Here is a 56153-nt window from a genome sequence, read left to right as displayed (position 1 = left end):
TTCGTGCACGGCCGCGACGCTGGCGCGGGCCGTCTCAAGGCTCCGCACAGCCGCCCGGGCCGGTTCGATCAACGCTGTCCCCGCCTCGGTGAGAACAGCCCGGCGGCCGATCCGATGGAACAGAGTGCTGCCCAGGTCCCGCTCCAGAGCCTGAACAGCCTGGGAAAGCGAAGGCTGAGAAAGGTACAGGGCTGACGCCGCCCGGTTGAAACCTTCGTGATCCACAATCGCAAGGAAATACTCAAGCTGCCGGATATCCATGACCACCATCCTCCACAGCGCTGAAGAGCGTCTCGCCCCGGCTGCTCGCCCGATGGCGGGCCGGCGGTGGTGCGGGTGTCGACCGTCAGGGACGAGTCGCGGTAGCTGAGGCCCAGCTGCCGGGTCACCTCGCCGTGGCGGATCGCTCCGCGGCGGACCTCCGTCGAGATGCCGAGCGTGAGCTGGTAGGCCAGTGTTTCGGCTCAGCTGCCGCCCCCTTCGTACCCGGTGTTCCCGTGGGTCCCGCATGACCTGGCACGCATGTTGCTCGGCGCTATCGAACTGAATGGGCATCAAAGTGTGTTGCCCGCCTGGCAATTCACCTCTCGCAGACACCAACCGACGGGCCGCGCCGCACGGTCTAGATCAACTGCTCATCCACCGGACGGCCCAAGGCGACCGACCGCTCCTCGGTCGCAACTGAAAGAGTCACGTTCTCAAACTCGTTGGTCCAGCCCCCGCGAGCAGGGGCGGCCAACCGCGGCGCTAGCGTTGTCGCGTGGCCGACTTCTACGAACTCCAGCTGGCCCTGGATCTCCCGGATTCCGCAGAGTTGGGTCTGCTCCGGTGGCACCTGGGCGAGACACCAGAAGACAAGGAACCGGACAGCGATGAGGAATATCCACTACTGACCGGCACAGGCCCCGCGCAGCGCATCGGTGGGGCGCTGATCGGCATGCTCCAGCGCGGGCCTCGCGGCTGTTCCTTGCTGGCACGTCAGGAGGTGCACCCCGACGACTTCGCACGCCTGCGGCATCTCCTCAAGTGGATCGCTGCACGGACAACGACCGTGGGCGCCATCGGTTATGTGCGTTTCTATGAAGACCACATCCCCGACGTACTCGTCGTCGAATCCGGAACCGTTCGTCAGGTCCCCCTCGAACTGGCCCCGAGAACCGACGAACTGCTCCCGGACTGAGGTTCAAGCGGGACTCTGGATGACTGGGTGGAGGAGCTGAGATCCCCTGGACGCGTGTTCGCGTGGCAGCCGTCGACAGCCGCAGCCGGCCGTACGCCTTTGCGTTCGCCGGTGACACAGAAAGGAACGCCGTGCCCGAGCGCCGTCAGGACGCGGGGCGCCTCAGCCGGCGGCCCAGGAGAACGGTTCCTGCGCCCGCGATCAACGAGGCGGCGCCGATGCCGGTGAGTGCGGTCTCGGCCTGGGCGTCATGAGTGGTTCCGGTGGCGGCCAGCGCAGGCCGGGCGGAATCGGCAGCCGTGGCGGCTTGGAGGACGAGATCGGTGACCGCATCTGGGTGGGAGATCATGGCCACATGGGAGGAGTCGATCTCTACCATGTGTGAACCCGCGCGTTTCGCCTCGAAGCGTTCCTGGTCGGGATTGATGGTCTTGTCCTGCTTCGCGACGAGGAACCACGACGGGATGTGCTTCCAGGCGGCCACCTTGGCCTTCTCTGAGAACGCAGTCGTAGCCGCGGGTCGTTGGGTGACCGCCATGACCCTCGTGGTGCTTTCCGGCAGGTCGGCGGCGAAGACCTGGTGGAGCTTGTCGGGCTTGAGGTAGAGGTCGGTCCCGCTGACGCCGCTGGCCCGGTAGGGAACGGACTTCGTAGCGGTGCCGAGTTCGCTGGGGAACTTGGCACTCAGGGTCATTCCGGTCTCGCCCACATCGGGCATCAGTGCCGATACGTACACCAGGGACTTGACCTGAGGGTTGTCGGCGGCGGCCGTGCTTATCAACGCGCCGCCGTACGAGTGGCCCACCAGCACGATCGGGCCCTTGATGCTGTCCAGCACGGAGGCGATGTAGGCGGAGTCGCTGTACAGCCCGCGCAGCGGGTTGGCGGGAGCGATGACGGTGTAGCCACGGTGTTCAAGCCGTTCGACGACCCCGTTCCAGCTGGAGGCGTCCGCGAATGCCCCGTGCACCAGCACGATGGTGGGTTTGGTGGCGGTCGTGCCGCCGTCCGCGGCGGCAGGGGCCGCAACGGACGTGCACAGGGCCACGGCGCACCCGGCCGCGATGACGTGTGCGCGCCGTATTCGGCGCCGTGAGCCGGGGACCGGAAATACCGTCATGTCGTTCTCCCTTTCCGTGACACCTGACACCTACGGCATCTGAGTGTTCACCCATCTGCACCCGGCAGACGCGGCCACGCACTCCAACCGGGTCACAGAAGTGGGCCATGGGAGTGAATGTCGGCGTCAATGGGTTTCAGCACACACCCGCGCCGACTCGCGCCGCGCCCAGGACGTGCTCCCGACCGTCCCAGGACGGCGAAACCACGCGCCGAAACCTGGCTCGCCGCCCCCCGAACCCGCATCCCGGAGAGCGCGGTGACACAACTCACCTCAGCGCTTAGCCGAGCTGGAGCGTGCCTGGGGTCAGTTCGGCACTCCCAGGGAGGGCGACCCAGCGCCGCAGCCGTGATCGTCGGTCTCTGTGTCGTCGCTGCCGTGAACTCGTCGGCTCCTCAGCCCCCTGAATCGGTACGCTTCGTCCGGAGGCGGGAATGTTCAATGCAGTGGCTTTCGGTGCTGGTGGTGCCATCTGCCTGGCTCTTGGCATGTGGTTCGTCTTGCGGCAACGCCGCAGGCGCGCCAGCACTCTCGTGGGGTGGGGCGGATTGGCCCTCGGAGTAGCGCAGTTGATACGCGCTGTAGCCTCTTTGACCGGAGACCGCCAGCCGCTCGGTGTCATCCTCGCGATCTGTTTTGCAGCACTCAGCGTGGTCGGCTACATCCTGGTGGCGCGTGGCGGGGACACGGTCCGGAACGGTCGCGGCGGCAAGAAGCGCCGGAAGCTGCCTCCGATCCGCCCGTCGGATGGCTAGCAAGGAGACCCGCGCCTTTTGGTCCAAGGCTCCAGCAGGACCGCTGGTCGCTGGCTGATACGAGCAGGCACACCCTCCTGACCTCCCCGGGCGTAATCGTCCATGTCGCGCCCGTGGTGAACTTCAGCGCCACCTTTTCGCGTCCGATCAGGATACGAGTGAGAGGGATGGCTTCGATGTTTCATACTCCGCCCGTGGACATATCCGATGGTGGGCAGAGCCTCGATCCGCAGTGGATCGACATCGGCAACAACGTCAGTGGTGTTGCGTACGGTTGCCGAGACGCCTCGCCCGTCGCTGCTGGGGTCACCACCGCGGCGACCGTGACGGTCGCTGGGGTCACGACCGCTACGACCACCGCTGACCGTCCTTCCCGGGGTGCTCTTCCGCTGTTGGGGGAGGGCGCCCCTTCCGCGTCCTTCGCATGTCTTCTGCCGCATAGGCACCCGCGGTTGGCCGAGATCTATGTTCCGCTCGATTCCGACCGCAGGGATCTGGGTCCGCACATTGGTGTCGTGCAGGAGTTCAATGCCCGCCGGGTGCTGGACCTCGCCTGCAGCGACGGGTGCGCGACACCCGCTTTAGGAGTTCGATCCGATCCTGCTCCCGCTGCTATCGGTGACTGGCACGACGTCCGGACAGGGATGCTGATTTACGCCGCCGTCCGGTGCCGTTGATGTCAGGCGTGGATGTCAGAGGCCTCGTCGACAGGGCAGGAGACGTGTCAGACCTGCGGTGAATGATCCCGGGTATGGGATACGAACTGCACATGACGCGCGCCTCGGACTGGTTGGACAGCTAGGAACGCCCCATCTCGCTGCCCGACTGGCTTGAGTTTGCACACAACAGCGCGGCACTTCGGCAAGAAGGCCACCTCGACCTGCACAGCGTAGGCCGGCAACCGGTGTTCACATGGGGCAGCCTGGACAGCGTCGCGGTCGGGCTCCATTGGTGCGAGGGACGAGTGATTCTGTCCGGGGCCCACGCACCTGGTGTGGACCTGGTCGGCTTGGCTGACCTCGCAGCCGAACTGTCCGCGAAGCTGATCGGCGACGAGGGGGAGCAGTACCCGAGATCTGTCCGCCGCGGCAACGAAGAGCCCTGAGCTTGGGAATCACCGGGCCGTCACGGAGGGGGTTGACGCTGACCAGCGCAAACGGCCTCTGGTGATTAATCGCGAGGCGTCGCGCTTGACTGCTCTTGACCGCTGGGATCCGCTCTTTCTGGCACGGATGTGGCACGGGCTTCCATCCGCTCTGACGGGTCGCGTCACCGACCCCGCACCCGACAGCAATGTCAACCGAACGGCCCAACATGACGTGTCACCCACATGGATGAACAATTGGCTGAGTAGTGTTCCAACCGAGGCAATCTGTGAAAGGCGAACCAAATGCGCATTCGACGAATCCTCGCCGCAGTCTTCGCCACGGCAGCCCTCGCCGGACTCGGCCTCACAGGCGCCGCCACCGCCACCGCCACCGCCGGCAGCGTCACCCCGGCCAGCGTCACCCCGGCCAGCGTCACCCCGGGTGAGTGCACGGACGGCGGCGGAACGATCGATCGGTCGACGCCCATGCTCCCGACCTGCAGAGGCGGTATGAACGACGGGCAGACGGTCGACTAAACCCCACTAGGGCCCGTTGTGAAAGTGGATCGGCGCCCCGCAGCCGCGCGTTGCGGGGCGCTCCCTCGCGAGCGTTCCCCCTCGGCTGACGGCTCAACGTACCTGGAAGGCGTGACACGACTTCCGAAGGGTCGAGCACTTGAGGCTGGGCTACGCCTCACCCCTCAACAGGCTGAACTGGGGCATCCCTTGACTTGGACCACCGCCTTAGGAGTTCGCTCCGCCTCGGCGTTGGCTGGGCGCAACCGCGCTCCCGGGAGCCATCTGTATGCGCCCAAGGCTGCGGCTGTGCGTGGTTGTTGATGTCAGCGCTGGATGTCAGCGGAACAGTTCCGGCACAGGGCAGATCTCCAACGGCTCGTCCGGCCGATCCGCCCAACCCCACCAGACGTGCCCACTGGCACACCGCCACAATGATCGACAGGTCCGTCGGCCGTCGTCCTTGCACTTGGAGAGCACGAGACCACCAGACTTCAGGGGCTGCCTGCATTCGGGGCAGGGCAGAACGTCGCTGGTCATGCGTCGCACACTAGCCCGAGCGCTACTCAAGCGCCGCCCCTGCTCGGTGCAGCCGAACTCTCACCTGGTGGTTGCGTTCAACGTGGTCGATGACCTCACCGCGGATGCGTGTGCCGAGTACGGGCAGCCCCATCTCCTCGGGTATGGCAATGATCTCGGCAAGCGCCATGGCGTTCGGGACTACGTCGACGCGGATGAAGATGCCGAAGGGCTGACGTGCGATCACTTCTCCTGTGACGGAGGCTCCCAGGGGGAGAGCTGCAAGCGTCGCCGTCCAGACCTCTTCCGGCGACTGCCCCGGCACGTCAGGGTGGCGCTTTGGCCAGTTGTACTCGTCCATAGATAGATCTTGGCCCGCCGAGGTGTCCGCGACTACTGCGTTGTAAGGGCCGCCATGCTCGGAAGCGGAAGCGCCCAGGTCACTCCGGCTGCAGCGGCATCCCAGGTGAACGGCGCATCTCGACTGAGCTGAGCCGTCATTGACCGTGGTTGACCGCACGATGTGGCACGGCTGTGGCACGCGGCCGCTTCTCCCGAAGCAACTCGGCTGAGCACTCAACCAGGTGATGGTGCACTTCTGTGACCCCGGCGACGCCAGCGGCGCAACACCGGACATCGTGCCCAGCTCAGCAGGTGGCATCCTTGCCGTCTGCACCGAAGGCCTTCAGTCGGTCGTTCTGCGGAGTCCACACAGTTCCGGCGGGCACGTAATGCAGCTGCACGGCGCGACGGCGAGTGTGCGTCAGATTGGGCGGGGTGCCGTGGTGCAGCAGCCCGTCGAAGAACAGGGCGCCGCCGGGTGGCAGCGGGACAGCGGTGTCGCGGTGGGTCTGGACTTCAGTGTCGCAGATCTGGAAGTCACGGCGAGCGAAGTGGACCACTGGTCCTTCGGTGTGGGTGCCGGGCAGGATATGCATGCAACCGTTGTCGATCGTGGCCTCGTCGAGGGCGATCCACACACCCACGACGGGTGTTCCCAGCGGGATGTCGAAGAAGGCTTTGTCCTGGTGCCAAGGTTTCTCCCGTCCCCCGCCCGGTGGCTTGAGAAGGGCCATGTCCTGGATGAGGACCGGCTCGGTCTCCAAGAACCGAGCGACGGCGGCCAGGATTGCGGGATGGCGGGCGAGTTCAGCCAGGCGCGGCTCGTGGGCGCAGAAATGTTGGAGCTTGCGGACGCCGTCCAGCAGCTCGTCGCGGTTCCGCTTTTCTGGGCGCGCCCACTCCTCGAATTCCACGCTTGCGGGGGACGAGGGGCGGGCTACGACAGCGAGGCCGTCCAGGACTCCCAGCACTTCACGGTCGGTGAGGAGACTGCGCACGGCCAGGAAGCCGAGACCGCGGTAGGCGTCGGTCTCCGCGGCGCCGATGCCGTTGATCGAGTCCAGCAGCGGAGCGAGGCGGTCGGCGCGATACAGGTCGGCGGGAACGGTGTAGGTCATGGGCCGACGGTAGGCCCGGGCGAAGGCGGCCGGGGAGGGCGCGAGTCGTGGATTGCGGGCACTGGACCGGTCTGGAAGGCGTCCGTTCAGGCGGAGCGTTTCCAGATGCCTGGGGCGGTGCCGGTGTGGGCCTTGAACTGGCGGACGAACAGGCGGTGATCGGCATAACCCAAGACCTTCGCCACCTGGCTCACCGTCATCCCGCTTTCGGCCAGGAGTTCGCGGGCGCGGTCGATCCGGACTGTGACCTGGTAGGCACGGAAGGACTGCCCGGTCTCGCGGCGGAAGAGGCGGGAGAACTGATCTGCCGACAGTTCGGCTGACGCGGCAGCCGCATGTAGGTCCAGGCGGCGGGTGGGGTGGCGAGCCAACCACTCCACTACGTCGTGTACGCGCCGGTCCATCAGCGCAGGCAGGTCGCCGGCGGCTCGGGCGGCCTGGGCGTGGATCTCCAGCAGCAACGCCACCAGTGCAGCGGTGGTCCGCGCGGAGGCGTCCGGGCCGGGGCGGCGCCTGAGACGCGCGAGGCCGTCGAGGTGGCGTCGGAGCTCAGGCAGGTCGTCCAGGTGTACCAGGCGCGGGAGCAATAGATCGGGCGGGCAGTCATTGACCGCCGTGCCCTGGCTGGCATCGTCGTGGGCGTAGTGCTGGTAAGCGACGGTCAGGGGATTGCGGGGGTCGTGATATGCGTCAATCTTGTCCCCCGGTCGCAGCATCAGCGCGCAACCGGCAGTGAGAGCGATATCGCGGCCGTTGAGCCGGGCACGTCCGATTCCGTCCAGAACGCACCACAAATCGTGGTCGGAAAGGACAAGATGCCAGGACCAGTCAGGTTCGCAGTGGACGTGCCCACCGCCGGGCCGTGCCCGCGGAGCCCATGGACCACTGAGTGCGGCGCCGAGGCGCTCCCACCACTGAACAGTCCGGCGCGAGAGGTTGTTCTCAACGGCAGTCATGATCCATCAGGGTTGTTGGTCGTTCGGATGGATATCAACAGAGGGAGGCACCTGTCCGAACCGGCACAGCGTACTCGCGGCCACCGCAGGGCGAAAGAGTGACAAAGGCGTGCGATGCGCCACATCATTTTCGATGTGTCCCTGCCTGGCTGATCGCGGCCTAGCGGGTGCTTGACGATCGCTGCGTGGGCGCGGATCGAGGTGACTGCGCGCCGGGCACAACGAAGCCCGCGGCGGCCAGGAGGATGCCGGAGGCTTTCAGTGGCACGCTTAGGATCAGCTCGTGAGCCTCGGCTGGCTGTGTGTTTGAGGCAGTCCACACGCGCACGCCTCAATCACCCCAGCTCCCATCCCGTCCGCCGTCGACCTACACACTGTGGAGCGGGCGTGGTTCACGGCGTCCAGGTGGAGCGCGCCACTGTACGAACGACCTTGACGCCCTGGGCCGCGACTGCTCGGCTCTGCCTGGGCCGAAGGTGGTCGGGATGGAAGCCCACAACGCTCACCACGAACCGGCCGGCACCCGCGCAAGGCGCCCAATCCATCCCAGAGTCTGAGCGCCCCCGCCGGAGGCATGTCTTTGGCCCGCGGATGGCGTTCTCGCTTCAGCCCGCATGCACGCAGCGCGCCGCCGGGCCGCGGACAACCGGGGCGAAGACAGGAGGCAGGCCGCACCGCAGAGGCGGCGCGCGCCCGCGCCGTGCGCGGGCCTTGATGAGGTGGAAAAAGTTCTATCGCGCTGGTGCGAGGCGCTTGCCGACGTGGGGCGCGACTCCGGCCGCTGTAAGGCGGGTGGCCATGCCGTGCCGGGCATCGTGGAGGCGGTGCGTGGCTCCGATATGTCGTCACCACCCGGCACCGGAGGCCCGGTCGAGCCGCGCAATGTGTTCCAGAGCACCCAGCGCGAGGCCATGAGTCACCTGGACCGCCTACTCAGGAGACGCCCCGGTCTCCGGTGATCACCGCGACCACCCGCGTTGCTGTCAGAGGCAGATGTTAAAGGCCCCGGACCATGATCGGTCCGGGGCCTTTGCGTCGGTGCCCCGGCAGGATTCGAACCTGTGACACCCGCTTTAAGGAGTTCGATCCGAGCGTGGCCCGGCGGCGCCATCACGTGGTCGGGGCGAGCGTGCTGGGCCGTGCGTGGGCGCCCGCGTCCGGCGTTGTTGATGTCACCCGTGGATGTCAGCCGGAGCTATCGTTTCTTGCGGATCTTGCGCCTCTTTCCCAGTATGCAGACCATGGCCCCTGATGGAGAGCAGTTGCTCCGGAGGCCTGCCGTGTAGACAGGCTGGGGGCGTGTGGCCGGTGTACGGTCGCAATACGGCGTAAGTGTGTGGGCTTTACGGCCGGCGGATGGGCCGGTGGCCGGCAAGCGCCGGAGGAGTGCCTATGTCTCAGCAAAAAAACATCGCCGCGCAGACTGCTTTCGGAGAGGCGGTCATCACCGGCAACCTCGACGCCCTCGACGAGATCGTCGCACCCGACTCGATCGACCATGATCCTGCCCCAGGACAGGTGCCGGGGGCCGAAGGATATAAGGCGATGTTCGGCGAGTTGCGAGCAGCCTTTCCCGACTTGAACGTCGAGGTGGAGCATCTGGTGGCTACTGACGACGAGTTGGCCTTCGCCTACAGCATTACCGGGACGCATCTGGGATCGCTGATGGGGAAACCAGCGACCGGTAAGAAGGTGAGCTACCGAGGCATGCAGATCAGCCGCTTCGACAGTGACGGCAAGCTCGTCGAACGCTGGGGCAGCAGCGACGAACTCGGCATGCTGCGCCAACTCGGCCTCGCCGAAGTGTGATTCTGTGGGCGGACGTTACCGACGATCTCGATCCAGGCCCTAGATCATGCCGCCGAGCGTTCACTGACTGCTCTTCGCTTCGCGGGAGACGCCCTGCTGACCACTGCGGGTAATCGCCCCTGGCCGAGGCGGGCCCGCGACCGCGCCGTCATTTAACCGTGACCCCGTCGTTAGATGACGTCCGCCCGGCTGCGGGAAAATGGTCGACGTCCACGACGGCCTGCGCGAAGTCGCGGGGCGCTTCCTGGGGCAGATTGTGACCGATACCCTTCAGGGTTCGGTGCGCATAGCGACCGGTGAATTTATCGCGATAGGAAGAGCCGCCGCCCGCAGGCGTGAAGGGATCGGCCTCGCCGTCGAGGGTGATCGTGGGCACGGTGATGACGGGACTCGCGGCAAGTTGCTTTTCGAGTTCGTCGTAACGGGGGTCGCCCTTGGCCAGACTCAGCCGCCAGCGATAATTGTCGATCACGATACTGACGTAATCCGGATTGCGGAACGCTGCCGCGGTGCGATCGAACGTGGCGTCATCAAAATCCCATGTCGGGGAGTTGAACTTCCAGATCTGCTTCGCCAGATCATGTCGGTTCTGTTCGAGGCCGAGCCGGCCTCTCTCCGTGGCGAAATAGAATTGATACCACCACGCCCACTCGAGCTTCGGCGGCAACGGCTTCTTGTTGGCTTCCAGGTTCGTGATCAGATAGCCGCTAACGGAGACCAAGCCCTTGACCCGCTCCGGCCAGAGCGCCGCAATGATGTCCGCCGTCCGCGATCCCCAGTCGTAGCCTGCGAGGATCGCCTTGTCGACCCGCAGCGCATCCATCAAGGCGATGATGTCGAGAGCAAACACCGACTGCTGAGCGTTCCGGAACGTCCCGCTCGAAAGGAAGCGCGTCGTGCCATGGCCCCGCAGATACGGAACGATGACCCGGTATCCCTTCTCCGCCAACAACGGCGCGACAGCGACGTAACTGTGAATGTCGTAAGGCCAGCCGTGCAGGAGAACGACAACCGGGCCATGGGTCGGACCCAATTCGGCGTATCCCACATTCAGGACGCCGGCCTTGACCTGCTTCAATGAGCCGAACCCCGAGTTTCCCTTTACCTGCTCGACCGTCTGCGGAAAATAATTGCTTTCGCCGGACATGGAAGTCGAGCATGCCACGGAAAGGCCGGCCGTCGAGGCCGCAACCGCTCCCGTGCCGACGACCTTTCCGAAGGTTCGTCTGCTGATCATCTCCGTACTTCCCGTGAAACCGCGGCCGCCCGGTAGTCGAGTTGCATCGACGGTGAACGCACCAATTCCCCTACCCGGTCCGGCAGCCGTCACCTCGCCGGTCACGGGAACGTCAGGCCATCGGCCGAAGGCTGCGCGACTGCGCAAGAGGCCGGCGACGGATCCGGGTGCCGCGCCCTGATCGGGCGGCTGCTTGCTGAGAGCGCGGCACGGACCGCGGCCGGGCTGGAGTGGGGCGGGAGCCGGAACGGTGGCCCGGTGTAGCGGCCCAACCTCGACTCGTGAGGAGCCGTCAGCTTGCTGACGGCCGTTTTTTGTGAGTGGGCACGGCAATCCCACTCCGGGTGGTGTTGGACAGCCGTGCGAGGTACGTTCGGAAAGGTTGGAAACGTTTGCGTGGAGCATCGCGGAACGAGCGACCCGCAGCCTTTCAGTCGCCCTGCGGGAAAGGTGTCCCATGAAGATTGACGGGTCCGTTGCTTTTGTCACGGGCGCCAACCGCGGGCTGGGGGAGCAATTTGTACGAGCCCTCTTCGAGGCTGGAGCAGCCAAGGTCTATGCGGGAGCCCGCGACCCCGCAAAGGTCACGGTGTCGGGAGCCGTCCCGGTGGCCGTCGACATCACAGACCACGAGTCGGTGCGGGCTGCCAGTGCCCAGGCACAGGACGTGACACTCCTCATCAACAACGCCGGATCCACCACCCGGGCCAACATCCTCACGTCCGACCTCGACGCATTCCGGACAGAGTTCGAAACGCATGTGCTCGGCACGCTAGCCATGAGCAGAGCTTTCGCCCCCGTACTCGAGCGCAATGGCGGCGGAGCACTGGTCAACGTTCTCTCCGTGCTGTCATGGGTGTCGATCCCGGTCAGCGCCGGATACGCCGCAGCCAAGTCCGCCGAATGGTCAGTGACCAACGCCCTGCGCGTCGCCCTCGCGGAACAGGGCACGCAGGTCACCGCACTGCATGTCAGCTACCTGGCGACCGGCATGGCCGCGAATGTGCGCGGCCCGAAAGCCGATCCCGGAGAAGTCGCCCGGGCGGCGCTCATCGGCGTCGAGGCCGGACGCCACGAGGTGCTCGCCGACGAGGTCAGCAAGCAGGTTCAGGCCGCTCTGCCCGGGGGACCGGACGAACTGTATCCACAACTGCACGGTGGGCCATCGCTGGTCTGACGCACCAGAGGGCACAGCCCTCCCGTGCCGTCGGCTCGTCGACACCGTCAGATCATCGGAGGCACTGATGAGCGGAAGCGAGCCGAACCCACACCAGGACTTGGTCGACCAGACCGTCGTTGTGATAGGCGCAAGCTCGGGAATCGGACTCGAAACCGCGCGTCAAGTCCGCGCCGCCGGTGGCCAGGTGGTCATGGTCGCACGCGATCCGCAGCGACTGGAGCGAGCCGCTGCGGAAGTCCGGCCGCGGAGCACTGCGACCCTCGACGCCGCTGACACGGACCGACTCCAGCAGTTCTTCAGTGACTTGCCCTACGCGGTCGACCACGTCATATCGACAGCCGGTGGCCCGTTGTACGCGCCCCTGGCCGACATGGACGTGGCGGAGACCAGTCGGCACTTCGGCGAACGCCTCGCCATGACGCTCGGGATAGCCAAGTACAGCCAGGGCAGAGTCCGGGACGCAGGAACGCTGTTGTTCATCGGTGGCACGGGCGGTCGCCGCCCCGGCATCGGCAGGGCCGTCACCTCAGCGCTCACCGCGGCACTTCCCGCCCTCACCGCGAACCTGGCACTCGAACTGGCGCCGATCCGGGTGAACCTCATCGCCGCCGGATTCGTCGACACGCCTTTGTCAGCCTCACTCCTGGGCAATCAGGTCGATACACGGCGTGAAGAACTCCGCGCCTCGCTCCCCATCCGACGGGTCGTCGGCCCGGAGGACGTCGCCGCTCTGGCCGTACACATCATGTGCAACGAAGCATTGACGGGCGCGACGTACGACATTGACGGCGGTCAGCAGCTGTTGTCTCAATGATGAGCAGAACCACCAAACCGGGCCAAGGTTCAGCCGCCGCCGAAAGAAGCGACTTGGGTGGGCCGCCGCCTTGGGCTTGTGCTCGTATGTCAGGCGGAGCGCCGCGGCCCCGACCCCCGACCTCAGTGAGTGCGGTCCCGGAGCCTGCGGTAGGGGATAGGCGAGAGGTAAAAAGGGGAGTCCGCTCGCCATTGCAACACCGGCTCCAGTGCGACCCCGCGGCTGCACCGCTGAGGTTCGACCACACCGAAGGTGAGGCCGGGCGACGCCTGTGAACGTACGGCCGCAGGCGCGCGGGCGACAGCTGCGACGGTGCACTGTCCCAGCTGGCGGCCCGCGTTTCGCAGCAGCGACGTCGACACCCGCGACTGGGCTTGCTGTGCCTCAGACGACAGGTCGTGGTCCGGTCGACGCGCCGCTGTTTCCTTTGCCGCGCCGACAGTGCGATGGACGCCCGCGGGGCCTTCTGATTCATCGTGGGTCGTTCCACGCGTGCGCGAGGGGGGCGCCTTCCAGCGGGAGGTGGTCGCGGTAGTACTGCGATTCCAACCATTCCGCCTGCCGCGCTCACGTAGGACGCCCGGCGCCGTTTCGGCGCTCCGCCGACATCCCTGTCGGTTGCTCTGCCCAGACGGTCTTTCCCTGGGCTTGGTAGCGGGTGCCCCACTGGTCCGCGACGCTCGCGATGATGAACAGCCCTCGGCCTGTCTCGTCGATGGTGCGGGCATGTTTCACCTGGGGGGCGCTGGTCGCGGTGTCGCTGACCTCGCAGGTCAGCATCCGCTCGAGGATGAGGCGTAGTCGCAGGGGCGGAGTGCCGTAGCGGACCGCGTTGCCGACGAGTTCGCTGACGATGAGCTCAGTGGTGAACGCCGTTTCCTCGTCCATGCCCCAAGTCTCCAGTTGGCGGCGGGCCGCTGCGCGGGCGATCGGTGCGGCCTCGGGGTCCGCTGGCAGGGCGCGGGTCAGTACTCGGTCTTGAGCCAGTGCCTTGGTGCGGGCGAGCAGCATCTGTGCCTCGCGGGTCCGGTAGCCATCTGTGAGCCCGTGCGCGATGTTGTCGGATAGGTCTGGCAGGGGCCCCGCGCTGGCGTCGTCCAGGAGCGGGCGCAGTGGGCCGGATGGCGCCAGGACCGCGTCCGCGAGCGTGGCCGTGCCCATCGCCAGAGTGCTTCCTTCGGGGAGGTCGACGGTGGTCGCGGGGAATGGCGCGTTGCCTGTTTCGGCGAGTTGGGGGCCTGGGGGTATGGGCAGGCTGGCCGAGGTGCCGTCGGGAAAGACAGCGACCGGCTCGGGGAGGCCGGCGCGGGCGATGGTGCAGGTGAGCTCGACCGGGTCGTAGATCGCGATGATGCATCTGGCGGTGAGCGGCTCGCGGTTCAGGGGATCCGTGGGGGGCAGCGTTGCGCGCGCGGCCACGAGACGGGCTACGGTGTCGCCGAGGCGGGCCAGCAGCTCGTCGGCCTGCAGGTCCAGGGCGGCGAGTGTATGGATGGCCGTCCGCAGGAGTCCCATCGTGATGGCGGCGGCGATGCCTTGCCCTGCCACGTCGCCGACGATCAGCGCGGTCCGTGCCCCGGGCAGCGCGATCGCGTCGGACCACGCGCCTCCGCCTTCCGGCGCGGGAAGATGCAATTGGGAGATCTCCACGGTGGCATGTGTGGCCGGTTGCTGGGGGAGAAGCCTGCGCTGGACGGTTCGCGCGATCATCCACTCGCGCATGAACTGACGGGCGTTGTCGATGCAGAGCGCAGCGTGCGCGCACACGGCGGACGCCACCGCGACGTCCTCCTCTTCAAAGGGGTCTTGTCGCTGGTGGCGGTAGAAGCTGACCACGCCCAGAACATGGCCGCGCAACGCCAGCGGTGCCACGATCAAGGAGTTGGCACCGGACCGCCTGACGACGTCGGCTCGGGCCGGGTCGGCGGCCAGCCACGAGCTGTCCTCCTCGATCACCACGAGGCGCGGCCGAAGGTCGGACAGGACGTCCGAGAAGGGGGTGCCGGTGGGCAGGGGCCGCACGACTTCGAGCGGGTGACCCGCGATTTGGCCTTGGAAGGCTGCTCGGCGTAGTGGAACGTCCCGCTGGACGGGTACCAGGGGAGGGTCCTCTCCGCGGACGACGTCTTCGATCACCGAGACGTCGGCGATGCCGGCGAAGGCGGGCACTACCGCCTCCACCAGCTCCCGGCAGACATCCATCACGTTCAGCCGGTGCCCCACTCGTGAGCGGACCGCGTCCAGGACGGCTAGGCGGTTCTGTGCGTTCTCTCGCTCGGTGACGTCGAGCGTGGATGCCACCAGTCCGACCACATTGCCGGCGGAGTCCTCCAAGCGGAAGTAGCAGACGGAGTGGAAACGGCGCGTGGGCTGGCTCGGTGCCTTGATGCGCCGGACGAGCCGGTTCACGACCGGTTCCCCGCTCTCCAGGACCCTTTGCGCCACAGCGGTTTCTTCCTCGGGGTCTGCGAGTCCACATGCCTCGGTGAAATGCTTGCCCAGCAGGTGCCTCACTGGGGTGTCATGTGGCCCGCCGGTGGCGGTGCTCATGCGGACCACGCGCAGCTGATTGTCGAGGACGTGCAGTCCCACTGGGGAATGGGTGAACGCAGCCTTCAAGATCGCCACGTCCTGTCCCGACATGGTGTCCCCCGCTGCGAACATCTGCCACAACACGGAAGTACCTCGAAGTACTGGCTTGACCAGCACCGCGGCCGAATGCGAGAAGCTTTCCCCCCGCCGTTCGCCGTCAGCGGCGACCTCACGCATGAGCGCGGTCACGGACTGGCCGACGGCCTCTTCGGCGGACCAGCCGAACAGCTCCTCAGCCGGACGCCCCCACTCGATCACCCGGCCACTCTCATCGATGAGTACGAGCACGTCACCGCTGGGCATTCGAAAACACCTCCACCCCCATCGTTACGCCGATCGGCGTAGCCCGCCTCCCACCAGGGCTGTCCAGGGTTCGTGTGGTAGCAGGGTTTGACGGCTCTATCGCAGGTCTATCGCGATCAGCGCGCAACAACGACAAAGAGCGGGACCCAGTGAGGCTGGTTCCCGCTCTCTCATGTCGGCATCCGCCCTGGTCAGCATTCGATTTCTGCTGATCTTGGGCGAGTGCCCCCCGCAGGATCAGAACCCGCGCGCACGACTCCGGAGGCTCTTTGGGTCTGGGGCGTCGCTGCTGGTCACAGGGTCGCTTCTGCGTACTCGACGGCTGCCTGTGCACGGATGGTCCACGGGGACTGATGCCTGCCCGCATGTGCCGGATCGGTGCTGCGGGACGAGTCGAGGCGGGGGCTGCTGCTGGTGGTGGAGGTACTCCCTCGCAGAGGGGTGGGTGGTAGGGGGCGCGAACTCGGCCAGATCGTGAGGTGCAAGGTCACCCTGGTGGACGGGGGCCACCCGTACGCGCGCGTGACGCCGACACGCCCGCGTCGGTTCCCGTTTCAACGATTTTTCGCTACATAAGGCGCCTTTGATGGCGAGTCGGACGTAACGGTGAATTGCGGGCGCGAACATGAATGCGTCCGACCCAGGCAGGCGCATCAGGTACCTGCCGTGAAAGGAGCATGGAATGCAAGTTTCCCGTTTGGCCGCTGCGCTGGGCATCGCGGGCGCCATTTTGGTGGGCGGCGCCACTGGCGCCAGCGCTGCCGCCGCGCCTTCGGTGGTTTCTCAGGCCACGCACGACCGTGGAAACGACCACGGTGACGACTACGGGCGCGGCGACCACGACGGCCGTTGGGGTCACGACCGTGACGGGCGTTGGGGTCACGACCGTGACGGGCGTTGGGGTCACGACCGTGACGGGCGTTGGGGTCACGACCGTGACGGCCGTTGGGGTCATGACCGCGACGACCGTTGGGGTCACCACCGCGGCGACCGTGACGACCGCTGGGGTCACGACCGCTACGACCACCGCTGACCGTCCTTCCCGGGGTGCCCTTCCGCTGTTGGGGGAGGGCACCCCTTCCGCGTCCTTCGCATGTCTTCGGCCGCATAGACGCTCGCGGTTGGCCGAAATCTACGATCCGCTCGATTCCGACCGCAGGGATCTGGGTCCGCACATTGGTGTCGTGCAGGAGTTCAAGCCCGCCGGGTGCTGGACAGCGCCTGCAGGAACGGGTGCCCGACACCCGCTTTAGAAGTTCGATTCATCCCGGGTGCGGTAGGGCCCGCCTGTGTGTACCGGGGCCATGGGAGGCTGCCGACAACTGCTACTGCTCGTCGCCGTTGATGCCAGCGTTGGATGTCAGCGGAACAGCTTTGGCACGGGGCAGACCTGCAACGGCTCGCCGGACCCGCGGCCCAGCCCCAGCAGACCTGCCGATACACACACTCACGACAATCGACAGGTCGGCGAAAGTGCGCTTGCGACAGTCTGCTTGGATTCCGGAGATGACGACGAGTTCTTCTGTTCCCCTCGCGGACGACGCCGATTCCGACCGCCTGAGGGCCTTGCTGGAACGTGCCGCCGAGGGGGCGGACAGTCAGGCTTGGAGCGACCTGTGGACGGAGCTCTACCACAACGGTTCCTTGGACGTCGCCCATCCGCTGGTGCTCCACACGCTGACCGGCATGGCGGAGGACGACCATGCCGATGCGGCAGCTTCGGCCCTCCACCTGGCCGGCGCCCTCCTCGTCCAGGCGGACCAACGGTACGAGACCCAGAACCTGCGCAACCAGCACGTGTCGCAAGTCGCACGCCTGTTGGCCGCCGCAAACCGGTGGCGGCAGGACACGGCCGACCGGAACGACTACTGCCATCTGCTCGAGGCGGTCCTGAACCTGGAGGGCGACATCCACTGGGCACAGGACCTGATCTGGGGCGTCGTCAGCGAGGAATACGAAATCGAGTGCCCAAATCCCGGCGGGTGCGCGTCACTGTGGGTGGTCATCGGGGAGCGGGGCTTCTTCAGCGCGGTGGGGGACTACGCCCTCTCCGACGACGTCGAAACCTCCCCTCTCCATCCGGCCGACCCCCGCGCGCTGGAAGGTCTCGGCCACCGCCTGTACGACCTTGCCCGGGCCGACGGCCACGATGAAGTCGCGCATGCCCTGACTTATGCCTTCGGTGAGGCGACCTGCCCGGAGTGCAAGCAGCGCTTCTCCGTCGTCGGGCAGATCATCGCCAGTTGCAGCTGAGAACCGCGGCGGGTGACAGGATTTGAACCTGCAACCCCTTCGTCCCGAAGCAACTCTAGTGAGGGCTCATCCTTGGGCCGTGGCTGCTCTGAGCTGCTGCGAGGGTCGGTTGCGTCCATGGAGATGGTGTACGGGTTCGTTGGGGGGCATCGACTTGGCTTCTCAGTACCGCATCAGGAGCCAGCGTCGGACATGTCTCAGGTAACTCGTCGCCCCGGTTATGCATTCAGCTCCTCCTTGCCAAGCGGCTCGCTCCGCCGGCCCGGGCGTTGGCCCGGGACGGCGGAGTTGGAGAGCCACTCGGCGAGGAGGGCCCGGCGGACCGCTGCCAGACGGTCTGCTAGGGGCGGATGTAGGGCCGGGTCATGATCTCCATGTTGTGGCCGTCCGGGTCCTCGAAGTACGCCCCGCGACCGCCGAAAAGACGGTTGATCTGGCCGGGTTCGGTGTGGCTGGGGTCGGCGTAGTAGGTCACCCCAACCGCCTCCAGACGGGCAATCATGGCGTCGAACTGCCCGTCGGGCACGAGGAATGCGTAGTGCTGCGACTGGATCGGCTCGTCCCACTTCTCGTAGTAGTCGAGCGTCACGTCGTTGCCGAGGTCGACGGGCAGAAAGGGCCCGAACGGAGCACCGACCTTCAGCCCCAGGATCGTGGCGATGAACTCGGCCGACAGGTGCCGGTCCCTGGCGTAGATGGCGGTGTGGTTCAGCTGGACGGCGGTCGGCGACAGCGCGGATTCGTTCGGGTGCTGCTGGTCGTATGACATCAGTGGTGTGTCTCCGGGTCTTTGGATCCGCTGGGATGGGGCGCCGCATGCGGGCGCCGATGCAAAGACGCGGAGAAGGGGGCGGGGCTCTTGCCCGCCTCGCGCTCACGCCGAGGCCGGGAACCTCACTCGTGAATGGCCCATGGCCGACCCGGCAGTCACCCAACCGACCCTAGCGGCCAATCATGGGCTGGGGCAACGCCGTTCCTCGGCTGTGCCCCGGCGACTCGGGGTCCTGGGTGATGACGGCGGGTGACAGCGTGAGGCGGGGCATCCGGCCGGTCTTCATGCACCACCGCAGGAAGGACTGGGCCGGACGGCGGGTGGCCAGGCTCTCGGTGTGCCAGGCGTCGATGTCGGCCTGCTGGCACTGCCCGATGGCACGTCCTTGGCTGGCGAGCCATGCGAAGAAGGCGCCAGCTCGGGTGACTTCCTGCTTGATGTGGTTGGTCTGGGAACGTCCGAGAGGTGCCTTCTCGGCCTCTGCCCGCAGGCGCCGCATCTGGTGCCAGGTGGCGAAGTGCCGGAGAAGCAGGCGGTGTTCGGGTTCCTCGATGGTGGCGAGCCGTTCGGTCAGCCATCGCTGGTAAAGCATGAGCTGCCGATCGACTCGCGGGAGGACACCGCTGTCCATCAGCAGGTCACGCAGGTGAGTAACGGCTAGGAGCTGTCTCTTTGGCGTTCGTTGACGGGACGGTGCCGATCAGGAGCCGGACATGACCCATCCGCCGGATGAGGTCCGCTCACTGCACGCTTCCCTCACAAGGCTGCTTGCACCGCCTCTATGATCGACCGGCAGAACGACGACAGGTGGAGGGCGTGATGCCTGGTCAGGTGACCGCAGTGAGCCGTAACGAGGGGTACTCGTTCAGCAAGCCCAATCGCGATTCCATCAGGCTGCTCACGGGGCTCGGAGTGGAAGGAGACGTTCACGCAGGTGAGACAATTCGCCACCAGTTCCGCATGACCTACGAGCCGAACCTGCCCAACCTGCGCCAGGTCCACCTGATGCACGAGGAACTCTTCGACGAACTCGCGCTCAAGGGCTATAGGGTCTCTGCGGGCCAGCTCGGCGAGAACATCACCACGCGCGGAATGGACCTGTTGGGCCTGCCCACCGGCGCCCTGCTCCATCTCGGGGAGCAGGCGGTACTTGAGGTGACCGGACTGCGCAACCCATGCTCGAAGATCAACGACTTCCGCAAGGGGCTGCTCGGTGAGGTCTTCGCCATGGACCCCTTGTCCGGCGAGTTCACGTTCAAGTGTGGCGTCATGGCTGTGGTCCGCCGTGGAGGGACCGTCCGCCCCGACGATTCCATCCAGGTCGAGCCCCCGCCACCCCCTCACCGCCCGCTGGAACGGGTCTAGGTTCTTGTTCCGTGGTCATCGGCGTGCCCAGATGAGGATGGCGGCGAGGTGGAGTGCGCCCTTGTAGGCGATGGCGAGCTTGTCCGTTCGCATGGCCAGGCCGCGCCACTGCTTCAGCCGGTTGATGCATCGCTCGACCGCGTTGCGTTGCCGATACGCCTCGGCGTCGAAAGCCGGTGGGCGACCGCCGGCGCGGCCTCGCCGCAGACGGTGGCCGAGTTGGTCGGACGGCTGGGGGATGACAGCGCGGATTCCACGTCGGCGGAGGTGTTTTCGGATCGCGCGGGATGAGTACGCGCGGTCCGCCAGGACGGCATCGGGTCGGGTCCTCGGTCTTCGCGGAACACGGATGCCGGCCATGACGGTCTCGAAGGCCGGGGCGTCGCCAGCTTGGCCTGCGGTGACGCAAAGGGCGAGGGGGCGTGCAAGGCTGTCGCTGGCGAGGTGGACCTTCGTGCTCAGGCCGCCGCGGGAGCGTCCAAGCGCATGGTCGCCGGGTTCGGTCCGGCCTGGAGCCCCTTTTTCCTGGCGCCGGCGGCGTGCTGGTGAGCCCTGCAGACGGTGGAGTCCACCGACACGGTCCAGCCGATGTCGTCAGCACCCTCGGCCGCTGCCTGAACCGCGGCGAGGATGCGTTCCCAGGTGCCGTCCACGGCCCACCTGATCAGCCGTTTGTGGGCGGTCTGGAACGAGCCGAGTTCATCGGGCAGGTCCCGCCAGGGCGAGCAGGTGCGGTACTTCCACGCGATGGCTTCCAGGGTTCGGCGGTGATCGGCCCACCGCCGACCACGGACCGGATCGGCTGGCATCAGCGGCTCGATCCGGTCCCACATCGCATCAGTGATCACTAATCGGACGGACACACCCGATCAACAGACCAACCGATCAAAGAGACACGCTCTGCCATGGGGTTTCCTGGTGCAGCCCGTTGTGGGTGAGCGGGATGCTGCCGGTGGCCAGGCCGTGGAGGAGGCGGACGATGTTGGGGTTGCGGAGCCAGATCAGTCGGCAATTGGGCCGGTCCATCTCCAGCAGGATCTTGACCAGCGGCAGGAACTCCGGGGCGACACGACCGGTGCCGTCGTCGAGGAGGTGGGCAAGCGTGTCGGCGAGGGTGCGGCGTTCGCAGAGCGCCATCCCGGAGAAACGGGACCAGGCCGCCGCCCACTGGGAGAAGATCGTGCGCCTCGCCCGTCCCGGCTGGCGCTGATAGGCGAATACCGGCACGCGCCAAGGTGGCGTTAGGCGGGTTGCGGGGCGGGAGTTGCCGGAGCGGCCGCGACCTTGCGGGTCTCGCGCATTATCAGCAGCCCGTTGACCACCATCAGTGTCGCGGTCAGGCAGTGGACGCCGAGCGCGGTGGCCACGGAGCCGTGATGGGCCAGCACGGTGGTCATGTCGCCGTACGCGGCAAGGGCCTCCACCAGCAGCGCCCAGCCCAGCGCCCGGCGGTGGCCCGTCACCAGCAGGACGCCCAGGACAAGGGCCATGACGACGTCGCGGATTCCCTTGACGATCAGGAAGCCGTCGCCGTCGCCGGACGGCCAGCTCGGCAGGCCGAAGCCCGGTGCCGTCGTCTGCGGGCTCAGGATGAACTCCGCCCCGAACCAGAGGATGAAGAGGATGAAGGCGGCGGCCAGGACGGTGTTGATCTTCCTCAGCGGCATTGTTCTTCTCCTTGCGAGTCTTCGTCGGTTTGGTGAGTTTCGTGGAGCTTGCCGAGTCGTGTGGGGCCTGATCAGGCCGCGCGGACGCGGCTGATCGAGGGGCGTGTTTGTCGGGATCGCCGTTGTGGGATCTGAGCGGCAGCTGCATTCCCGGATGTCGGGATTTCGGTGGCCAGTTGCCGCCCGGGGAGTGGGGGATTGCGCGCCATCGGCGCGGCGTCGGCCCGCGGGGTCAGTAGTCCGAAGCCCTGTCGGGCTCATCCCGACGGGGCGAAAGCCGTCGAGGTAACGGGGCGACCCAGTGCATGTCGGGGCGGCTTGGGTATCAGGCGAGGGCGGCGGCGAGCAGGGCGAAGGCGGCGATGATGACGGCGACGCGGACGTAGTGGAAGCGGTCCCAGCGGTTCATCTGCTCCTTCCAGTCGGCGGGCCGGTTCTCGGGGGTCCATGTCTTGCCCCGGTTGTTGATCGGGACGAGCAGCAGGATCGACATGATCACGCTGAGCATTAGCAGCGCGCCGGCGGTGACGACGAGGCCGGCGCCGTGGTGGTGCCATCCGGCGACGGCCCAGACCGCGACGAGGACGAGCGAGCCGATGTACCAGAACGGCATCACGGCGCCGAGCATCCGGCCCCCGTGGGCGCGGCCGAGTTGGCCGCTGTCCTCGGGGAGTGCGTTGAAGATCCGGTTCATGACGAAGGCGACGGAGAATTCCACCCCCACCATCACGCCGACGATCACGGTGGTGACGACCTCGAGTGCGTTGAGCATGACGACCCTCTTCATGTCTAGTGTTGCTAGGTGACGAGGCAACGCTAGTACTGCTGCCGCTCCGTTGTCTAGCGGTGCTAGTATCGAATCATGTCGGTACAGGAACGCAAGCAGCGCGAACGGGCGGAGCGCGAGCGCCTCATCGTGGCAACAGCCCGCGAACTCGCCGAGCAGCAGGGCTGGGACGCAGTCACCACCCGCCGGCTCGCCGAGCGCATCGAATACAGCCAGCCCGTCCTCTACAGCCACTTCCGCGGCAAACGCGAGATCATCGGCGCCGTCGCCCTGGACGGCGCCGCGGAGATGGCGGCGGTCGTGCGCGCCGCGGCAACCGCCGCGGACGGCCCGCGCGAGCGGGTCACCGCCCTCGCCCGCGCCTACCTCGACTTCGCCGCACGCAACCCGGCGGTCTACGACGCCTTGTTCCAGCTCGACGGCGGCCTGGCGTACGCGCAGGAGGACACCCCGGAACCTCTCAAGGACGCCTTCGCCGCCCTGCTGGAAAGCCTGGGCGAGGTCGCCGGGGACGGCGTCCACCCGGGGCTGTTCACCGAGGTGTTCTGGGCGTCCCTGCACGGCCTTGCGACCCTGACCCGGGCGGGACGGCTGCTGCCGGAGGACGCCGCGCAGAGGGTGGAGCTGCTGGTGGACCGGCTCGCCGTGGTCTGACACACCGTCCCGGCGGACACGCAGCCGGGGACCTTGGGCCCCCGCCGGCTGCCTGCCTACGGCAACGCTTCCGGTCACTCGCGTTCACCCGGCGCAGCCGCAGGGCATCTCCTCCTCGATCAGAAGATCGGCCTTCGTGACCACCACGTCGAGCATTGCCTGAATTTTGGGGATGAAGACGGTCGTGGCCCATGTGCGCCACCGCGCGAGCTCCTGCTCGGTGGGAGGTATGTCGTGGTGGAAGGGATCGCGCCCGTCGGGGCGGGCGTACATCTCAGAGAAGGTGTCGTAGGCGCGGCTGTTGGCTTCCATCAGCGCGAACAGAGGACCGTAGAAGTCGCTCAACTGGACGTTGACCCGCGTCAGTCGGGCCTGTCTCTGCACCAGTCGCAGTCCGTTGAGATAGGTCGCCAGGTAGCCGATGAACGCCAGCCCGACGGTCAAGATCACTGTGGCCATGAGAGGTGATGATAAGCCGCTCCGATCGGATCACCTGATCGCCAGTCCCGTTCCCCTGCAGGTCCTCGAACTCAAGGTCGGCGGAGTCTCAATGACCGAGTCAAGCCGGCGGGGCGCCGCCCATCGGTTGACGGTGACTCCCCGCGTGGTAGCCAACCTTTGAGGTCTGGCCTCATCCTTATCAGGTCGATCACTGGGCGTCGGGGACATCGATCAACGCACCGTAAGCCTCGGCGGATCGTCCGCCAAAGCTCGGCGCCGACCACCGCTGTACACGCCTGTTGGTGTCAGCCGCTGATGTCAGTCGCCGCACGCGGTCTTGACAAGCACTTCTCCTCCGGATTACGGGGTGACACGCTCTAGCCGCGGATAGTAGGCAGCAATACGCTGCGCCCATGAACGTGGGGGATATGGGGCGTGGGATCTTCGCTGTTGGACACGGCGGCTTGGTGCCCCTCAAGCGTCACACAAGCGCGGGTTGGTCGTCCGGAATCTGGGGACTGGTCGCGGTCCTGGTCATCCTGACGCTTGCTGCGGTCTTGGTGTTCTCCGTACGACGGGGCTCCTCGTCGGAGGATGAAGACTGACGCTTAGTAGAGCGCGAACAGACGCTTTCTGGTCGCCACTTGCTCGTCCGTTGTTGGACACACGCGTCTCGGCGTCGGCGCGCCGGGCCCGCGACGTGCCGGACAGTCGCGCTAAAGGCTCGTCGGCTTTGTGTCTTGCATTCGCGAAGGTGCGTTGATCGATCGTCAACGGAACGTTGATCGCGGCTCCCTAGCGTTTCTGGCGCATTGATCTCCGACAAACGGCGAGGTGAAGTACGCATGCTGTTCCGCACGCGAGGCAAAGACAAGGTCTCTTCCTTATCCGCCGGGGCGGACACGCCCCGGCGGAGGGCCGCGGTCATGGCCGGAGTGCTCGTGATTGTGTCCGTGGTGGCGTTGGGGACCGCTGCCGCGGCATCGCAGGGTTCGGGGGAGCCGGTGAAGCCCGCTGCGCATGCGGCTCCGGGGGCCGACTCGGCGCGTGAGCAGTGGCAGCCGCCGACGGTCCGGAGCGATGGTCCCGAGGACCCGCATCCAGGCGAGATCAACACCGCCTACCTGATCAGTGAAGTAGCCCCGGCTCAGTTCAGGGGCTACTGGTACCAGTCCCATGTCAAGGGGTTCAGCGTCACGTGGGTGGCGCCCTCGGGACGGGACCCGTACAACGGCTGGGACTGGATCGAGATCCAGGACAGCAACGGTAAGCGCGTCACGTGGGACTGGGCCTGCGGCAACGCCAACTGTGGCGCGTACGGCTCGACCCTGATCGACGCGAACCTGACGAAGGGCGCGGAGTACAAGGCCCTTTACTACAGCGACGGGGGCCGGGTCACCAAGGGCACGCTGCAGGCCGAGTTCGAGTTCTGGGCCTGACATGGGAGGCACGGACGAGATGACGCGAAGGATGGAACGGACCGAACGGACCGTACGGCCTGAACACGGGGCGGTGCGGCGGCGGTTGGTCAGCGCGGCTGTGGTGGTTTCGGTACTGGCGGGCACCCTGGGTGCGGGAGGGGCGGTCACCTATGGTGCACCGGCTCGGACCGAGCAGGACCAGAGTGCTCGGGCCCAGCCGCAGCCCCAGGGGCAGGCGCAGCCACGAGCAGTGACAGATGACGAGGATTTCGCCGACATCTACACCCGCACGGTCGCGAACATCCGCAACGCGCTGCTGGGGGACGAGAGCGTCCGTCGGCCCGGCGCCGGTCACCTGATCCAGAACCCCGACCCAAACGCCTTCCAATCGATCAACATCGGACGGTTCACCGAGGACGAGTTCATCCTGGGCGGTATGGTCCGAGCAGTCTTCCGCCGGTCCGACAGCTATCTGCTGGGGTTCTACGTGGAGAACAGGGACGCGAGCCGTCGGGTCTTCTACACATTCACCGAGCAGGTCGATGGTCGCACGAGGGACATGGTCCCGGGCAGCGTGTACCCGGGCACCCGCAGGGAGCACTTCGGCTGGGGTGTCAACTACGGGAATCTCGCCGGAACCACGATCAGCCGGAGCCGCCTGCGGAATGCGGTGCGCGACATCTACCATCATGACCCGAACACGAGCACCCACACGCTGGAGGGCGGAGTCGAGACGCTCGCCGTGGCCTTGGCCGAAGGGGCACGGTTCCAGGCGATTCCCGCGTACATCGCCCAGGCGATCCGTGGCGGGAGAGACTGGGAGGTGCGCCGCCACGCGGACGAGATCACGAGCTGGGACCAAGATTCCCAGGTTGTCCTTCGGGCACGCGCCGCTGATCCGACGGGTTATCAGGAGGTGTGGCAGCAACGCCGTGAATACGTTTGGAATGGGGCCCGTGTGCTGCTGACCGCGCTGGATCTGGCCCGCCGGCTCTACCTGATCAAGCCGCCGACGAGGAAGAGCTGACCTTCGCAGCACCACACCAAGGTGCTCACCGGGAGCGGCTGCCGCCGTGTTCCACCGCGCGCCCGAGGATGGGCTGGTGCCACTGGGCCAGTGTCTCGGCGCGGTCGCCCCGGCGTCCTTCGCGGTGACGTCCGTCGCTGTCGCCGGCCGGCGCACCGCACCGCACCGAGCCGTCGCCACCCGCTACGGGAAACGTGCCTATATCTACCTCGGCACCGTCACACTCGCAGCACTCCTGATCTGGCTCCGCACATGATCCGAGAAACAGTGCCTATAAAGGTTGTCCCGTAACGGCTGGTCACGGGTGAGATGATCTTGGCGTGCTGGTGTGATCACGGCGTCGGTGCCGTCCTGGATAGGTCCGTTCACCGGGCTGAGCCCGCGTTGCTTCGGCACGTTGGTGACTGCGGTGCGTCGCGAGACCGCGAGCAAGGTTCGGCGAGGGCGGCCTAGGGGCCTGTCTCTCGAAGATCGAATTCTGCTGGTCACGGCCTACTGGCGCACGAACTTGACGCTCCGCCAGCCGGCCCCGCTGTTCGGCATCTCCAAATCCGCAGCCGACCGGGTCATCGACCATCTCGGGCCGCTTCTCTCGCTCCGGACGGGCGAGCGGTTCCGCAAGGACGCCGTGCTCATCGTGGACGGGACTCTCGTGCCCACCCGTGACCGCACGATCGCCGAGCAGTCGAAGAACTATCGCTGCTCCACCGCCCACCAGGTCTTCATCGACGCTGACAGCCGTCTCGTCGTCGTGGTTGCCCAGCCCCTGCCAGGCAACCGGCATGACTCGAAGGGCTGGGAAGGATCCGGTGCCAAGGCCGCCGTCGGCAACACCGTCACGATCGCCGACGGCGGCTACCAGGGCGCTGGCCTGGTCATCCCGCACCGCCACCAAGCCGGACAGACCGAACTCCCGGCCTGGAAAGAGCAACACAACCGCTCATACAAACGGGTCCGTTCACGCGTGGAGCACACATTCGCCCGTATGAAGACCTGGAAGATCCTCCGCGACTGCCGCCTCAAGGGCGACGGCGTCCACCACGCCATGCGCGGGATCGCCCGCCTGCACAACCTCGCTCACCGGGATAGCCAACGACCGGCATGGTCCAGGATGCTCATGCGAACCAGATAGAAGGGGTGGCAGTGATGCGCGTGCTGACATGGAACATGTGGTGGCGTTTTGGCCCGTGGGAGGAACGGCGAAAGGCCATCCTCACGGTGCTGAGAGATCTCCAACCCGATGTCATCGGCCTTCAGGAAGTGTGGGCCCGCGGCGGGGAGAACCTTGCGGAATGGCTCGCGTCCCACCTCGACATGCACTGGACCTGGGCAGCATCCCGCGCGCCGGAGCGGTGGCAAGGACGGATCGGGGACTCAACGGTGGACGTCGGCAACGCCGTCCTGAGCCGCTGGCCCATCGCGGAGCACGACACGATAGAGCTGCCGGCCCGCGAGGACGACGATGACGGCCGTCTGGCCCTCTACGCACGCATCGACGCCCCCACACACCAGGTGCCGTTCTTCACCACCCACCTCACGTCGGCCATCGATGCCTCCGCAATACGCTGCCAACAGGTAAAGGTGCTCGCCGAATTCGTCACGGCGCACAGCAGCGGAACCGACTTCCCACCCATTGTCACGGGCGATTTCAACGCATTTCCTGACTCCGACGAAGTACGACAGTTCGGCGGATACAAGACGGCACCTGCCGTGCCTGGCCAGGTCTTCCTCGACGCGTGGGAATACGCAGACCCGGCCCAGCCGTCAGCAACCTGGAACGCGGCCAACCCGTTCGTCGCCGCCGGATTCGAACCCAGCGTCCGCGTCGATTACATCCACACAGGCCCACCAGGCCCTCAAGGCCTTGGCTCCGTCAGCTCCATCCGCCGCGTCGGCGACGAGCCCGTAGACGGCACGTGGCCGTCCGACCACGCCGCCGTCCTCGCAGACCTACGAACACCCTCAGACCTGCACCCTCTGCCCTGACAGGTGTTACGGAACAGCCTTTAATGGGACTCGCTGTGGGGGCTACCGAGCAGGGTCAGCTGGGCTCCGATTCGCCGCTCACGTCCTAGTAGTTGCCGGCCATCCCCTTCTTCAATGCGGCGAGCTCGGGGCCTGCATCCTTGGCTGGGACCTTCCAACGGAAGGGCGTGCCGTCGCCATCCGTGTAGACGATGGTGCCGCCGCGCTGCCCCTCGCTCAGATCGAATGCGATCGTGCGCCACTTGTACGACCCGGCTTGCACCATGCCACCCCCGGTGAACCCGCTCGGCGTGATGCTCGATGCCTCGTTCTCACCTTCGTTGAGAGCCTGACCATCCGGAGCGATCCACTGCCAGCCGCCACCCTCGATCGGCGCGGACTCCGTCGCAGCAGCAGCCCGCGTGGGCCTGTCCTTCACCGTGATGATCGCGAAGAGCCCGTTCTGGGCTTCGTTCCCCATGGCCTTCGCCTGGTAGGCGACCGTCGTCGGCGTCACCTCCAGCGCGCCGCCACCGGTTCCCTCTGCGGGAGACTGCGCGCCGATGGTCTCCGCAGCAGTCCCCAGAGAGAGAGTCTTCCCTGGCTGTTCAGCACCGGCGCTTGCGTTGGCGCTGCCGTCCTCGTCGGAGCAGTGCTTCATCCAGTCCGCCTGGCTCAGGTTCTCGTCTGTACAGTCGACCTTCTTCGCCGACTGCTTGGCGTCAGCAGGCTTGTCATCGGTCTTGTCGTTACTGCCGCCGCACGCGGTCAGAGCAGCCAGAAGCATGGCGGCGGTAGCCGCAGCAGCGCGAATGCGCATGAATCCCCCCACAGGTGAGCTAGCCGGAACATGATATGTCGCTTAGGTGTGAAAGGTGCACAACGTCGCCGGGTCGTGATGTGAAGATTGAGGTTCCCCCGAGATGCGGAGGATGCTGACAGCGGGTCAGATGGGACTCATGAGAGGAACATCGACCATAGCTGCCCCCAGGAAGTACTCGCTGGAGTTGCGTGAGCGTGCGGTGCGGATGTATCGCACGACGGATCCGAAGCCGCAGATCAAGAAGCTGGCCGTCGACCTCGGCGTGCATCCCGAGGCCCTGCGCGGCTGGATCCGCCAGGCCGAGGCCGACGCCGGCGAGCGCGACGACCGGCTCACCACTGACGAGCGGGCCGAGCTTGCGGCCCTGCGCAAGGAGAACACCCAGCTCAAGCGGGCCAACGACGTCCTGCGGACGGCCTCAGCTTTTTTCGCGGCGCAACTCGACCCGACCCGGCCCAGGTGACGGCGCTCGTTGACGAGCATCCGCGTCTGGGGGTCGAGTGCGTGCTCCGGGAACTGCACATTCCCTCCTCGACGTACTACCGCTGGCGCCGCGCGGAGAAGGAGCCATGTGAACGGCGCTGCCGCGACGTTGAGTTGACCGAGCAGATCCGCGAGATCCACGCCGCCTCGGGCGGCATCTACGGATCGCCGCGCGTGCACGCCGCCCTCAAACGCGAGGATGTCCACGTCGGCCGCAAGCGGGTCGAGCGATTGATGCGTGAGGACGGACTGGCGGGCGTGAGCCCGCGGCGGAAGGGCTTCACGCGCCGCGACCCGAAGGCCACCCTGGCCCCGGACCTGGTCAACCGGGACTTCACGGCGCCCGCGCCGAACCGGCTGTGGGTCACCGACCTCACGATGATCTCCACCGGTGAGGGGCCCTTGTGGCTGTCCGCGATCCGCGACGCGTTCTCCCGCCGCGTCGTCGCGTGGGAGACCTCGGCCCGCGCGGACGCCGACCTGGTGCTGACCACGCTCGAGTACGCACTCGCGTCCCGTGAGGTCGAGCCCGGCAAGCTCATTCACCACGCGGATCACGGCTGTCAATATACGTCCATCAAGCTGACAACTCGACTGATGCGAGTGGGAGTTGAGGCCTCCATGGGTTCGGTCGGGGACTCGTACGACAACGCCCTCGCGGAGAACCTCTGGATGCTCATCAAAACCGAGGGCCTGCGTGGTCGCGTCTTCACCACCCGGGCCGAGGCGAACCTCGCCCTATTCGAGTACATCGACGGCTTCTATAACTCCCGCCGCATCCAGGAACGGCTCGGCTTCCTCAGCCCGATCGAGTTCGAGGAGAAGTACTACGCCGACCAGGCGACGGCCGAATCAACGAACCTGAACACCCGTCAACCCGCTCTGACCAGCTGATCAGCAACTCCCGAGCAACGGGGGAACCTCAGATTCGCCTCTGTGCCAGCGGCGGCCTGCGTAGCCTCCCGCCATGGAAGACACACGCGCGGCAACCAATGTGCTGGTGGGCGCGGGTGCCGCGAGTTCGCCGCGACGGTAGCGGCTGTCTCATCGCCACCTGGTGAAGTGGTGCGAGACGAGGATCTGCTCTACCAGGTCGAGGGCGCGGCTATCGCCTCAGCTTGTGTGTACTTGTCCGCGCGTCCCCCTCGATCTTGTCAGCCAACGCCTGCTCCACGGCCAGATCCAGGACATCGGCCATCCGCAGCAGGTGGGCGAAGACGTCCGCCATCTCCTCCCGCACGCGCGCAGACCGCACGGGATCACCCATCGCCGCAGTGGACTCAGCTGGCGTCAACCATCGGAAGATATCGAGGAGTTCACCACCATCACCAGCCAGTGCCGGATGGCAGCGGTGGCAATAGATCCGTCCAACACGCGGCTAGAACCGTCAGGTTAGAGAAGGCTCAGGGGCCAGGGTGCGCTTGTGGCCCTCGGGGCACCCCACTCCAGGCTCTGCAGCAGTTTCTCTGACCTGCGGCAACACGCGACGGTACGAATCCATTAGCGGACTGCGGCCACCCCGCACTGATTGGGACTGATTGTTGGCGTCGGGAATCTGCCAGAGAATGATGCCGGTTCCTGCTGGACTAGTGGTCACACTCTGAATGTGATGTCCAACTCAGGACGGGATTCATGTCCACAGCAACCACCGCTTCTGTCCACTCTCCTGCACCGCCGGATCGCTCGGCCTTGGTTTCCTGGCTGGCTGTGATTTCGGTGATGCTGGGGATCTTTTCGATCGTCACCACTGAAATTCTGCCGATCGGACTGCTTACCTCGATCGGATCGAGTTTCACCATCTCGGACGGAATGGCTGGTCTCATGATGACCATGCCAGGATTCCTGGCTGCGGTTTCAGCACCCTTGGTCACGGTGGCCACTGGGCGTATTGACCGACGGGTCATGCTTGGTGTGTTCATTCTCTTGCTGGCGCTGGCCAATTTCCTGGCCGCCATCGCGCAGAACTATTGGCTGGTCCTGGTCTCCCGCGTCATGGTGGGGGTCACCATCGGCGGCTTCTGGTCCATCGGAGCCGGGCTCGCCGGCCAGCTGGTGCCTGCCAAATCCGTAGGCCGCGCGACCTCGGTGATTTTCTGTGCGGTACCGCTCGGCTCCGTACTTGGGGTACCGCTTGGCACGTTCATCGGTGACATCGCAGGCTGGCGGACGGCGTTCCTGGTCATGGGCGGCTTCACGCTGGCCGTCCTCGCTCTGCTGCTCCTGGTCGTCCCGCCGCTCCCCTCCGACCAGGCGACGCGCCTCGACGTCCTCGGTGGCATGCTCCGGAGCGTCAACACCCGCTTCGCTCTGGTGATGACCTTCCTCATCGTGTTCGCTCACTTCGGCACGTACACGTACGTCACCCCCTTCTTGGAGCAGGTGACCCACGTGAGTTCGGCTCTCATCACGGTCTATCTGCTTGTCTACGGAGCAGCCGGAATCGCCGGCAACTTCCTCGGCGGATCAGCTGTGGTGCGCTATCCGCGGGCGACTTTTGCCGCAGCCGCCGCGTTGATCGCCGGTGCGACCCTGCTCCTCCCGGTCATTGGCCGGTCGGACGGGGGAGCGGTAGCACTGCTGATCGTCTGGGGCGTCGCCTACGGAGCCGTGCCGGTCTGCTCGCAGACCTGGTTCGCCAAGACTTCACCCGACTCCCCCGAGGCGTCCTCTGTCCTCTTCACCGCTTCCTTCCAGGCCACTATCTCCATCGGAGCCCTGGTCGGAGGGGCCGTCCTCGACCACTCCTCGCCCTCTACGGTCATGGTGCTGGGCGGATTGGCAGCCGTCCTGATGGTGCTGGTGGCCTGGGCCCACTGGGCGGGGCGGTTCCCCTGGCCCTAGGCTTCATAGCCACACCGTGTCAGGCGCAGCCATCCTCCTCGGCATATGCCTCACAGTGTTTGCCCTCTCATCCGGTCGCGCCCGCCTCGGCGGACCGACCCGACGATCCCTTCGGGCGTCTGCTGTGGGCCTCGCCCGCATTGCCTGGTTCCACCCACGACCTGACCGCCGTCCGCACCCACAGCATCGTCGAGGCACTCACCGTGGCCGGCCTCAAGTGCGGGGTCGACAAGGTGTATCAGGGCGCCGGCGGTTTCATCCGGGGCCGTCGTCTCAAGCGGTGGCAGCGGCGGCACAACAGCACGCCGCCAAGATCCGCTGCCTCGGCGAGCAGGCCATGGCCACGCTGAAGGGCTGGCGCCTCCTACGGAAGCTCCGCTGTAGTATCAACCGCATCACCGCGATCACCAGGCTGTTCTCGTCCTTCACCACGCGTCAGCATGAGGTTGAAAAGGGCTCAATGGACGTCAGTCCAGAGCAGGCCTGCCCGCCCCCGGAATACTCCGGGCCGGTGGGTGCACCGTCCAGCATCCCGCCCGGCAGGCTGGCGGCTACGTGCGCCACCTGCAGGACTGGGTGTCCCGCGAAGAGAACCCCCTGCTCGTGCGGGGCATGGCCGTGCTCCATGACGCCGCGGCTCCCTTCATCTCCCATCTCCGGGAGCTGGCCGGGTCGGTGTGGAAGGATCGCTGGGGGAGTGTCGGTACAGGGGCACCTCCATGGTCCGGAGCGGTTCTTCCTCCAGGACGTCGTACGTTGACCGTGCCGTTCGGCAGGGCAGCAGTCCTGGCCGGGGGCATTCCTGTCTGTCCAGGCGAACCGGTGAAAGTCTGGCCAGATATGCCCGTTAGGCTGGCCGCCGTCGCTGCGCCCTGCCAATTGATCTCCACAGAACCGTGATTGAGCGCTCCGGGATGTCATGGGCTGGCTGACGCAGAGAAGTTCTTCACGACATTACCCAGCACATCGAGCAGTCCCTGGCCGAACTCGGTCGGCGCGATGAGCACGCCGAAAACCAGCACGACGGACACGGTCACCCACTGGTCGGATCGGCTTCGAGCCTCCACACGGCGGCGTATGCGGAAGTAGATGATGACGGCAAGCAGGACCGCCACGTTGAGCGTCAGGATCACTGGGCCAACTCCCTCCTCTGGTCAGGACAGTGCCGTCGGCCGGCGCGGCGGTGGGATGCGATCAAGCAGATCCCACAGTGGTCGTGATCCGGCGGCCCATTCGCCCAGTACGCGACGGTCCACCAGGTGGATACGGTGCTCCCGGCCCCATGGGATGGCCTTCGAGGAGAAACGGCCATTGGTGAGGACGACCGCAATGTCCGCGCCGTGGACCTGTCGTGCAGTGCCGTTGACCTGCTGCAGCACCCCGACGCCGACGGCCGAACCGCGGTCCCCGTCGCGGCGGTGCTTGCACTGAATGGCCCAGATGCGGCCGGCCGGGTCAGTAGCCCGTACGTCGCAGGCATCGTCGCCGGCGCCGCCGACCTGCTCGGCCGTGCAGCCGTCTCGGCGCATCAAGTCCCGTACGGCGAACTCGAATGCACGGTGGTCCAGGGCGTCAACCTCGGCAATGCGCATCCGCAGAGCCTGAGCGTGTACGCGTTGCCACTCGGCTCTCTGTCGTACCCGCTGGAGCCAGAAGCCGCCAGCGACCGAGGCAATCACGGCCATGAGGACGAGGAGCCACCAGTGAGCGAGCAGCCACTGCACGGCGGCGACTGCCAAGCCGACCGCCACGACAGCGCCGACCAGCACAGCGATCTGTTCGTCCTGCTTCTTGGAACGACGGGCCGGACGGCGGCGCACCGTCCGCCGTGTGGGGCGACGGCGGCTCATCTGGCCACTCCCCATGAGACCGCAGCGCCAGAAGTGGCGTTTCGTGGGCGGCACTTGGCGTCACCACTCAACCTTGGTTCGCCGCGTATGTGTGCCTTCACCTGTGCCGTCACGATCAAAATCCCCCTGTCCGAATGCGTTGGCATGTCCTCGCGCAGGTCATATGACAGCACGCGTCACTGACACGACGTAAGGATGCGATCGCTGAGGGCGACGGAGTTTCGGCCAGCGAGAGCCGCTCACCCATCCGCCCGAATGGAAGCCACTTGCGAGTTCGACGCCACAGCCGGTCGACTTTCAGCCGATTCAGCGTCCTTGAGCAGCGCTACGAAACTCACGTGCCAGGTAGATCCCCGACCACCGCGCGACTTCGACCATCCTCGCGCCGAACCAAGTCCCGCGGGAAAGCGCCGATGCCGTGCCGCACGTGCAGGCAAGCCTCCCCGACGAACTTCACCGTCCTGGTATACGAGGCCGAGATCGTCCAACCGGGCTACGAGTTACGGAAGTTGCAGATGATGGCGATGGTGGGTTGTGAGAGTGTGTCCGGTAGTTAGCTGTCATGGCAGTGGCGTGTTGGTGGGGGTGGTGGGGCGTGCGGCACGGGGGAGCTGGGGAAGGTGAGGGTGCGTTAGGTCGGGGTGGGGGAGGCGGCGCACCGCAGCTGACACGGACGCATCGCATACTCATCGGCGTGGTCGTCGCCGGTGCGGTGGTCATCGCCGGCATCGGTTTCGCGGGTTCGTACGCGGCCGTTCGCTCACTCGCGCTCCAGAAGGGGTTCGGGAACTTCAGCTACGTGTTCCCGATCGGCATCGACGCGGGTATCTGCGTACTGCTCGCCCTGGACCTGCTGCTGACCTGGATCCGCATACCGTTCCCGCTGCTGCGCCAGACGGCGTGGCTGCTGACCGCGGCGACGATCGCGTTCAACGGCGCGGCCGCCTGGCCGGACCCCCTCGGCGTCGGCATGCACGCCGTCATCCCGATCCTGTTCGTCGTCTCGGTCGAGGCGGCGCGGCACGCGGTGGGCCGGATCGCGGACATCACGGCCGACAAGCACATGGAGGGCGTGCGCCTCACGCGCTGGCTGCTCTCCCCGCTGCCCACGTTCCTGCTGTGGCGCCGCATGAAGCTGTGGGAGCTGCGCTCCTACGAGCAGGTCATCAAGCTGGAGCAGGATCGTCTCGTCTACCAGGCCCGTCTGCACTCCCGTTTCGGCCGCGCCTGGCGCCGCAAGGCCCCCGTCGAGTCCCTGATGCCGCTGCGCCTCGCGCGCTACGGCGTCCCCCTCGCGGAGACCGCCCCCTCGGGCCTGGCCGCCGCAGGCATCGAGCCCGCGCTGCTGCCGGCCGCGTCACAGCAGACAGCCCCGGAGCTGGAGTTGCCGATTGAAGCCGTAGAGGTTCCCATGGCAGAGCCTTCGAGTCCGTGGCTCGCCAAACAGCTGCCGGCGCACCCCGTCGAGACGGCGGGCCCGATCGACCAATTTAGCGCCTACGAGAAATTTCTCGCTGAGTATCAGATCGCACCGACAGCAGCTCAGTTCGCGCACTATCTGTGGGCCGAGCATGAGGCTGCTAAGGACGACGGCAGCGCGCTGTCGGAGGAGGAACTGGTCCCACTCCTGTCCGTATACGCGGCCAGACTCGAGGCACGCGTGAGCCGCATGGTCGAGGCGGAAGGGTCGCAGGCTGAGGTGCCGGTCTCAGAGGAGACATGGTCGGCGTTCTACCGGGATGTGGCCCGTGCCTATGTCGAGGAGTTCGGCGGCTCCCCCGATACGGCAGCCTTCGCGCAGTACCTGCGAGAGCGTTACGACTTGGACGCTCCCGAGCTGCACCTGCTGCCCGCCGAGGTCACAGCGGAACAGCTCCCTAACGCTGCGGACATGAGTCCCACCGCCGGGCTGGCGCTAGAGAAGACTCCGCCAGACGAGGTGCCGGTTCCTTCGCAGCGAGCCCGCGCGCAGATCGATGTAGCCCTCGATACCTCCGCGCCGGTTAACGACGAAGGAGAGGCGGGGCTGGGGCTCGCACGGCTCACGAATCCCGACCGGTACTACCTCGCCTACCAGCAATACGTGGACACCCACGGCATAGACCCCAAGGGCAGAGCAGCCTGGGAAGAAGTAGCCCAACAGCTTGCTGCGTCCGGTGTCCTGGGTGACAAGGGACAGCCGGTCAGCGCCAGCACCCTGCGTCGGTACGCACTGGAGCAGCGCATCTACCGCCGCTGGGTGGACGAATACGAGCGCCTGGGTGAGCCTCCTAATTACGAGACGCTGCTGGATCGGCTCGCCCACGACGGGATCAAGTCGGGCAACCGGCAGTTGACCCTCGACGATCTGCAGCGCGGCGAGCATCTCGCGTCGGGGTTCGAGCGCCGCTACGACGCACTGCACAGCCACAACTGATCACCGGCGGCCGTGACCTGCGGTCGCCTGAACTAGTGGCACACGGCCGCTTCGTCCCGAAGGGCGCACACTCGTCGCCCACCTGCGCCACGGTCCGGTGATCCTCATCGGCCGCGAGGCGACGCAGCCTGCTTGCCCGCCGTGGTGTCACCTTCCAGCACACCAAGACCTGGAAGGAATCCCGCCGACCCGGGCTGCGAGGCAAAGCAGCCCGGATGGCGTCTCGATCTACGTCATCCTGGGCAACCTGTCCGCTCATAAAGGCGCCGGCATCCGCCGCTGGACGAAGCAGCACAAGGTCGAGCTGTGCTTCACCCCGACCTACGTCTCGTGGGCAAACCCGATCGAGGCGCACTTCGGACCGCTGAGGCAGTTCACCATCGCCAACTCGAACTATCCCAACCACACCGTGCAGACCGGGGCCCTGCACGCCTACCTGCGCCGGCGCAACGCCGACATCCCCCACCGCGACGTCCTGGTCGCCGAACGCAAGGAACACGCCCATATTCGCAGCGAGAAGGGCATCCGCCGGGGCGGACGCCCCCTCGCAGCCGCAGCCTGAACTCGAGTGAGCCCTCGCGTCACCTTCGCCAGAACAGGTGGTGCGTCACGCCGCTTGGGCTGGGCACGGCCTCCAGGTGAAACCGGTCGAGCAGTTCATCGGGGGACTCCCACAGTCGTAGTCCGGACCCGATCTTTACTGGCGAGACCGCCACATGCATGGTGTCGACGAGGTCGGCGTCGAGGAACTGCCGGATGGTGGTGACCCCGCCGCCGAGCCGGACATCCTTGCCCTGTGCCGCTTCCCGTGCCCGTTCGAGGACCGTGGCCGCATCGCTGTCGACGAAGTGGAACGTGGTGTCCGAGAGCGTGAACGACGGACGCGTGTGGTGGGTCATGACGAACACCGGAGTGCGGAACGGGGGCTCCTCACCCCACCAGCCGCGCCACTCATGGTCCGTCCAGGGCCCGCGCTGGGGTCCGAACTTGTTGCGACCCATGATCTCGGCGCCGATGTTGCGCGCGAAGTCCCGCGTGAAGTAGTCGTCGAGACCCCGGCTCCCCCCGGCCTCCGTGCGCATGGGCCATTTCGCGGTGGCTCCGGCCCATGCGAACAGCCTCTCGGGATGGTCATAGCCGAACGGTCGCTCGAGACTCTGGTGCTCACCGGCACCGATTCCATCACTCGAGACGTTGAAGTTCATGACTCTCAGCAGTTGATCCACGTGTTTCCTTGTCAGGTCCGGTCGCGCCATCGTGCGGCGAGGCGCCGCACATCATGACGTCGAACGGGACGTGGCCGGATCGACAGCCGGCCCACAATCTTTTCCAAGACGTGTCAGGAAGCGGCCCATGCGTCGCGCCTGACGTCACCGCCTATCCAACCGCTCCAACTGCTGGAAGCGGTACGAGAGACGACAGAAGGCTCGGAACCCACTCTCATGAACCTCTGCCAGGTGCACCACTGGCCGTTCAGTCGGCGCACGGCCGAGATCAGGCCGCCGGACCGTTCCTCCCGCTGGGGTCGCCGTCCGCCGCAGGGCCCCTGGCCCCCTGCCCAGGGGCCTCGTCATCTTTCCCGGCTCACCTGCGGCGATGCCCCAAGGTCCCGTCCACGCCTCGTCCACGGCCCCGACATACGCGACTTCGGGCGGCCTCTGGCTGCACACAAGCGGGGGCTGCTGGGGGGTGGAGGTATTCGCGGAGAGGCCGATCGTAGGGGAGGGCGAACTCGACGGGATGAGGTGCAAGTTCACCCTGGTGGGCAGGGGAGCCACCCGTTAGCGCGCGCGTGACGTCGACATGCCAGGCGTCGGTTCCCGATTCAACGACGTTTCCCTATGTAAGGCGTCTTTGGTGGCGAATCGGGCATGAGGGTTGATTACGGGCGTGAACATGAATGAGTCCGACCCAGGCAGGCGCATGAGGCGCCTGCCGTGAAAGGAGCATGGAATGCAAGTTTCCCGTTTTGCCGCCGTGCTAGGCGTCGCGGGCGCCATCCTGGTGGGCGGCGCCACTGGCGCCAGCGCCGCCGCCACGCCTTCGGTGGAATCTCCTGCCACGCACGACCGTGGAAACGACCACGGAGATGACTACCGGCGGCGGCGACCACGACGGCCGCTGGGATCGCCACCGTGACGCCCGTTGGGGTCACCACCACGGCGGCCGTTGGGGTCACGACCACGGCGGCCGTTGGGGTCACGACCACGGCGGCCGTTGGGGTCACGACCACTACGACCACCGCTGACCGTCCTTGGGTGTGCCCTTCCGCTGCTGGGGGAGGGCACCCCTTCCGCGTCCTTTGCATGCTGTCGGCCGCATAAGCGCTCGCGGCTGGCCGAGATCTACGATCCGCTCGATTCCGACCGCAGGGATCTGGGCCCGCACAACGGTGTCGTGCAGGAGTTCAACGCCCGCCGGGTGCTGGGCATCGCATGCAAGGACGGGTGCGCGACACCCGCTTTAGGAGGTCGATTATGCGGGAGCTACTGCACGTCGCGGTGAAGAGTGCGGTGGCGTTGCGGACTGCTGGGGACCGTGGACGTACGCCGTCGTTGATGTCAGCTGTGGGTGTCAGGCCGTCCGAGGCACGATGCTCACCGCGCGGTAGTCGTACCCGTCCTGCTTGAAGCCAGGGGCTTCCCATGTGAGTTCGACCTGCTGGCCGGCCGACAGCGTGCGGAAGCCGGTCGCCTGGATGTCGGCGTAGTGGCCGAAGCGGCCGCCGGGGGTCTCGGGTGAGTCAAGAACACCCCACCCTTCCTCGTCGTCCCACTCGCGGACAGTCGCAGTCACCATGGACGGAACCCTACGGCTTCCGCTGTGCAGTCGCGTCTGGCACCTGAGCTTGGGAAGCTCGTGTGCTTGAGCCTTCGTTGCCTTGCTGACCCGAGGTGGAGCCGTCCCCCGGGCGCTCGGCCGCTGGCATCATTTCCGTTGTTCCCCGTGGTTCCCCGCAATATCTGGCACGCCTCTGGCTGGCTCCGTGGCTGCGCTCTAACAGTCGTAGCGGTGCGCGTAGGGGAGTTCGGGACACTGGCGGCAGAGGAAGACATAGATACCTCCGAGGTCACCCATGGCCATGTCGAGATCTTCCTCAGGAGTGACGCTGAGCAGGTGCTCCATGTGGTGGCCACGCTGGCAGGCTGGCCAGTCGGGCGACTGGTTCCAGGCTGGATACCCCCCGACCTTGTTCTGCAGCGCACACGCCAACCCTGTGTATTCCATTCCGAAGCGCTCTTCGAGCTCGTCGATACGGGGTTGCAAGGTCTGTTGAAGCTTCTGCGGCAGGTCCCAGTTCGGGTACTCCCTCACCGAGGTGGGGGACACTGTGCACGGACTGGGCATGAACTCTTCTTCGAACTCACCCTCCTGCGGGGCGGGGATGTCCCGGAGCACGCCGGTGGCGAGCACGTCCGTCTCGCTGCGCCAGTAGAGCTTCGGCAGTGCGGCGCCGGCCTGGTCTTGAGGGTGGATCAACGGGCACCAGACCAGCTGGAGTACGTCCATGCCTTCCGGGAACTGAAGCTCGGGTACGTCTCGTGCGAAGAGCTGCATCACCGGCACCATGGGAATCGTCCCAGCAGGGCTCTTCTCGTTGGGCCATGCCCAGTGTCCCGGTTGTCCGCAGGAGGGCCAAGGCTCGTCAACCGGCCAGAGCATGGGGCCGCCAAGAGAACTCTCCTGGACACTGGGAGACCCGCTCTTCGGCAACAGCAGCGTCGTCCGCCGGCCGAGAGCCGCGAGCTCGGGTATCAGGTCATCCAGATCGAACGGTGGACCTGCAAAACTCTGCGCCACGGGCGGGCCTCCTTGGATCAACAGCTCCAGCTTTTGGGCAAGCTACCTCCCGCCGCTCGAACCGATCGCTACGGGCTGCCTATCCACCGAGAGCTTCTTCTTGCCCTGGGTGTTCGATCCAGGCTTGCCGAGATTCCCTGCGCGGATGTTGACCCTGAGCGTCGTGAAGGCATCGCGGGTCTTCTTGACCGACATAACGAGTCGAGTTGTCGATGTGTGTTAGCGCCAGTCGCCGTCATTGGGGGCGTGCCCGGGTTACGGTCAGGCACCTCCGCCCTCGAGGGTCAGCAGGCTCACGGGCATTGGTAGCCAGGTCATCAAAATTCATCACGAGTTGGCTCGCCCTACCAGCACACTGGACGACATGGATGGACTGTATGTGGTCAGGCATGAGCCGACCTGGCGCGAGGAGCCGGAGTCTGACGACGAGTACGACAACGGCACGGATCACAAGACCCTGTATGCCCTCTTTGGGCTGGCCATCTACAAGGCCAACGTCCTCGAACACTCTCTCGTCAATGCTCTCGCGCTCACCAAGCTTGTTACGGCGAGGGAGCAGGGAGAGCAGCTCATGCGCGACCCCTGGGCTCAAGGATTCAAGGACATGATGGGGAGACTCATCAAGCGCGTCGAGGCGCACACCAGCGCCTACCCGGAGGTCGGCAACGACCTCACCAGGAGCTTGAAGCGGCGTAACGACCTGGTTCACAACTTTTGGCGCGAGCGCATCCAAGAGACGATCACCGAGGCGAGCCGGGCCAAGCTGTGCGCAGACCTGAAAACGGACTGCCAACTGTTCACTCAGACGGACGAACGCTTCAGCGAGAGGGTCCTCAACCCCATCATGGCGAAGATCGGGGTCACGCCCGAGGACGTGGAAGCCCAGTACTTGAAGGAGCGCCGCGAGGCGATGGCGCGCTACGAGACCGAGGCGTTCACGGCCGAAGAGAACCCGGCCTGACCTCGCGCTCAGCTCGCCCGACTCATCGGGCCGCCGAGTTGCTGGTGTGCGGCATCCAGTAGGTGTGCGTAGTCGGTCTCGGTGAAGCCCTTGCGTCGGCCCTTGGCGGGTCCGCGGTCGAGGTGGATGCGATAGATCAGCCGGTGCCGGTGGCCGGAATTGGTGCAGATCAGTGCCGCCATGGAGACGCGTTTGGTGCCTGCGGCGGTGACGCGCACGACGGTGTGTGGCCTCGGCGGCCCCAGGTTCGGCCTTTGGGCGGCCTCAGCCCCTGGCCGGCTTCGTCCTCGGCGCAGAGCCGGGCGCCCAGGGCCGCCGCCGTCTTTTCATGACGGGCCACTGCTCGTCCTTCCATGTGGCGGTCTTCTGTGGCTCGTCGGAACTCCGACCTCCGTGTTCATGAACATTGTGCTGCTGTGCCCCACCCGGTAGGGCTCTGTTCATGCTCCGCGACAACGCGTGCCAGTCCCGAGGGCTGACGGCCAAGATGGCCCTGCGAAGGGCCGTCACCGCGCCGAGCCGAGGACCTGATGAACGCGTGAGTGCCAACAAGGCAATCACGAACGAGCGGCCGATGCGTTTCACCGCCGCCTAGAACAAGGCCCAGCTGAGCTGACTGGGCCGACGGTCGCACCCGCTCGGAGCCTGTGCCGACGAGCGGGTGCTGGTGTGATCTGGTCCTACTAACCTCCTGTGTATGGGACTTGGGGATGTGGCGCGTGCAGGGGTGCTGGCTGCCGTCGATGAGTGTCAGTACCTAGGGCGTGAGAACTTTCGCCGCCGGTACGGCTTCGGTCGAGCCATGGCGTATGAGCTGGTGTTGGATGGAAACCGATACGACTCGAAGGCCATCGCCGGCGTAGCGCACCTTTACTCGGTCGGTGACCTGCTGCCGGCTGATGGCTTCAGTGGTGGGGCGCGTACGGTGGCGCACCGTCTGCGCGCGCTCGGCTTCACTGTGGAGGACGGGACTGCCCTTACGTATGGGCCGCAGCAGGTGCCACCACAGCTTGTTCTCCAGCCTCGCGGCGGGGCCCGGGACCGCGGCCCGCAGAACTTCGCCAGGTCGGTACGACGGGGCATCCCGATCGCAGATATCAAGGGCGCACTCGGCGGACATGTGGATGCGCTTGCCACGTTGTACCCGGACGGGGTCGTTCGGCTTTGGGGCTCCACTCCCACCATGCGAGTCAACAACGAAAAGGCAAAAGCTCTGCGAAACAGGCGCGTAGGTGACGACGTGCTGTTCTATGCAGAGAACCATTTCATCGCGCGCGCCCGAATCCTGCACCTATTCAACAGCTTGCCTGCGGCGCAGGCGGTCTGGGGAACCGATGAGGACGACGCCACCTGGGAACACATCATGGCGCTGGGAGACATCGAAGAGTTTCCCACTCGCGTTCCTGCGGCTCCAGTTCTGCAGAGCCTGAACGTTCCAGCACCTCTACGGAGCCTCACCCTGCGGTCCACGGAGGACTACCGCCGTGTTGTCCAGCACTTTCCGCAGCGTCGCCAACCGGCGACTGCCCCACCTCCGGCAACGTTGCCTGACGCATCTTCAAGGTTGACCTCGGCGGAACTGCTGGACCGGATCGGCTCCCTCAACACTCATCGTCATCGAGGGAACAGAGCCCCCAGCCGTCACCAGCCGCTGGCTTTGCTCTGGGCAGTTTCTCGGATCGCGGCGGGCAAACCCCGGCTGGCACCGTGGTCCTGCTTCCGCGCGGAGGTCAGTCCACTCCTGGCCGAGTTCGGACTGTCCGGTTCCAAAGTCACTCCCGAATATCCCTTCTGGCATCTGAAGGGCAGTGACCTGTGGGAGGTGCATGGGATAGAAAGCGATGCCAGCTCCATGCCGCAACCGGGAACCTTCAACAAGGTCCAACCCGTCGCAGGCCTTACTCATGCGGCGGCCGAACTGCTTCAAAACCCTCTGACTCGCCTGGAAGCCGTGGCCAAGCTGTACAGCATCTATCTTCACGACGTCGATCAGCGCGAGTTGCTCAGCCGGGTAGGCCTCGCTGGATACGCGACCGCTAACGGCCTGCTCGATGACGGCCAGGACGCCCGCGGCCAGGAGGCCGCCGATGAGAAGCGGGCGACTGGTCCGACCGGGCGGCGGGAGTCGACCTCCTCACGGCTGATCCGCGATGCGGCGATTGCGAATCGGGTCAAGGAACTGCACGACCACGCCTGCCAGGTGTGCGGAACCCGCCTGCAGTACAAGCACAGTCCCTACAGCGAGGCTGCTCATATACGTGGCCTCGGGTCCCCACATGACGGTCCGGATGAGCTGCAGAACCTGCTCTGCCTATGCCCCAACCACCACGTCCTCTTCGACGGCCTGGAGATCTACATCGATGTTGACGGCGTCGTGAGGCAGGCCCACGGGGACGAGCCGCTGGGGCACCTTCGCCGACACGCCGGCCATCACATCGATGAGGCATACCTGCGCTACCACCGAACTCTATGTGAGCTGAACGCTCTCACCACCGAGTAATAGCCTGCTTGGCTGTCTCGCCTTGGCGAAGCTCGCTGAGGGGACGTCTTGACCTATCTGCCATGGCGGCATCAAGTCGCCTCCTTCGAGAGTTGCCGTCGACGTTCTGCGCGACAGCCTGGATGCGGATACCGCGGCCTCGTAGTTCGATGCCCACGATGATGAGGTTCTGGACGGAGTAGAAGAGCCGGTCGAGCCGGGTGACCGTGATGGTGCCCTGCAGAGCACGACACGGCTCAACTCATCCATTGCGCCTCGTACTTGGCGTACGTCCCGTCGTGCGTCGCCAGATGCACGAACTGGGTCACGTACTCCTGGAAGTCGCGGTCGCCGCGCGGCGTCGCGTACGCCTTCTCGGCGAACGTGAACGGCTTGTCGGGGTGGACCGAACACAGCTCGGGGTGGAGCTTCGCCTGGTAGAGCGTCTCGCTCGCGTCGGTCATCATCACGTCCGCCCGGCCCGCCACGATCTCGTCGAAGATCGTGGTGTTGTCCGGGTGGACCTTGATCGTGGCCTGCTTGATGTTCGCGCGGGCGAACTGCTCGTTCGTGCCGCCCGGGTTGACGACCACGGTCGTCCCGGCCTGGTCGATGTCCTTGAGCGTCTGGTACTTGTCCTTGTCCGCGCAGCGCACGATCGGCGTCTTGCCGTCCTCGCGGGTCGGCTCGCTGAAGTACACCTGGCGGGCGCGGGGAAGCGTGATCGAGACGCCGCCGACGCCGATTTCGCACTTCCCGCCCGCCAGGTCCTTCGTGAGATTCGCCCATGTGGTGTCCACGAAACGGGCCTTGGCGTCCAGGCTCTTCGCCAGGTCCTGGGCCATGTCGATGTCGATGCCGCTGTAGGAACCGTCCTTCGGGTCCTTGTACGTGAACGGGCGGTAGTCGCCCGTGGTGCACACGCGCAGCACCTTGGACTTCGGCACGGCGTCCAGCAGGCTCTCCTGCTGCTTCTTCGCGGAGCGATCCACCCTCGACGGCTCGACGGGCGCGGCGGCGGTCACGGCCAGCAGGCAGGCCAGGACGGACAGGGCGGCGGCACTTTGTCTGGACGCACGGCGGCTCATCGAGACTCCTCGGCACAATGGTTGCATGATGAAGTGATCACCCTGGCAGAAGAGTCGTTTTGCTGCCACGTTCTATCGCACATGGATCCGGGCAACTAAGGCGGCTCTTCACCACGCCTCAACTGGGAGTGGGCTCACCCGCAGCATCACGCCGCTTGCGGCTGTATGACGGGCTGACTATCCCCACTCGCGGGTGAATCGGCCCGTCGTGGCGTCGACTGGGCGGGCGGCGTGCCGTTACGAAGAACCTGACCCGTTCTTGATCTCCGAGGAGCCTCGTGCGCACCTTCGCCCGCACTACCGCCTTGCTCAGCGTTGTCGCCGCACTCGTCATCCCCACCACAGCAGCCCAGGCCGCGTCCGGACCGCTCGGTAGCCCTGGCGACGTCATCACTACCCCGGTCCAGTTCGCGTTGAAGGCCCTGCCCGTCGCGGATGAAAACCGCACCGGCTACCAGCGCACCAGCTTCAAGCACTGGATCGACGCCGACAAAGACGGCTGCAACACCCGCGCCGAAGTCCTCAAAGCCGAAGCATTCATGACCCCCGAGCAGGGCCCCAAATGCAAGCTCACCGGCGGACGCTGGTACTCGGAGTACGACGACCAGTACATCGACGGCGCGAGCGGCCTCGACGTAGATCACCGCGTCCCGCTCGCCGAAGCCTGGGACTCCGGAGCCTCCAGCTGGACCGCGGCCGAACGCCAGGCCTACGCCAACGACCTCGGCGACGACCGCGCGCTGATCGCCGTGTCCGCGAAGTCGAACCGCAGCAAGGCCGACCAGGACCCGTCCACCTGGATGCCGCCGGCCGCTAGCGACCACTGTGATTACCTCCGGGACTGGATCGTCGTGAAGGTGCGTTGGCAGCTCGCCATTGACCCGGCCGAACACGCTGCACTCTCCAAGGACCTCACAAACTGCCCCAACGCCCCAGTGAAGGTCACCCTCGCGCGATAGCGACATCACCAACTGACAAAGCCCCCGGCCGCGACATGCGGTCGGGGGCCATCGTGCGTTGGACTAGCCCTCACAGGTGCGGGGGCTCTTCCGCCTACGCGGTCTCCTCCACCGCCGGCTTCCGTTGAGTACCTGGCGGATCCAACTCGGCGTCAGCCGCATCCGCTCCGCCAACTCCTCCACCGGCACCATCCTGTTCCGGCGGCCCTGTAACCGCTCCCGCGCATCCCTGCCGGGAACGGTCCGGTGCAGCACTATTGCCAGCCGCAGCAGCAGCCGTCCGGCTATGTCGTCCCACCTGCGTCGCACGCCATCCCCCTCTCGTCGGTACGCCACCACGCTGACCGTCCGCGGTCAGGCGAGTAGGCGTCAGCCGCAAGGGCGCAAACGCCAAAGCCCCGCCCGTGCTTGACGGGCGAGGCTCATGGGGCAGACGGTGCCTACGCGGCGAGGAGTTCGATCTCGATCGCGAGGGCGCCTAGTGACTCCTTCTCGAGCGGATAGATCGCGCGAATGTTCGCGAGCTGCTCCTCGCGGCCAGACGTCGGGTTCACGTTCGCCGGCCCCTCGCCATCAAGGAGAGCCTCGAAGTCCGGATAGCGGGTCACCCGCAGCACTCGGACGTCGCATGTCTCCTCGGTGCCCTTGATCCGGAAGCGGATCGTGTCGCCCGCAGCCATACCGGTGAGGTGCGGATATCGCACCCGGACCTCGATTTTCTTGCGTCCGGCAGCGATGAGCTCGAAATAGCGGCGGTACAGGTTGAGTTCGTGCCTGCGGGCCGTGGTCGTGTCGCTCATGGGGTCGTGACGCTCCTCGTCGATTGGGACATCAGGCGGCCGAGTTCGCCGGCCGAATACGAGCGGAAGAAGTGCCGAGGGTCGCTGAGGAATGTCGCGGCCATCTCCAGCAGCCGATCGGCGTACTCGGACAACGACCCAGGCCACATCCTGGTGTCGAGCATCCACGGCGCGGAACCAGCAGGCAACGACGCCTGGCCATCCCGGATCAGGGACTTGGACAGCTTCGCCCCAGTGTCCGTGACGACCTGCGGACAGAGAACAGCCGAGTCGGAAGCTGCCCGGCCGTGAGCCCGATCGCAGTGAGCGCATTATCGACGAGAGTCGAACCGAACACCCAGTCGCCATCCTTCACCATCACACTCAACCGATCGCGGTCCGCGCCGGCTGCGAGCTCCTTGACGAGGGTGCGGTACAGAGTCGCGAGGTCGAGGTAACCGCCGAGGTCGGGGGTGATCACGACCTCGTAAGGGCCATGGTGCAGGCAGACGGCTTGGACGATGGCGTGCTCGTCGCCGAGCAAAACGCGGGTCCGCTCGGCGTCCTTCTCGGCCCAGCCGCAGCCAGGCTGCGGGCAGGGGACGCGGACGTGCGGGGTGCCATGGGCCGGGTCCAGCCACCAGCGCGCAGCGTCGATCCGACGGTGCGGCGCAGATCATCGGCGCGATCACGGGCGAGGAGCTCGGAGAGGTGCTGCGCGCGGCCGGGCCGACGCGGTCGGGCAGTTTCATCAAGCGTGCAACCACACGAGTCCTTCACAAGTCCTCTACTTGTGCACCACTTACCTCAGGGGGAATCCATGAGTCACCCGCACCCGCCGCAGCACGACATCCCGCCGCTGCCGCCCACCGCACCGCCCATAGTCTTGGTCGTCCCGAAGCGGGCCGTGTTCACCGCCGCACTCCTCGGCCTTACTGCGGGCGCCGCCATCGTCGGAGGCGCCTGGGGCCTCACCGCCAGCAGCGGCCCCGACAAGCCCGGCACGTTCACCCTCAACGGCACCTTCGAGCTCACCGACAGTGTCGTCCCCGACGGTGACGGAGGATGCGCAGGAACGCGCGGATACGACGACATCAGTGAAGGTGCCAGCGTCACCGTGTACAGCGCCGACGGCAAAGTTGTAGCCGCCGGCGGCCTCGGCAAATCCACCTACGACGGAGACAACTACAACTGCACCTACAAGGTGGCCGTGGATGGCGTACCCAAGGGTGAGCGGTTCTACAAGGTTGAGGTGTCCCACCGCGGCACGCTCCAGCTCTCCGCTGAGGAAGCAGAACACGGCGGCTTCGCCGGCAGTCTCGGCTAGCCGGACACGACAGGGCCCCGGACGTCACCATCGGCGTCCGGGGCCTTCGTTGTGGGTACGGCACGGGCAGTCCAGCCGTGCCCGACGGTGTCGGAGGGGAGCATCGTCGGCACCGCTTCGAGCAGCCGGCAGATACGGTCCAGCTCGCGCTGACACACAGCGCGGGTACTACCGCGCGCCATGTATGACACGTCGTCCATGCGCCGATTGTGACCCGGAGGGCAGGGGTACAGGGCGCGAACCTGGAAGACGGTCACTTCCGGCGGCGGAAGAACAGCCACAGGCGGGCGATCATCAGGCCCAGGACGATGATGCCGACCGCGAGGTGGAGCCAGCGCGGAGCGGCACCTAGGCCGGGAAGGTGGAGGGTCAGCGTCACGGGCGCCACTCCTCCTTGTAGCCGGGCCGGTCCGCGTTTACAGCGGCATGATGCCGGACCGCGTCCAGTTACGGCCGCAGCGACACGAGAGATCGCGCGTGCTCACTCTCGGCCTCGAACGTTTCCCAGTCTATGCACTCGTGCTCCACGTACAGGGCAAGTAGCTTCGCTTGGCGTGGATCTCGCGCAGCACCCGCGCCGGATCATGCTCCGCCACATGCTCGCCGAAAGCCGGCGGCGTCCTCTTGAAGATGTCGAGGCCGCTACCCGCCCGCACAGCGGAGTTCACGTAAGCCCATGCCTCGCCTCCGCGTTGCTGAGCGGTCGCCCTCCGGGCGATCCGCTCGTCCTCGACGAGCTGTTCGCAGTACCACTGCACGAGGTCATCCCTCACACGGTCCTTGTCTTGGCGGGTCTGACGTGCTGCCCACCCCTCACTCCGGGAGCAGGCCAGGCCCTTCTGCGCGTGCGGCTACCGCTTCAACTCGTCCATGACCAGTCGACTGTGGCCAGGCCTGCACCGACACCTATGACCGCCCGAAGTTGCCGGCGTCCGGCACCGTTGATGTCAGCCGTTGATGGCAGGCGACGCTGCCTGGTCGGTTACGGACGGCGTTAGGCGGCAGGGTCGGTTCCGGGTACCGGGGCCAAGAGTCCCGGGCTCACGTGCCGGGGGAGCGGAAGGTGACTTGCCGACGGGCGGCTTTGTCGATCTCGTCGAGGGTGAGGAGAGGGGTGGCCCGGGAGTGGAGGGCTCCGCTGGCCTTGACGGTGAGGCTGACGGCGGCCATGGAGACCGGGTCGGGGAAGTCGACGATAAGCACGATGTTGTCCTCCCCGAAGGCGAAGGACATGGCCTCGACCTGCCCGCCGATGAAGCAGCCCACCGCCCCAGGGTTGAACAGCAGAGGTTCCCGAACGACCAGAGGTTGTTGTCGATAAGGGATGCCGCGTAGTCCGGATAGGGCTTAGGCGGGTCCTTGATGACGTTGTCGGCGGTGGTCAGGACGTGCTCGAGCGTGATGTGCAGGGCGTGCTCTTTTCCCCGGCGTTCGCTGTGGTGCTCCTGGTCGTCCGCGGGAAGTGCCCGTAGGCGGCGACGAGGTGTTCATCGGCCAGAGGGGAGATGCCCATCGAGGGCGCGTCCGTCCATTGACGTTTGACCATGATGATGTGGTCGAAGTCTGCCCGGGCTCCGGTGACATCGGCTTCGAGGGTCCCGCGCACAGAGTCGGCCTTCCCCGTGAACATGGCTCCGGACCCGCCAGTCAGGCTCGAGCGCCCCCACGAGGCATGCCCGGGGTGCCTATCCCGGGCGTCCACCCGCAGCACCAGCGTAAGCACTCCCTGCTGCGCCCAGGCTGCGCCGAGCTGCTCAGCGGCATCTATGAGTTCATGCTCGTCTCCCATGGGTTGATCAGCTGGAGCCAAACCTCTTGCCAAGCAGAAGCTTTAGCGTAAATCATTTCAGCGGTTAGATAGATGCTGGCCGAGGTTCCAGGTCGGTCCCAGAGCTCGCCGCGCTCCGCGCGGCAACGACCGAGAGTGGTGCAAACCGGTTGGGCGCGGCCGGGTCCGCGCCCTGAACCGCCGCTCGCGCCTGCAGTGACGCCGACTGAGCGCCCCCGGACTGATCGAGGTCCGGGGGCGGTCCGCGTGCGCGGGGTGGGAACGGGGAGCTCGTGAGGAGAGGACATTCATGCTTGAGGCGCTGGGTCTGAGCACGGCCGAGTCGCAGGTGTACCAACGGCTGGTGGGGTCCGGGCGCTGCCCGGTGGACCGGCTGGAGCAGCGGACCGGCCTGACCGGGACCCAGCTCGAACAGGCAGTCGCGGCACTGGCCGTGAAGGGGCTGGTCACCCTCACCGACGACCTGCCCGCGCAGATGATTCCCGCCCCGCCGGACATCGCCGGGGAAACGCTGTTGCTGGCGCGCATGAACGAACTGCAGTCCGCCAAAGGTGCTCTGCAGCGACTCACCAAGGAGTACCGCGAGGCGCTCCGGCCGGCAGCCCTGGAGGAGATCGCCGAAATCGTGCCGGCCGAGGCGTTGGCACAGCGGTGCGAGCAGCTCCAGCTCCGCGCCCGGCGGGAAGTGCTGCGCTTCGACGCCCCGCCCTATCTGCTGATCGAGGAGTCCAACGTCGCGGAGCTGGAGCAACTGGCGGCGGGAGTGCGCTTCCGGACGGTGTACGACCGGGCCGCGATCGAGGGGTACGCGGCGCAGCTGGAGATCCGCCGGTACATGGACGCAGGTGAACAGGCCCGCGTGCTGGCCAGACTCCCGGTCAAGTTGATCATCGTAGACCGGTCCACGGCCATGCTCGCGGTGCGGACGGACGACGGGCGGCCACCGGGCGCCGTCGTGCAGATCCACCAAGGCCCCCTGCTCGACGCTCTCGTCGCACTGTTCGAGCTGGTGTGGGTCACCGCGCTCCCCCTGGATCCGTCAACCGACGAGACGCACCGCGGCGAACTCGCCGGCTCGGACACCCATCTGCTGCTCCTGCTCCTGTCCGGTCTCACCGACGACGCGATCGCCCGCCTCATGGGGATCGGCAAGCGGACCGTCAACCGCCGGGTACGCGGCCTGATGGATCTGACGGGCGCTTCGAGCCGGATGCAACTCGGGTGGCACGCCTGCGAACGCGGCTGGATCACGGCCGGGGACCTGGACGGGCTGCAGCCGCCGGGCATCGGCCAGGACACATAGGGCCGCATCGGCGGCCCGGCGCCGCCCACATCGCGGACCCACGTGGCGGGTGTGCGCCATGTGGCGCGTATCCGCCACACCACCTCTGGAAGACGCACCGGCCGGAGAGCTAGGTTCCGAGCGGCGCGCGGAGTCGGCCGGACGTTCGGTCGGTCCCCCTCGGTATCAATTGCCCCGCAGCGCCCACCAGTTGAGCGTGAAAGGACAACCGATGCACAAGGCCCGCCTCAGACGGGGGCGCACCGCCCTCATCAGCGGGATCGCGGTGACAGTCGCCATGTCACTGACGAGCCAGCTCGGAACCGCGACAGCCGCCACACCCCCGGCGCCTCTCGACCTGAGCAGCCGCCCGACGCTGCAGAAGCAGGCGGCGACGACGACGGCGGTGACTCTGATCACCGGCGACACGGCCTCGCTGACCACCGAGCCCGACGGCAGGCAGGCGGTCTCCGTCATCTCCGGGGCGGGGACGTCCAAGACGTTCGAAACCGTCAGCGGACAGAATGGCGACCTGTACGTCTACCCGGACGACACCACGGCCGCGGTCGCCTCGGGCACGGTGGACCGTGAACTGTTCAACGTCAGCCGGCTGGTCCGGGACGGGTACGGCGACGCGAAGACCGACGAGGTCCCCGCCATCGTCGACTTCCAGGGGAAGCCGACCGCCGCCGCCCTGAAGCAGAAGACGGAGGACCTGCCGGGCAGCGACAACGAGCGGGTCATGCCCCGGCTGGGGCTGTCCGCGGTGCATGTCGACAAGCACCGCGCGAAGGGCTTCTGGCAGGCCGTCAAGCCCGCCCAGTCACGCAGCAGAGATGCCCAGGCCGCCACGGTCCCCGGCACTGCCGGGGTCTCCAAGCTGTGGTACGACGGCAAGGCGAAGGTCGCACTGGACAAGAGCGTGCCGCAGATCGGCGCCCCGGAGGCATGGGCCAAGGGGTACGACGGCAAGGGCGTGAAGGTCGCCGTGCTGGACACCGGCGCCGACCTGAACAACGCCGACATCAAGTCAGAGATCGTCCAGAGCCAGAGCTTCGTCAACGGCCAGACGGTCCAGGACGGTCACGGCCACGGCACCCACGTCGCATCCACCATCGCGGGCAGCGGCGCCAACTCCGACGGCAAGTACAAGGGCGTCGCCCCCGGCGCCGATCTGCTCATCGGCAAGGTGCTCGCCAACAGCGGGCAGGGCCTGGACTCCAGCATCCTGGCCGGCATGGACTGGGCGGTCGGGCAGGGCGCCGACGTCGTCAGCATGAGCCTCGGCGGCACCGACACCCCCGGCGAGGACGTTCTGACCAACGCGGTCAACTCGCTCAGCGCCTCCTCGGGCACCCTCTTCGTCATCGCGGCAGGCAACGACGGCAGGAAGGGCGAGTCGACAATCGGCAGCCCCGGCGCCGCCGACGCGGCCCTCACCGTCGGCGCCGTCGACAAGTCCGACGCGCTCGCCGACTTCTCCAGCCGCGGCCCGCGCCTCGGCGACATGGCGATCAAGCCGGAGATCACCGCCCCGGGTGTGGACATCGTCGCCGCCCGCGCGGCCGGCACCACCATGGGCACTCCGGTGGACGCCAACTACACCTCGGCCAGCGGCACCTCGATGGCCACCCCGCACGTGGCCGGCTCCGCCGCGATCCTCAAGCAGCGCCACCCCGACTGGACCGGTCAGCGCATCAAGGACGCGCTGACCGCGCACGCCAAGTCCGCTGCCGACCAGACCGTCTACCAGCAGGGTTACGGCCGGGTCGACATCCCTGCCGCCCTCGACCCGTCGCTGGAGCTGTCCGGCACCGCCGACTTCCGCGTCATACCGTGGCAGAAGGGCACCTACCCCACGCGCAGCCGCACTCTGACGCTGCACAACAACGCCGCGACCGACACCGCGGTGACCGTGACGGCCGACGCCAAGGACGCGAGCGGCACCGCGGTCCCGGCCGGCACACTGTCGCTGTCGGGAGCGGACCTGTCCGACGGCCGGGTCACCGTACCGGCCGGCGGCACCGCCGAGGTCACCGTCACGCTCGACAACAACGGCCTGAAGACCGGCCAGTACAGCGGATCGGTCACCGCCACCTCCGACAGCGGCGAGTCGGTGCACGCCGCACTCGGCTTCGTCACCTCCGTCGAGCAGCACGACGTCACGCTGAAGGTCACCGACCGCTTCGGAAAGACCCCCAAGGCGCTCAAGTTCACCCTGCACGGGATGGACAACAACTTCTGGCAGAGCCAGACCCTGTACGACAACGGCACCGCCACCCTGTCAGTACCGCTCGGCAAGTACTCCATCGAGGGCTCGCTCTACTCGGCGGACCCCGCCGGCGGTGCGATCTCCTACGCGGCCGACCTGTTCGACGTGCCCAACATCGAAGTGAGTGACCGGGACCAGACCTTCACCGTCGACGGAACCACCGCCACCGACCTCAGCGTGAAGATCAAGGGTGAGAACCGGCCCCTGGAGAACGGCCAGGTGACCACGTTCATCGTCCGTGACGACGGCACCGCAAACGGCCACACCAACTTCTCCGGCATCGGCAACCTGCTCAACCTCGCCGACACCAGGCAAGGCGCCATCCCCAGTGCCGGCGCCACCAACGGCGCGCTGCGCCTGGAGACCTCCCTGGCCCGGCGCGAACCGCTGGTCCAACTGGAGGTGACAGGCCCCGGGCACGTGACCATCCCGCTGAAGTCCTCGGTGAACGCGAAGCGCTTCGAGGGCACCAAGCACACCGAGCTGGTCGACCTGGGCGCCGGCACCGAGCAGGACTTCGCCGGTACCGACGTCAAGGGCAAGACCGTTCTGGTCTCCGTGGCCGATGTCACCAAGGCCGACGACCAGGCCGTCAGGGCCGCGGCTGCCGGAGCCGTCGCGATGATCGTGGCCCCTGCCGTTCCCGGGCCGAGCGGAAGCGGCGTCCCCGCCGGCCAGACCATCCCGGTCGCCCACGCCACGTACGACAACGCAGCAACCCTCAAGGGCCTGCTGGCCAAGGACAAGGTCCGGATCGCCCTGAAGGGCGTCCTGGAGTCGGGCTACACCTACAACCCGCACTTCACCGACGACCGGATCCCCGCCGACCTGGCCAAGAGCGTCGACGTCAAGGCCTTCGCCAAGGTCACCAATACGTTCCACTCCGACGGAGCCCGGCGCCTGGGCGCCGAGAACATGAACGTCTGGGGTCCCCTGCAGGTGAGCACCGGCTCCGTCGGCCAGCCCCTCTACCAGGGCACCACCCGCGACGACTACTTCCTCGCGGGCACCGGGGTGACGTACCAGCCGAGCGTGTCGGCCGACTTCAACTCCTCCTCGGCCTGGAGAATGAACGGCCAGCGCGCCACCTACCTCACCCCGGGCAAGTCCTACACCCGGAGCTGGTTCGATGCCCCCATGCGTCTGTCCCAGTACGAGTTCGGGCCGTGTGTGTTCTGCCGCACCGACGTCTGGCAGAACCTTCCGGGCAGCAACGGTGCCGACAACGATCCCACCCACACCCTGTCGGGCCTGACCGGCACCTGGAGTTTCTACCTCAACGGGCAGCCGATCACCGGCTTCGGCCAGCTGGCGCAGGAGAAGGCGGACTACCGGTACGTCCTCGACCAGAAGCTGACCAAGGACGTCCCGGGTGTCACCCTGGGCCGCCAGATGCGCACGGAGTGGAACTTCAGCCAGGCGGCACCGACCACGATGGCCATCAAGGACTGCGACACGGCGTTCATTCCCACGCCCAAGGTCTGTGAGTCCATGCCGGTGCTCCTGCTCGACTACGACCTGCCGCTGAACGTGCTCAACCAGGCACAGGCCGGACTGCCGTACACCTTCACCGTGAACGCGGCACGCCCCAAGGGCTGGGCCGGCTCCACGGCGGTCGCCGGCGCCAAGGTCTCCGTCTCGTACGACGACGGCGCCACCTGGAAGGAGGCGAAGGTGCTCCGGAAGGACAGCAACTCCTTCCAGGCCCTGCTGCGGCACCCGAAGCTCGCGGACACCAACGGATACGTGACCCTCAAGACCGAGGCCTGGGACGCGGGCGGCAGCCGCACGACCCAGACCATCACCCGGGCATACGCCCTCAAGTGAGGCGCTGAGCACCTCGTACGACAGAGCGGCCCCCGCCGGGTGGTGACATCCGGCGGGCGGGCCGCTTTCCGGCATCACGGCGAGACTTTCGCGCACCGGACGGCGTCTTGGACACGCAACCCGGCCGGCTGGTCGGCGAAGAGATACAGGGGCCACAAGCGCCGCAGTCTGGGAGACGGTGGCACGCTGGCAGGACAGCCCGCTCATGTCGACTGTGGCGGCAGAACTGCTGTCCTAGCCGCCCGCCGCGAGCTCGCCGCCGCCTGAGCCGAACTCTTGAGCCCGCGGCCCCAAGAGATCGGTCCCACGGGTCTTCTCCCCGCTCAGCTAGGAGGCTGCGAGTAGTTCGTCGACGAGTGTCTGGGTCTTCTTGTCGATCTGGTCTCGGGTGAGGTGCCGGTTCGCGTCTTGCCATCGTGCGATGGCGGAGCGCAGTCCGGTGCGGTTGCCTGCTGCGGCCTCGGCGCGCATCAGGGCTCGATAGAGGGTTTCGGAGTGGCCGTCGGCGTTCAGGCCGGTGGTGCAAGCCTGCCGGGCGCTGGGGAAGTCCTGATGACGGCCGTCCTGCGTGCGGTAGCTGGCCACGTGGTGTGCGGTGTCGACGATGTCACCGCGCTGCTCGCGAAAATCCAACTCCGCTTCAGCGGGATCGAGTGCCCCTCTGACAGCGACGCCCTCACCGTGCTCCTCGACGCCAAACGGCAAAACACGAACCGGGTCGTCGCCGCCCGCACCGAGCGCTCCGCCACCAAAGCGCTCGCGGCCATGGTCCTCAAGAGCTGGCTGGACACCCTGCCGGGGACGGCCCGGTGAGCGCGGGCGGCCGCCTGCCCCTGGCCCCAGCGGCCACCTTCCACAAGGCGACGGCAAGCCGCGAGCAGGGCGCCACCGAGGCGAAGGGCTGGGCACAGCTCGCTCCCCGCATCACGGTTCCGGCCCTTCACGGACAGATCGCTCTGCCCGACAGACAATTCCTCGCCTACGAGGATGTCTTCGCCACCGGCCAGTGCGAGCTGCTGATGGGCGATGTCATCGCCGTGGCCGACCGGGACTCGGCCGTGCTGCCCCGCCTGGACCGCCTGGTGGACGGCGTCTGTGCCGACCTGCGGGCAGCGGCCGAGGAGACCGGGAAGCGCACGCTGCTGGCCGACTGTGTTCCGGACCTCTACCTCGACCGGATCCGTCCCGGCGGCCGGCTGGACTGCTGGTACCTGCGCCGCGACCTACCGATCGCCCTGCCCCACACCGATACGACCCTCACCCTCCGGGAGCTGGCCGACCTCACCCTCACCGCCA

Annotated in this window: 54 protein-coding genes and 4 pseudogenes (2 of these 58 only partly in view); 28 read left to right on the top strand and 30 right to left on the bottom strand. The window is 66.6% G+C overall.

What is annotated here, in order from left to right; translation table 11 throughout:
- Positions 1-261, bottom strand: partial view of a LysR family transcriptional regulator gene (locus OG758_RS10120; protein ID WP_326709676.1) — the 5' portion only. It extends 624 nt beyond the left edge of the window; 261 of the gene's 885 nt are visible here — the first part of the coding sequence; its start codon is at positions 259-261; its stop codon lies off the left edge, out of view.
- Between the two features lie 499 nt (positions 262-760).
- Between OG758_RS10120 and OG758_RS10115 the strand changes: the two genes are divergently transcribed.
- A complete protein-coding gene (locus OG758_RS10115) occupies positions 761-1180 on the top strand; it encodes a hypothetical protein (RefSeq protein WP_326709675.1) in 420 nt (139 codons plus the stop codon).
- A 145-nt stretch (positions 1181-1325) separates the two neighbouring features.
- On the opposite strand, the gene OG758_RS10110 is transcribed toward OG758_RS10115, so the two are convergent.
- Complete coding sequence (locus tag OG758_RS10110; RefSeq protein WP_326709674.1) at positions 1326-2300, bottom strand: alpha/beta fold hydrolase; 975 nt, start codon at positions 2298-2300, stop codon at positions 1326-1328.
- A 2145-nt stretch (positions 2301-4445) separates the two neighbouring features.
- Between OG758_RS10110 and OG758_RS10105 the strand changes: the two genes are divergently transcribed.
- The gene (locus tag OG758_RS10105; RefSeq protein WP_227297485.1) at positions 4446-4679 is read left to right on the top strand and encodes a hypothetical protein; all 234 of its coding nucleotides are present in this window, start codon (positions 4446-4448) and stop codon (positions 4677-4679) included.
- 541 nt (positions 4680-5220) lie between these two features.
- On the opposite strand, the gene OG758_RS10100 is transcribed toward OG758_RS10105, so the two are convergent.
- The 3 genes from OG758_RS10100 to OG758_RS10090 all read right to left on the bottom strand — a co-directional run bounded on the left by OG758_RS10100 (position 5221) and on the right by OG758_RS10090 (position 7593).
- Positions 5221-5538, bottom strand: coding sequence for a hypothetical protein (locus tag OG758_RS10100; protein WP_326709673.1), 318 nt, complete (start codon positions 5536-5538; stop codon positions 5221-5223).
- 286 nt (positions 5539-5824) lie between these two features.
- Positions 5825-6637, bottom strand: coding sequence for a phytanoyl-CoA dioxygenase family protein (locus tag OG758_RS10095; protein ID WP_326709672.1), 813 nt, complete (start codon positions 6635-6637; stop codon positions 5825-5827).
- Between the two features lie 86 nt (positions 6638-6723).
- Positions 6724-7593, bottom strand: coding sequence for an AraC family transcriptional regulator (locus OG758_RS10090; RefSeq protein WP_326709671.1), 870 nt, complete (start codon positions 7591-7593; stop codon positions 6724-6726).
- Between the two features lie 1392 nt (positions 7594-8985).
- Here OG758_RS10090 and OG758_RS10085 point away from each other — a divergent pair.
- A complete protein-coding gene (locus tag OG758_RS10085; protein WP_326709670.1) occupies positions 8986-9402 on the top strand; it encodes an ester cyclase in 417 nt (138 codons plus the stop codon).
- Positions 9403-9550: 148 nt separating this feature from the next.
- Here the strand turns inward: OG758_RS10085 and OG758_RS10080 are convergent, their stop codons facing one another.
- Positions 9551-10744: an alpha/beta fold hydrolase gene (locus tag OG758_RS10080; protein WP_442810284.1), complete on the bottom strand. Its 1194-nt coding sequence runs from the start codon at positions 10742-10744 to the stop codon at positions 9551-9553.
- 352 nt (positions 10745-11096) lie between these two features.
- Between OG758_RS10080 and OG758_RS10075 the strand changes: the two genes are divergently transcribed.
- Complete coding sequence (locus OG758_RS10075) at positions 11097-11816, top strand: SDR family oxidoreductase (RefSeq protein ID WP_326709669.1); 720 nt, start codon at positions 11097-11099, stop codon at positions 11814-11816.
- Between the two features lie 67 nt (positions 11817-11883).
- Positions 11884-12633 carry an SDR family oxidoreductase gene (locus OG758_RS10070; RefSeq protein ID WP_326709668.1) on the top strand — a complete coding sequence of 250 codons (750 nt, stop codon included), beginning with the start codon at positions 11884-11886 and terminating at the stop codon, positions 12631-12633.
- 567 nt (positions 12634-13200) lie between these two features.
- Here OG758_RS10070 and OG758_RS10065 read toward each other — a convergent pair.
- Positions 13201-15528 (bottom strand): SpoIIE family protein phosphatase, encoded by a 2328-nt coding sequence (locus OG758_RS10065; protein WP_326709667.1) that lies wholly within the window; start codon positions 15526-15528, stop codon positions 13201-13203.
- Between the two features lie 682 nt (positions 15529-16210).
- On the opposite strand from OG758_RS10065, the gene OG758_RS10060 reads away from it, so the two are divergent.
- Both OG758_RS10060 and OG758_RS10055 read left to right on the top strand, forming a co-directional pair.
- Positions 16211-16561, top strand: a complete 351-nt coding sequence (locus tag OG758_RS10060) for a hypothetical protein (RefSeq protein WP_326709666.1) — start codon at positions 16211-16213, stop codon at positions 16559-16561.
- A gap of 473 nt (positions 16562-17034) precedes the next feature.
- Positions 17035-17781 carry a hypothetical protein gene (locus OG758_RS10055; protein WP_326709665.1) on the top strand — a complete coding sequence of 249 codons (747 nt, stop codon included), beginning with the start codon at positions 17035-17037 and terminating at the stop codon, positions 17779-17781.
- Positions 17782-18121: 340 nt separating this feature from the next.
- On the opposite strand, the gene OG758_RS10050 is transcribed toward OG758_RS10055, so the two are convergent.
- Positions 18122-18550, bottom strand: a complete 429-nt coding sequence (locus tag OG758_RS10050; protein ID WP_326709664.1) for a VOC family protein — start codon at positions 18548-18550, stop codon at positions 18122-18124.
- 172 nt (positions 18551-18722) lie between these two features.
- Positions 18723-19145, bottom strand: a complete 423-nt coding sequence (locus OG758_RS10045) for a hypothetical protein (RefSeq protein ID WP_326709663.1) — start codon at positions 19143-19145, stop codon at positions 18723-18725.
- Between the two features lie 227 nt (positions 19146-19372).
- On the opposite strand from OG758_RS10045, the gene OG758_RS10040 reads away from it, so the two are divergent.
- Positions 19373-19918: an MOSC domain-containing protein gene (locus OG758_RS10040; RefSeq protein WP_266742496.1), complete on the top strand. Its 546-nt coding sequence runs from the start codon at positions 19373-19375 to the stop codon at positions 19916-19918.
- A gap of 15 nt (positions 19919-19933) precedes the next feature.
- Here OG758_RS10040 and OG758_RS10035 read toward each other — a convergent pair.
- The 4 genes from OG758_RS10035 to OG758_RS10020 all read right to left on the bottom strand — a co-directional run bounded on the left by OG758_RS10035 (position 19934) and on the right by OG758_RS10020 (position 22357).
- A protein-coding gene (locus tag OG758_RS10035; RefSeq protein ID WP_442810283.1) for an IS5 family transposase occupies positions 19934-20751 on the bottom strand; the annotation gives its coding sequence in 2 pieces (ribosomal slippage) (positions 19934-20422 and positions 20425-20751; 816 coding nt in all).
- Positions 20752-20803: 52 nt separating this feature from the next.
- The gene (locus OG758_RS10030) at positions 20804-21145 is read right to left on the bottom strand and encodes a hypothetical protein (RefSeq protein WP_326709661.1); all 342 of its coding nucleotides are present in this window, start codon (positions 21143-21145) and stop codon (positions 20804-20806) included.
- A gap of 14 nt (positions 21146-21159) precedes the next feature.
- On the bottom strand, positions 21160-21585 hold the full coding sequence (locus tag OG758_RS10025; RefSeq protein WP_326709660.1) for a DUF4267 domain-containing protein: 426 nt from the start codon (positions 21583-21585) through the stop codon (positions 21160-21162).
- 325 nt (positions 21586-21910) lie between these two features.
- Positions 21911-22357, bottom strand: a complete 447-nt coding sequence (locus OG758_RS10020; RefSeq protein WP_326709659.1) for a DUF1772 domain-containing protein — start codon at positions 22355-22357, stop codon at positions 21911-21913.
- Between the two features lie 90 nt (positions 22358-22447).
- On the opposite strand from OG758_RS10020, the gene OG758_RS10015 reads away from it, so the two are divergent.
- The gene (locus tag OG758_RS10015; RefSeq protein WP_326709658.1) at positions 22448-23026 is read left to right on the top strand and encodes a TetR/AcrR family transcriptional regulator; all 579 of its coding nucleotides are present in this window, start codon (positions 22448-22450) and stop codon (positions 23024-23026) included.
- 84 nt (positions 23027-23110) lie between these two features.
- Here the strand turns inward: OG758_RS10015 and OG758_RS10010 are convergent, their stop codons facing one another.
- Positions 23111-23485 (bottom strand): hypothetical protein, encoded by a 375-nt coding sequence (locus tag OG758_RS10010; RefSeq protein WP_326709657.1) that lies wholly within the window; start codon positions 23483-23485, stop codon positions 23111-23113.
- Between the two features lie 908 nt (positions 23486-24393).
- Here OG758_RS10010 and OG758_RS10005 point away from each other — a divergent pair.
- The 5 genes from OG758_RS10005 to OG758_RS09985 all read left to right on the top strand — a co-directional run bounded on the left by OG758_RS10005 (position 24394) and on the right by OG758_RS09985 (position 27901).
- Positions 24394-24906 (top strand): hypothetical protein, encoded by a 513-nt coding sequence (locus OG758_RS10005; protein WP_326709656.1) that lies wholly within the window; start codon positions 24394-24396, stop codon positions 24904-24906.
- 31 nt (positions 24907-24937) lie between these two features.
- Entirely contained in the window at positions 24938-25915 is a 978-nt protein-coding gene (locus tag OG758_RS10000) for a ribosome-inactivating family protein (protein WP_326709655.1), read from the top strand.
- 76 nt (positions 25916-25991) lie between these two features.
- The gene (locus OG758_RS09995) at positions 25992-26171 is read left to right on the top strand and encodes a hypothetical protein (protein WP_326709654.1); all 180 of its coding nucleotides are present in this window, start codon (positions 25992-25994) and stop codon (positions 26169-26171) included.
- Positions 26172-26243: 72 nt separating this feature from the next.
- Positions 26244-27047, top strand: coding sequence for a transposase (locus tag OG758_RS09990; protein WP_326709653.1), 804 nt, complete (start codon positions 26244-26246; stop codon positions 27045-27047).
- A gap of 14 nt (positions 27048-27061) precedes the next feature.
- Complete coding sequence (locus tag OG758_RS09985) at positions 27062-27901, top strand: endonuclease/exonuclease/phosphatase family protein (protein ID WP_326709652.1); 840 nt, start codon at positions 27062-27064, stop codon at positions 27899-27901.
- Between the two features lie 85 nt (positions 27902-27986).
- Here the strand turns inward: OG758_RS09985 and OG758_RS09980 are convergent, their stop codons facing one another.
- Positions 27987-28700, bottom strand: coding sequence for a hypothetical protein (locus OG758_RS09980; protein ID WP_326709651.1), 714 nt, complete (start codon positions 28698-28700; stop codon positions 27987-27989).
- A gap of 139 nt (positions 28701-28839) precedes the next feature.
- On the opposite strand from OG758_RS09980, the gene OG758_RS09975 reads away from it, so the two are divergent.
- Positions 28840-29166, top strand: a complete 327-nt coding sequence (locus OG758_RS09975; RefSeq protein ID WP_326709650.1) for a transposase — start codon at positions 28840-28842, stop codon at positions 29164-29166.
- Positions 29163-30080 carry an IS3 family transposase gene (locus OG758_RS09970; RefSeq protein ID WP_326709607.1) on the top strand — a complete coding sequence of 306 codons (918 nt, stop codon included), beginning with the start codon at positions 29163-29165 and terminating at the stop codon, positions 30078-30080. Before OG758_RS09975 ends, OG758_RS09970 begins: the two co-directional genes overlap by 4 nt.
- Positions 30081-30291: 211 nt before the next feature.
- Here OG758_RS09970 and OG758_RS09965 read toward each other — a convergent pair whose 3' ends face one another.
- Positions 30292-30453: a hypothetical protein gene (locus OG758_RS09965; RefSeq protein WP_326709649.1), complete on the bottom strand. Its 162-nt coding sequence runs from the start codon at positions 30451-30453 to the stop codon at positions 30292-30294.
- 365 nt (positions 30454-30818) lie between these two features.
- Between OG758_RS09965 and OG758_RS09960 the strand changes: the two genes are divergently transcribed.
- Positions 30819-32027, top strand: coding sequence for an MFS transporter (locus OG758_RS09960; protein WP_326709648.1), 1209 nt, complete (start codon positions 30819-30821; stop codon positions 32025-32027).
- Between the two features lie 104 nt (positions 32028-32131).
- Positions 32132-32471: pseudogene (locus OG758_RS09955) on the top strand (transposase family protein); the annotation flags it as partial.
- A gap of 473 nt (positions 32472-32944) precedes the next feature.
- Here the strand turns inward: OG758_RS09955 and OG758_RS09950 are convergent.
- A complete protein-coding gene (locus OG758_RS09950) occupies positions 32945-33160 on the bottom strand; it encodes a hypothetical protein (RefSeq protein ID WP_326709647.1) in 216 nt (71 codons plus the stop codon).
- Positions 33161-33181: 21 nt separating this feature from the next.
- Positions 33182-33877 (bottom strand): restriction endonuclease, encoded by a 696-nt coding sequence (locus OG758_RS09945; protein ID WP_326709646.1) that lies wholly within the window; start codon positions 33875-33877, stop codon positions 33182-33184.
- 664 nt (positions 33878-34541) lie between these two features.
- Here OG758_RS09945 and OG758_RS09940 point away from each other — a divergent pair.
- Positions 34542-35249, top strand: a pseudogene (locus OG758_RS09940) (DUF2637 domain-containing protein); the annotation flags it as partial.
- Positions 35250-36324: 1075 nt separating this feature from the next.
- Positions 36325-36855, top strand: a pseudogene (locus OG758_RS09935) (transposase); the annotation flags it as partial.
- A gap of 19 nt (positions 36856-36874) precedes the next feature.
- On the opposite strand, the gene OG758_RS09930 reads toward OG758_RS09935, so the two are convergent.
- The 4 genes from OG758_RS09930 to OG758_RS09915 form a co-directional block, all read right to left on the bottom strand.
- A complete protein-coding gene (locus tag OG758_RS09930) occupies positions 36875-37519 on the bottom strand; it encodes a dihydrofolate reductase family protein (protein WP_326709645.1) in 645 nt (214 codons plus the stop codon).
- A 1348-nt stretch (positions 37520-38867) separates the two neighbouring features.
- Positions 38868-39092 (bottom strand): cold shock domain-containing protein, encoded by a 225-nt coding sequence (locus OG758_RS09925; protein WP_326709644.1) that lies wholly within the window; start codon positions 39090-39092, stop codon positions 38868-38870.
- 198 nt (positions 39093-39290) lie between these two features.
- Positions 39291-40094, bottom strand: coding sequence for a DUF1963 domain-containing protein (locus OG758_RS09920; protein WP_326709643.1), 804 nt, complete (start codon positions 40092-40094; stop codon positions 39291-39293).
- A 42-nt stretch (positions 40095-40136) separates the two neighbouring features.
- A complete protein-coding gene (locus tag OG758_RS09915; RefSeq protein ID WP_326709642.1) occupies positions 40137-40289 on the bottom strand; it encodes a hypothetical protein in 153 nt (50 codons plus the stop codon).
- Positions 40290-40458: 169 nt separating this feature from the next.
- Here OG758_RS09915 and OG758_RS09910 point away from each other — a divergent pair, with 169 nt between their 5' ends.
- Positions 40459-41055, top strand: a complete 597-nt coding sequence (locus tag OG758_RS09910) for a hypothetical protein (RefSeq protein WP_326709641.1) — start codon at positions 40459-40461, stop codon at positions 41053-41055.
- Between the two features lie 23 nt (positions 41056-41078).
- Here OG758_RS09910 and OG758_RS48920 read toward each other — a convergent pair.
- Positions 41079-41421: pseudogene (locus OG758_RS48920) on the bottom strand (IS630 family transposase); the annotation flags it as partial.
- 436 nt (positions 41422-41857) lie between these two features.
- On the opposite strand from OG758_RS48920, the gene OG758_RS09900 reads away from it, so the two are divergent.
- The gene (locus OG758_RS09900; protein ID WP_326709639.1) at positions 41858-43555 is read left to right on the top strand and encodes an HNH endonuclease; all 1698 of its coding nucleotides are present in this window, start codon (positions 41858-41860) and stop codon (positions 43553-43555) included.
- A gap of 236 nt (positions 43556-43791) precedes the next feature.
- Here the strand turns inward: OG758_RS09900 and OG758_RS09895 are convergent, their stop codons facing one another.
- The gene (locus OG758_RS09895; protein ID WP_326709638.1) at positions 43792-44622 is read right to left on the bottom strand and encodes a transporter substrate-binding domain-containing protein; all 831 of its coding nucleotides are present in this window, start codon (positions 44620-44622) and stop codon (positions 43792-43794) included.
- Positions 44623-44900: 278 nt separating this feature from the next.
- Between OG758_RS09895 and OG758_RS09890 the strand changes: the two genes are divergently transcribed.
- Positions 44901-45581 (top strand): HNH endonuclease family protein, encoded by a 681-nt coding sequence (locus OG758_RS09890; protein ID WP_326709637.1) that lies wholly within the window; start codon positions 44901-44903, stop codon positions 45579-45581.
- 440 nt (positions 45582-46021) lie between these two features.
- Here the strand turns inward: OG758_RS09890 and OG758_RS09885 are convergent, their stop codons facing one another.
- A complete protein-coding gene (locus tag OG758_RS09885; protein ID WP_326709636.1) occupies positions 46022-46381 on the bottom strand; it encodes an ASCH domain-containing protein in 360 nt (119 codons plus the stop codon).
- A gap of 799 nt (positions 46382-47180) precedes the next feature.
- Between OG758_RS09885 and OG758_RS09880 the strand changes: the two genes are divergently transcribed.
- Positions 47181-47687, top strand: a complete 507-nt coding sequence (locus OG758_RS09880) for a hypothetical protein (RefSeq protein ID WP_326709635.1) — start codon at positions 47181-47183, stop codon at positions 47685-47687.
- Here OG758_RS09880 and OG758_RS09875 read toward each other — a convergent pair.
- The 4 genes from OG758_RS09875 to OG758_RS09865 all read right to left on the bottom strand — a co-directional run bounded on the left by OG758_RS09875 (position 47684) and on the right by OG758_RS09865 (position 48953).
- Positions 47684-47887, bottom strand: a complete 204-nt coding sequence (locus OG758_RS09875; protein WP_326709634.1) for a hypothetical protein — start codon at positions 47885-47887, stop codon at positions 47684-47686. The two genes, OG758_RS09880 and OG758_RS09875, sit on opposite strands and share 4 nt — an antisense overlap.
- A gap of 53 nt (positions 47888-47940) precedes the next feature.
- The gene (locus tag OG758_RS09870; RefSeq protein ID WP_326709633.1) at positions 47941-48066 is read right to left on the bottom strand and encodes a hypothetical protein; all 126 of its coding nucleotides are present in this window, start codon (positions 48064-48066) and stop codon (positions 47941-47943) included.
- Positions 48067-48196: 130 nt separating this feature from the next.
- On the bottom strand, positions 48197-48445 hold the full coding sequence (locus OG758_RS48915) for a DUF6221 family protein (protein WP_442810417.1): 249 nt from the start codon (positions 48443-48445) through the stop codon (positions 48197-48199).
- Positions 48446-48728: 283 nt separating this feature from the next.
- Entirely contained in the window at positions 48729-48953 is a 225-nt protein-coding gene (locus OG758_RS09865; protein ID WP_326709632.1) for a GYD domain-containing protein, read from the bottom strand.
- A gap of 812 nt (positions 48954-49765) precedes the next feature.
- On the opposite strand from OG758_RS09865, the gene OG758_RS09860 reads away from it, so the two are divergent.
- On the top strand, positions 49766-50779 hold the full coding sequence (locus OG758_RS09860) for a helix-turn-helix domain-containing protein (RefSeq protein ID WP_326709631.1): 1014 nt from the start codon (positions 49766-49768) through the stop codon (positions 50777-50779).
- 211 nt (positions 50780-50990) lie between these two features.
- Positions 50991-54857 carry a S8 family peptidase gene (locus tag OG758_RS09855; RefSeq protein WP_326709630.1) on the top strand — a complete coding sequence of 1289 codons (3867 nt, stop codon included), beginning with the start codon at positions 50991-50993 and terminating at the stop codon, positions 54855-54857.
- A gap of 327 nt (positions 54858-55184) precedes the next feature.
- Here the strand turns inward: OG758_RS09855 and OG758_RS09850 are convergent, their stop codons facing one another.
- Positions 55185-55442, bottom strand: coding sequence for a hypothetical protein (locus OG758_RS09850; RefSeq protein WP_326709629.1), 258 nt, complete (start codon positions 55440-55442; stop codon positions 55185-55187).
- Positions 55443-55445: 3 nt separating this feature from the next.
- Between OG758_RS09850 and OG758_RS09845 the strand changes: the two genes are divergently transcribed.
- Together OG758_RS09845 and OG758_RS09840 are read left to right on the top strand one after the other, a co-directional pair.
- The gene (locus OG758_RS09845) at positions 55446-55670 is read left to right on the top strand and encodes a hypothetical protein (RefSeq protein WP_326709628.1); all 225 of its coding nucleotides are present in this window, start codon (positions 55446-55448) and stop codon (positions 55668-55670) included.
- Positions 55667-56153 carry the 5' portion of a hypothetical protein gene (locus tag OG758_RS09840; RefSeq protein WP_326709627.1) on the top strand. It continues 632 nt past the right edge of the window, so 487 of the gene's 1119 nt are visible here — the first part of the coding sequence; its start codon is at positions 55667-55669; its stop codon lies beyond the right edge, outside the window. The genes OG758_RS09845 and OG758_RS09840 overlap by 4 nt, the downstream gene beginning before the upstream one ends.

The sequence above is a fragment of the Streptomyces sp. NBC_01474 genome, assembly GCF_035918215.1.
GTDB classification, from domain to species: domain Bacteria; phylum Actinomycetota; class Actinomycetes; order Streptomycetales; family Streptomycetaceae; genus Streptomyces; species Streptomyces aureus.
This window is presented reverse-complemented; position numbering and strand designations above follow the sequence as displayed.

Excerpts from the sequence above, each read along its gene's own strand:
- OG758_RS10110 (WP_326709674.1), bottom strand. The coding sequence starts at position 2,300 with ATGACGGTATTTCCGGTCCCCGGCTCACGGCGCCGAATACGGCGCGCA.
- OG758_RS10105 (WP_227297485.1), top strand. The coding sequence starts at position 4,446 with ATGCGCATTCGACGAATCCTCGCCGCAGTCTTCGCCACGGCAGCCCTC.
- OG758_RS10100 (WP_326709673.1), bottom strand. The coding sequence starts at position 5,538 with ATGGACGAGTACAACTGGCCAAAGCGCCACCCTGACGTGCCGGGGCAG.
- OG758_RS10095 (WP_326709672.1), bottom strand. The coding sequence starts at position 6,637 with ATGACCTACACCGTTCCCGCCGACCTGTATCGCGCCGACCGCCTCGCT.
- OG758_RS10090 (WP_326709671.1), bottom strand. The coding sequence starts at position 7,593 with ATGACTGCCGTTGAGAACAACCTCTCGCGCCGGACTGTTCAGTGGTGG.
- OG758_RS10085 (WP_326709670.1), top strand. The coding sequence starts at position 8,986 with ATGTCTCAGCAAAAAAACATCGCCGCGCAGACTGCTTTCGGAGAGGCG.
- OG758_RS10075 (WP_326709669.1), top strand. The coding sequence starts at position 11,097 with ATGAAGATTGACGGGTCCGTTGCTTTTGTCACGGGCGCCAACCGCGGG.
- OG758_RS10070 (WP_326709668.1), top strand. The coding sequence starts at position 11,884 with ATGAGCGGAAGCGAGCCGAACCCACACCAGGACTTGGTCGACCAGACC.
- OG758_RS10065 (WP_326709667.1), bottom strand. The coding sequence starts at position 15,528 with ATGCCCAGCGGTGACGTGCTCGTACTCATCGATGAGAGTGGCCGGGTG.
- OG758_RS10060 (WP_326709666.1), top strand. The coding sequence starts at position 16,211 with ATGCAAGTTTCCCGTTTGGCCGCTGCGCTGGGCATCGCGGGCGCCATT.
- OG758_RS10055 (WP_326709665.1), top strand. The coding sequence starts at position 17,035 with ATGACGACGAGTTCTTCTGTTCCCCTCGCGGACGACGCCGATTCCGAC.
- OG758_RS10050 (WP_326709664.1), bottom strand. The coding sequence starts at position 18,550 with ATGTCATACGACCAGCAGCACCCGAACGAATCCGCGCTGTCGCCGACC.
- OG758_RS10045 (WP_326709663.1), bottom strand. The coding sequence starts at position 19,145 with ATGCTTTACCAGCGATGGCTGACCGAACGGCTCGCCACCATCGAGGAA.
- OG758_RS10040 (WP_266742496.1), top strand. The coding sequence starts at position 19,373 with ATGCCTGGTCAGGTGACCGCAGTGAGCCGTAACGAGGGGTACTCGTTC.
- OG758_RS10025 (WP_326709660.1), bottom strand. The coding sequence starts at position 21,585 with ATGCCGCTGAGGAAGATCAACACCGTCCTGGCCGCCGCCTTCATCCTC.
- OG758_RS10020 (WP_326709659.1), bottom strand. The coding sequence starts at position 22,357 with ATGCTCAACGCACTCGAGGTCGTCACCACCGTGATCGTCGGCGTGATG.
- OG758_RS10015 (WP_326709658.1), top strand. The coding sequence starts at position 22,448 with ATGTCGGTACAGGAACGCAAGCAGCGCGAACGGGCGGAGCGCGAGCGC.
- OG758_RS10010 (WP_326709657.1), bottom strand. The coding sequence starts at position 23,485 with ATGGCCACAGTGATCTTGACCGTCGGGCTGGCGTTCATCGGCTACCTG.
- OG758_RS10005 (WP_326709656.1), top strand. The coding sequence starts at position 24,394 with ATGGCCGGAGTGCTCGTGATTGTGTCCGTGGTGGCGTTGGGGACCGCT.
- OG758_RS10000 (WP_326709655.1), top strand. The coding sequence starts at position 24,938 with ATGGAACGGACCGAACGGACCGTACGGCCTGAACACGGGGCGGTGCGG.
- OG758_RS09985 (WP_326709652.1), top strand. The coding sequence starts at position 27,062 with ATGCGCGTGCTGACATGGAACATGTGGTGGCGTTTTGGCCCGTGGGAG.
- OG758_RS09980 (WP_326709651.1), bottom strand. The coding sequence starts at position 28,700 with ATGCGCATTCGCGCTGCTGCGGCTACCGCCGCCATGCTTCTGGCTGCT.
- OG758_RS09975 (WP_326709650.1), top strand. The coding sequence starts at position 28,840 with ATGAGAGGAACATCGACCATAGCTGCCCCCAGGAAGTACTCGCTGGAG.
- OG758_RS09965 (WP_326709649.1), bottom strand. The coding sequence starts at position 30,453 with ATGGGTGATCCCGTGCGGTCTGCGCGCGTGCGGGAGGAGATGGCGGAC.
- OG758_RS09960 (WP_326709648.1), top strand. The coding sequence starts at position 30,819 with ATGTCCACAGCAACCACCGCTTCTGTCCACTCTCCTGCACCGCCGGAT.
- OG758_RS09945 (WP_326709646.1), bottom strand. The coding sequence starts at position 33,877 with ATGAGCCGCCGTCGCCCCACACGGCGGACGGTGCGCCGCCGTCCGGCC.
- OG758_RS09925 (WP_326709644.1), bottom strand. The coding sequence starts at position 39,092 with ATGGTGACTGCGACTGTCCGCGAGTGGGACGACGAGGAAGGGTGGGGT.
- OG758_RS09915 (WP_326709642.1), bottom strand. The coding sequence starts at position 40,289 with ATGTCGGTCAAGAAGACCCGCGATGCCTTCACGACGCTCAGGGTCAAC.
- OG758_RS09910 (WP_326709641.1), top strand. The coding sequence starts at position 40,459 with ATGGATGGACTGTATGTGGTCAGGCATGAGCCGACCTGGCGCGAGGAG.
- OG758_RS09900 (WP_326709639.1), top strand. The coding sequence starts at position 41,858 with ATGGCGTATGAGCTGGTGTTGGATGGAAACCGATACGACTCGAAGGCC.
- OG758_RS09895 (WP_326709638.1), bottom strand. The coding sequence starts at position 44,622 with ATGAGCCGCCGTGCGTCCAGACAAAGTGCCGCCGCCCTGTCCGTCCTG.
- OG758_RS09885 (WP_326709636.1), bottom strand. The coding sequence starts at position 46,381 with ATGAGCGACACGACCACGGCCCGCAGGCACGAACTCAACCTGTACCGC.
- OG758_RS09880 (WP_326709635.1), top strand. The coding sequence starts at position 47,181 with ATGAGTCACCCGCACCCGCCGCAGCACGACATCCCGCCGCTGCCGCCC.
- OG758_RS09875 (WP_326709634.1), bottom strand. The coding sequence starts at position 47,887 with ATGGACGACGTGTCATACATGGCGCGCGGTAGTACCCGCGCTGTGTGT.
- OG758_RS09860 (WP_326709631.1), top strand. The coding sequence starts at position 49,766 with ATGCTTGAGGCGCTGGGTCTGAGCACGGCCGAGTCGCAGGTGTACCAA.
- OG758_RS09855 (WP_326709630.1), top strand. The coding sequence starts at position 50,991 with ATGCACAAGGCCCGCCTCAGACGGGGGCGCACCGCCCTCATCAGCGGG.